The sequence below is a fragment of the Kitasatospora sp. NPDC093806 genome, from assembly GCF_040683335.1.
Lineage (GTDB): Bacteria > Actinomycetota > Actinomycetes > Streptomycetales > Streptomycetaceae > Kitasatospora.
The window spans coordinates 1-56,847 of sequence record NZ_JBFBDO010000036.1; the positions used below are offsets into that span (position 1 = coordinate 1).

The 56,847-nt window shown below is 73.8% G+C and carries 46 protein-coding genes and 1 pseudogene (1 of these 47 only partly in view); 22 read left to right on the forward strand and 25 right to left on the reverse strand.

Annotated elements, in window-relative coordinates:
* Positions 1 to 525, reverse strand: a pseudogene (locus AB0N76_RS18965) (hypothetical protein); the annotation flags it as partial.
* A 161-nt stretch (positions 526 to 686) separates the two neighbouring features.
* On the opposite strand from AB0N76_RS18965, the gene AB0N76_RS18970 reads away from it, so the two are divergent.
* Positions 687 to 1,913 carry an RNA-guided endonuclease TnpB family protein gene (locus AB0N76_RS18970; RefSeq protein WP_363558549.1) on the forward strand — a complete coding sequence of 409 codons (1,227 nt, stop codon included), beginning with the start codon at positions 687 to 689 and terminating at the stop codon, positions 1,911 to 1,913.
* Positions 1,914 to 1,952: 39 nt separating this feature from the next.
* On the opposite strand, the gene AB0N76_RS18975 is transcribed toward AB0N76_RS18970, so the two are convergent.
* The 5 genes from AB0N76_RS18975 to AB0N76_RS18995 all read right to left on the reverse strand — a co-directional run bounded on the left by AB0N76_RS18975 (position 1,953) and on the right by AB0N76_RS18995 (position 7,268).
* Positions 1,953 to 2,972, reverse strand: a complete 1,020-nt coding sequence (locus AB0N76_RS18975) for a permease (protein ID WP_363558551.1) — start codon at positions 2,970 to 2,972, stop codon at positions 1,953 to 1,955.
* A 267-nt stretch (positions 2,973 to 3,239) separates the two neighbouring features.
* On the reverse strand, positions 3,240 to 4,268 hold the full coding sequence (locus tag AB0N76_RS18980) for a DUF1648 domain-containing protein (RefSeq protein WP_363558553.1): 1,029 nt from the start codon (positions 4,266 to 4,268) through the stop codon (positions 3,240 to 3,242).
* A complete protein-coding gene (locus AB0N76_RS18985; RefSeq protein WP_363558555.1) occupies positions 4,265 to 4,612 on the reverse strand; it encodes a GntR family transcriptional regulator in 348 nt (115 codons plus the stop codon). The genes AB0N76_RS18980 and AB0N76_RS18985 overlap by 4 nt, the downstream gene beginning before the upstream one ends.
* Before the next feature lie 101 nt (positions 4,613 to 4,713).
* The gene (locus AB0N76_RS18990; RefSeq protein WP_363558557.1) at positions 4,714 to 6,360 is read right to left on the reverse strand and encodes a hypothetical protein; all 1,647 of its coding nucleotides are present in this window, start codon (positions 6,358 to 6,360) and stop codon (positions 4,714 to 4,716) included.
* Positions 6,357 to 7,268 (reverse strand): ATP-binding cassette domain-containing protein, encoded by a 912-nt coding sequence (locus tag AB0N76_RS18995; RefSeq protein ID WP_363558657.1) that lies wholly within the window; start codon positions 7,266 to 7,268, stop codon positions 6,357 to 6,359. Before AB0N76_RS18995 ends, AB0N76_RS18990 begins: the two co-directional genes overlap by 4 nt.
* Positions 7,269 to 7,616: 348 nt before the next feature.
* On the opposite strand from AB0N76_RS18995, the gene paaK reads away from it, so the two are divergent.
* Together paaK and AB0N76_RS19005 are read left to right on the forward strand one after the other, a co-directional pair.
* Positions 7,617 to 8,945: a phenylacetate--CoA ligase PaaK gene (gene paaK / locus AB0N76_RS19000; RefSeq protein ID WP_363558559.1), complete on the forward strand. Its 1,329-nt coding sequence runs from the start codon at positions 7,617 to 7,619 to the stop codon at positions 8,943 to 8,945.
* Positions 8,946 to 9,473: 528 nt separating this feature from the next.
* Positions 9,474 to 10,403 (forward strand): SDR family NAD(P)-dependent oxidoreductase, encoded by a 930-nt coding sequence (locus AB0N76_RS19005; RefSeq protein WP_363558560.1) that lies wholly within the window; start codon positions 9,474 to 9,476, stop codon positions 10,401 to 10,403.
* A gap of 139 nt (positions 10,404 to 10,542) precedes the next feature.
* Here the strand turns inward: AB0N76_RS19005 and AB0N76_RS19010 are convergent, their stop codons facing one another.
* Positions 10,543 to 11,415: a nuclease gene (locus tag AB0N76_RS19010; RefSeq protein ID WP_363558659.1), complete on the reverse strand. Its 873-nt coding sequence runs from the start codon at positions 11,413 to 11,415 to the stop codon at positions 10,543 to 10,545.
* A 240-nt stretch (positions 11,416 to 11,655) separates the two neighbouring features.
* Between AB0N76_RS19010 and AB0N76_RS19015 the strand changes: the two genes are divergently transcribed.
* The 6 genes from AB0N76_RS19015 (at position 11,656) to AB0N76_RS19040 (ending at position 18,392) form a co-directional block, all read left to right on the forward strand.
* Positions 11,656 to 12,012 (forward strand): metalloregulator ArsR/SmtB family transcription factor, encoded by a 357-nt coding sequence (locus tag AB0N76_RS19015; protein ID WP_363558562.1) that lies wholly within the window; start codon positions 11,656 to 11,658, stop codon positions 12,010 to 12,012.
* Between the two features lie 137 nt (positions 12,013 to 12,149).
* Positions 12,150 to 13,679, forward strand: coding sequence for an MFS transporter (locus AB0N76_RS19020; RefSeq protein WP_363558564.1), 1,530 nt, complete (start codon positions 12,150 to 12,152; stop codon positions 13,677 to 13,679).
* Positions 13,680 to 13,872: 193 nt separating this feature from the next.
* Positions 13,873 to 15,288, forward strand: coding sequence for a galactose-1-phosphate uridylyltransferase (galT, locus tag AB0N76_RS19025; protein WP_363558566.1), 1,416 nt, complete (start codon positions 13,873 to 13,875; stop codon positions 15,286 to 15,288).
* The gene (galK, locus tag AB0N76_RS19030) at positions 15,285 to 16,436 is read left to right on the forward strand and encodes a galactokinase (protein ID WP_363558568.1); all 1,152 of its coding nucleotides are present in this window, start codon (positions 15,285 to 15,287) and stop codon (positions 16,434 to 16,436) included. The genes galT and galK overlap by 4 nt, the downstream gene beginning before the upstream one ends.
* A 133-nt stretch (positions 16,437 to 16,569) precedes the next feature.
* Positions 16,570 to 17,409 carry a glucose 1-dehydrogenase gene (locus AB0N76_RS19035; RefSeq protein WP_363558570.1) on the forward strand — a complete coding sequence of 280 codons (840 nt, stop codon included), beginning with the start codon at positions 16,570 to 16,572 and terminating at the stop codon, positions 17,407 to 17,409.
* Positions 17,410 to 17,492: 83 nt separating this feature from the next.
* Positions 17,493 to 18,392 (forward strand): helix-turn-helix transcriptional regulator, encoded by a 900-nt coding sequence (locus AB0N76_RS19040; RefSeq protein ID WP_363558572.1) that lies wholly within the window; start codon positions 17,493 to 17,495, stop codon positions 18,390 to 18,392.
* A 69-nt stretch (positions 18,393 to 18,461) separates the two neighbouring features.
* Here AB0N76_RS19040 and AB0N76_RS19045 read toward each other — a convergent pair whose 3' ends face one another.
* Entirely contained in the window at positions 18,462 to 19,166 is a 705-nt protein-coding gene (locus AB0N76_RS19045) for a response regulator transcription factor (RefSeq protein WP_363558574.1), read from the reverse strand.
* Positions 19,163 to 20,407: a histidine kinase gene (locus AB0N76_RS19050; RefSeq protein ID WP_363558576.1), complete on the reverse strand. Its 1,245-nt coding sequence runs from the start codon at positions 20,405 to 20,407 to the stop codon at positions 19,163 to 19,165. Before AB0N76_RS19050 ends, AB0N76_RS19045 begins: the two co-directional genes overlap by 4 nt.
* A gap of 132 nt (positions 20,408 to 20,539) precedes the next feature.
* Between AB0N76_RS19050 and AB0N76_RS19055 the strand changes: the two genes are divergently transcribed.
* The gene (locus AB0N76_RS19055; protein ID WP_363558578.1) at positions 20,540 to 21,448 is read left to right on the forward strand and encodes an ABC transporter ATP-binding protein; all 909 of its coding nucleotides are present in this window, start codon (positions 20,540 to 20,542) and stop codon (positions 21,446 to 21,448) included.
* Positions 21,445 to 22,281, forward strand: coding sequence for an ABC transporter permease (locus AB0N76_RS19060; protein WP_363558580.1), 837 nt, complete (start codon positions 21,445 to 21,447; stop codon positions 22,279 to 22,281). Before AB0N76_RS19055 ends, AB0N76_RS19060 begins: the two co-directional genes overlap by 4 nt.
* Positions 22,282 to 22,443: 162 nt before the next feature.
* On the opposite strand, the gene AB0N76_RS19065 is transcribed toward AB0N76_RS19060, so the two are convergent.
* Entirely contained in the window at positions 22,444 to 24,375 is a 1,932-nt protein-coding gene (locus AB0N76_RS19065; RefSeq protein ID WP_363558582.1) for a DUF1906 domain-containing protein, read from the reverse strand.
* Between the two features lie 122 nt (positions 24,376 to 24,497).
* On the reverse strand, positions 24,498 to 24,905 hold the full coding sequence (locus AB0N76_RS19070) for a hypothetical protein (RefSeq protein WP_363558584.1): 408 nt from the start codon (positions 24,903 to 24,905) through the stop codon (positions 24,498 to 24,500).
* Positions 24,906 to 25,077: 172 nt separating this feature from the next.
* Here AB0N76_RS19070 and AB0N76_RS19075 point away from each other — a divergent pair, with 172 nt between their 5' ends.
* Together AB0N76_RS19075 and AB0N76_RS19080 are read left to right on the forward strand one after the other, a co-directional pair.
* A complete protein-coding gene (locus AB0N76_RS19075) occupies positions 25,078 to 26,139 on the forward strand; it encodes a Scr1 family TA system antitoxin-like transcriptional regulator (RefSeq protein WP_363558586.1) in 1,062 nt (353 codons plus the stop codon).
* A gap of 32 nt (positions 26,140 to 26,171) precedes the next feature.
* A complete protein-coding gene (locus tag AB0N76_RS19080) occupies positions 26,172 to 26,456 on the forward strand; it encodes a DUF397 domain-containing protein (protein WP_363558588.1) in 285 nt (94 codons plus the stop codon).
* 55 nt (positions 26,457 to 26,511) lie between these two features.
* On the opposite strand, the gene AB0N76_RS19085 is transcribed toward AB0N76_RS19080, so the two are convergent.
* The 3 genes from AB0N76_RS19085 to AB0N76_RS19095 form a co-directional block, all read right to left on the reverse strand.
* On the reverse strand, positions 26,512 to 27,084 hold the full coding sequence (locus AB0N76_RS19085) for a hypothetical protein (protein ID WP_363558590.1): 573 nt from the start codon (positions 27,082 to 27,084) through the stop codon (positions 26,512 to 26,514).
* A 270-nt stretch (positions 27,085 to 27,354) separates the two neighbouring features.
* Positions 27,355 to 27,687, reverse strand: a complete 333-nt coding sequence (locus AB0N76_RS19090) for a hypothetical protein (protein ID WP_363558592.1) — start codon at positions 27,685 to 27,687, stop codon at positions 27,355 to 27,357.
* Positions 27,688 to 27,797: 110 nt separating this feature from the next.
* On the reverse strand, positions 27,798 to 28,370 hold the full coding sequence (locus AB0N76_RS19095; RefSeq protein ID WP_363558594.1) for a hypothetical protein: 573 nt from the start codon (positions 28,368 to 28,370) through the stop codon (positions 27,798 to 27,800).
* 146 nt (positions 28,371 to 28,516) lie between these two features.
* Between AB0N76_RS19095 and AB0N76_RS19100 the strand changes: the two genes are divergently transcribed.
* From AB0N76_RS19100 to AB0N76_RS19110, 3 genes are read left to right on the forward strand one after another with little or no spacing between them, the layout of a single operon-like run.
* Complete coding sequence (locus tag AB0N76_RS19100; protein ID WP_363558596.1) at positions 28,517 to 29,494, forward strand: hypothetical protein; 978 nt, start codon at positions 28,517 to 28,519, stop codon at positions 29,492 to 29,494.
* Between the two features lie 54 nt (positions 29,495 to 29,548).
* The gene (locus tag AB0N76_RS19105) at positions 29,549 to 30,307 is read left to right on the forward strand and encodes a hypothetical protein (RefSeq protein ID WP_363558598.1); all 759 of its coding nucleotides are present in this window, start codon (positions 29,549 to 29,551) and stop codon (positions 30,305 to 30,307) included.
* 31 nt (positions 30,308 to 30,338) lie between these two features.
* Positions 30,339 to 31,124, forward strand: a complete 786-nt coding sequence (locus AB0N76_RS19110) for an inositol monophosphatase (protein ID WP_363558600.1) — start codon at positions 30,339 to 30,341, stop codon at positions 31,122 to 31,124.
* A 29-nt stretch (positions 31,125 to 31,153) separates the two neighbouring features.
* Here the strand turns inward: AB0N76_RS19110 and AB0N76_RS19115 are convergent, their stop codons facing one another.
* Both AB0N76_RS19115 and AB0N76_RS19120 read right to left on the reverse strand, forming a co-directional pair.
* Complete coding sequence (locus tag AB0N76_RS19115) at positions 31,154 to 32,014, reverse strand: hypothetical protein (RefSeq protein ID WP_363558601.1); 861 nt, start codon at positions 32,012 to 32,014, stop codon at positions 31,154 to 31,156.
* A gap of 123 nt (positions 32,015 to 32,137) precedes the next feature.
* The gene (locus AB0N76_RS19120; protein WP_363558603.1) at positions 32,138 to 33,340 is read right to left on the reverse strand and encodes an SLC13 family permease; all 1,203 of its coding nucleotides are present in this window, start codon (positions 33,338 to 33,340) and stop codon (positions 32,138 to 32,140) included.
* A gap of 168 nt (positions 33,341 to 33,508) precedes the next feature.
* Here AB0N76_RS19120 and AB0N76_RS19125 point away from each other — a divergent pair, with 168 nt between their 5' ends.
* On the forward strand, positions 33,509 to 39,430 hold the full coding sequence (locus tag AB0N76_RS19125) for a TIR domain-containing protein (protein WP_363558605.1): 5,922 nt from the start codon (positions 33,509 to 33,511) through the stop codon (positions 39,428 to 39,430).
* 99 nt (positions 39,431 to 39,529) lie between these two features.
* On the opposite strand, the gene AB0N76_RS19130 is transcribed toward AB0N76_RS19125, so the two are convergent.
* Together AB0N76_RS19130 and tsaD are read right to left on the reverse strand one after the other, a co-directional pair.
* Positions 39,530 to 41,851 carry a collagenase gene (locus AB0N76_RS19130; protein WP_363558607.1) on the reverse strand — a complete coding sequence of 774 codons (2,322 nt, stop codon included), beginning with the start codon at positions 41,849 to 41,851 and terminating at the stop codon, positions 39,530 to 39,532.
* A gap of 210 nt (positions 41,852 to 42,061) precedes the next feature.
* Positions 42,062 to 43,129, reverse strand: a complete 1,068-nt coding sequence (tsaD, locus tag AB0N76_RS19135; RefSeq protein WP_363558609.1) for a tRNA (adenosine(37)-N6)-threonylcarbamoyltransferase complex transferase subunit TsaD — start codon at positions 43,127 to 43,129, stop codon at positions 42,062 to 42,064.
* A 163-nt stretch (positions 43,130 to 43,292) separates the two neighbouring features.
* Here tsaD and AB0N76_RS19140 point away from each other — a divergent pair, with 163 nt between their 5' ends.
* Complete coding sequence (locus AB0N76_RS19140) at positions 43,293 to 43,895, forward strand: superoxide dismutase (RefSeq protein WP_363558611.1); 603 nt, start codon at positions 43,293 to 43,295, stop codon at positions 43,893 to 43,895.
* Positions 43,896 to 44,075: 180 nt separating this feature from the next.
* On the opposite strand, the gene meaB is transcribed toward AB0N76_RS19140, so the two are convergent.
* The 3 genes from meaB to AB0N76_RS19155 are packed head-to-tail and all read right to left on the reverse strand — an operon-like array spanning position 44,076 to position 49,279.
* Positions 44,076 to 45,065, reverse strand: coding sequence for a methylmalonyl Co-A mutase-associated GTPase MeaB (gene meaB, locus AB0N76_RS19145; RefSeq protein ID WP_363558613.1), 990 nt, complete (start codon positions 45,063 to 45,065; stop codon positions 44,076 to 44,078).
* 12 nt (positions 45,066 to 45,077) lie between these two features.
* Positions 45,078 to 47,300, reverse strand: a complete 2,223-nt coding sequence (scpA, locus tag AB0N76_RS19150) for a methylmalonyl-CoA mutase (protein WP_363558615.1) — start codon at positions 47,298 to 47,300, stop codon at positions 45,078 to 45,080.
* The gene (locus AB0N76_RS19155) at positions 47,297 to 49,279 is read right to left on the reverse strand and encodes a methylmalonyl-CoA mutase family protein (protein ID WP_363558617.1); all 1,983 of its coding nucleotides are present in this window, start codon (positions 49,277 to 49,279) and stop codon (positions 47,297 to 47,299) included. The genes scpA and AB0N76_RS19155 overlap by 4 nt, the downstream gene beginning before the upstream one ends.
* Positions 49,280 to 49,499: 220 nt before the next feature.
* Between AB0N76_RS19155 and AB0N76_RS19160 the strand changes: the two genes are divergently transcribed.
* The 3 genes from AB0N76_RS19160 to AB0N76_RS19170 are packed head-to-tail and all read left to right on the forward strand — an operon-like array spanning position 49,500 to position 51,318.
* Positions 49,500 to 50,534: an NlpC/P60 family protein gene (locus AB0N76_RS19160; RefSeq protein WP_363558619.1), complete on the forward strand. Its 1,035-nt coding sequence runs from the start codon at positions 49,500 to 49,502 to the stop codon at positions 50,532 to 50,534.
* Between the two features lie 41 nt (positions 50,535 to 50,575).
* On the forward strand, positions 50,576 to 50,824 hold the full coding sequence (locus AB0N76_RS19165) for a hypothetical protein (protein ID WP_363558621.1): 249 nt from the start codon (positions 50,576 to 50,578) through the stop codon (positions 50,822 to 50,824).
* A gap of 8 nt (positions 50,825 to 50,832) precedes the next feature.
* Positions 50,833 to 51,318, forward strand: a complete 486-nt coding sequence (locus AB0N76_RS19170) for a hypothetical protein (protein ID WP_363558623.1) — start codon at positions 50,833 to 50,835, stop codon at positions 51,316 to 51,318.
* Here the strand turns inward: AB0N76_RS19170 and AB0N76_RS19175 are convergent.
* The 4 genes from AB0N76_RS19175 to AB0N76_RS19190 all read right to left on the reverse strand — a co-directional run bounded on the left by AB0N76_RS19175 (position 51,281) and on the right by AB0N76_RS19190 (position 56,261).
* On the reverse strand, positions 51,281 to 53,923 hold the full coding sequence (locus tag AB0N76_RS19175) for a helicase-associated domain-containing protein (RefSeq protein WP_363558625.1): 2,643 nt from the start codon (positions 53,921 to 53,923) through the stop codon (positions 51,281 to 51,283). The genes AB0N76_RS19170 and AB0N76_RS19175 overlap by 38 nt on opposite strands.
* A gap of 14 nt (positions 53,924 to 53,937) precedes the next feature.
* On the reverse strand, positions 53,938 to 54,816 hold the full coding sequence (locus AB0N76_RS19180; RefSeq protein ID WP_363558627.1) for a M56 family metallopeptidase: 879 nt from the start codon (positions 54,814 to 54,816) through the stop codon (positions 53,938 to 53,940).
* Positions 54,813 to 55,187, reverse strand: a complete 375-nt coding sequence (locus AB0N76_RS19185; RefSeq protein ID WP_363558629.1) for a BlaI/MecI/CopY family transcriptional regulator — start codon at positions 55,185 to 55,187, stop codon at positions 54,813 to 54,815. The genes AB0N76_RS19180 and AB0N76_RS19185 overlap by 4 nt, the downstream gene beginning before the upstream one ends.
* A 120-nt stretch (positions 55,188 to 55,307) precedes the next feature.
* Positions 55,308 to 56,261, reverse strand: coding sequence for a TIGR01777 family oxidoreductase (locus AB0N76_RS19190; RefSeq protein WP_363558631.1), 954 nt, complete (start codon positions 56,259 to 56,261; stop codon positions 55,308 to 55,310).
* A gap of 260 nt (positions 56,262 to 56,521) precedes the next feature.
* On the opposite strand from AB0N76_RS19190, the gene asnB reads away from it, so the two are divergent.
* On the forward strand, positions 56,522 to 56,847 hold the 5' portion of the coding sequence (gene asnB / locus AB0N76_RS19195; RefSeq protein ID WP_363558633.1) for an asparagine synthase (glutamine-hydrolyzing). The gene runs 1,507 nt beyond the window's last position; the window shows 326 of its 1,833 coding nt (coding positions 1–326); it begins with the start codon at positions 56,522 to 56,524; its stop codon lies beyond the right edge, outside the window.

Sequence of the window (56,847 nt, forward strand, 5' to 3'; positions counted from 1 at the left end):
CGCCGGGGCGGGCGGGGGCGCGGCGAGCGCCGCGGTGTAGGCGGCGGTGTCGACGGTGGCGTCGGCACCGTCGCGCGAGGCGGTGAACGAACCGAGCGCGGGCGGGGCGAAGCAGAGCAGCAGCACGGCCGGCACGGCGAGCAGCCACGCCACCCGGGGACCGTGCCCGTGCCCGTGGCCGTCGTGCCCGTGCTCGTCGTGGGCCTCATGCCCGTGCTCGTCGTGCGCGTGACCGGCGCCGCCGTGTGGTACGTGCCACACCGCGTTCCCCTCCGCGTCCCGGCGGAACTCCAGGACGGGCTCACGCCGCCGCTCGGTGAGCCGGACCACCGTCCCGGCGACGCCGAGCCCGGCCAGGATCACCCCCGAGGCGATCAGTGGCAGCCGCAGCCCCTCCTTGACGTACTGCAGGAACACATCACTGCCCACGGTGATCCGCAGCAACGCGGCCCCCACCAGGACCAGCAACAACGACGGCGCGAGCCCCCGGAACCGGGCGCGCAGGGTACGGACGGTGGCGGTCACCTGATCCTCCAGAGAGAGTCCCGGCCTCCGGGCCGGGAGGAATGTGGACCCCGTCGGGAGCGATCCGTCGCGATCGAGACCGACCAGGAACGAAGGTCACCGGCGTAGGGCCGGCGGTACCGCGAATACTCGCGTCGTGGACAAGTAGTTAAGGTGAGCCCGTGAGGACGGCGTACAAGTGCCGGGCCTACCCGGACTCCGAGCAGGCGGCCGTCTTCGGTCGCACGTTCGGCTGTGTACGCCTGGTGTGGAACAAGACGCTCGCCGAACGGCACCGCGCCTACCACGAGGACGGGACCCGGACCTCGTACAAGGAGACCGACGCGGCGCTGACCGCCTGGAAGCGCACCGAGGAGCTGGCGTTCCTGTCCGAGGTGTCGTCGGTCCCGTTGCAGCAGACGCTCCGCCACCAGCACACCGCGTTCGCCCACTTCTTCGCCGGACGGGCGAAGTACCCCCGGTTCAAGAACCGCGGCTCGCGGCAGTCGGCGCACTACACCCGCTCGGCGTTCCGCATGAACAACGGCGAGCTGCGGTTGGCGAAGACCACCGCGCCCTTGTCCTTCGTGTGGTCCTTCGACGGTGTGGAACTCGCCTCGCTGGACCCGACGATGGTCGTGATCTCGCGTGACCCGGACGGCCGCTGGTACGTGACGTTCGCCGTGGACACCGAAGCCCCGGCCGCGGCGGAACCCGTCGGGCACGGGATCGGCATCGACCTCGGGCTCCGGGACTTCGCGGTCACCAGTGACGGGGACCGGATCGCCAACCCCCGCCACCTGGAACGCAAGGCCGCCAACCTCGCCCGCTACCAGCGGCGCATGGCACGGTGCGAACGCGGCTCGATGAACCGGCGCAAGGCCAAGGCGAAGGTCGCCCGAGCCCACCGCAAGGTCCGCAACGCCCGCGCCGACTTCCTCCACCGCACCAGCACGAACATCGTCCGCAACGCCGACCTGATCGCCATCGAGGACCTCGCAGTCGCAAGCATGGTCAGGAACCGCAGGCTGTCGCGGTCGATCGGCGACGCCGGGTGGGGCGAGTTCCGGCGGCAGCTGGAGTACAAGGCCGAACGCCACGGGCGCTGGCTCGTCGTGATCGACCGCTGGTACCCGTCCTCGAAGACCTGCTCCCACTGCGGACACCTCCTCGCCGAGCTCGCCCTGAGTACCCGGCGCTGGACGTGCCCGACCTGCCGCACCCGGCACGACCGGGACCTCAACGCGGCGAAGAACATCCTTGCGGCTGGTCGAGCCGTAGCCCGGGAACGTCCGGGCGATGCCTGTGGAGCTGATGTCAGCCATTCCGAGTCCTCTCGGGTGCGGTCGGCGACGAAGCAGGAACACCCGCGCCGCGAGGCGCGCCGCACAAGCGGCAACCGGTCCTAGGGCTGGTGGGGATCCCCGGTCGTCAGGACGGGGAGGAAGTCAAAGCAGGATCCCTCCGGTCAGGATGCTGGCGAGGACGGCGACGACGAAGGTGGCGCTGGAGAAGCGGGCGGCGAAGGCCCGGCCGAAGGAGCCGGACTGGAGGGCGATCAGTTTGAGGTCGACCATCGGGCCGACCACCAGGAACGCCAGCCGGGCGGTGGGGGAGAAGCCGGTGAGGGAGGCGGCGACGAAGGCGTCCGCCTCCGAGCAGACGGCCAGGACGACGGCGAGCACCGCGAGGGCGAGGACGCCCAGCCAGGGTGAGTCGGAGAAGGTGCGCAGCACGGACGGCGGGACCAGCACGTTGAACGTCGCGGCGGCCGCCGCGCCGACCACCAGGAAGCCGCCGGCGTGCAGGAAGTCGTGCTGGAGGCCGCGCCGGAACTCGTCCAGCGGGTTGCGTCCGGCGCCGTGCTCGGCCGGGCCCTTGGGCAGGCGCAGCCACTCCGGGCGGCCGAAGGCGACCCAGAGCCAGCCCATGACGAGTGCCGTGGCGAGCGAGGCGCCCAGCCGGGCGAAGACCATCTCGGGTGCGTCCGGGAAGGCGATCGCGGTGGAGACCAGGACGACCGGGTTGACGGCGGGCGCGGCGAGCAGGAACGCGAGCGCGGCGGCCGGGGCGACCCCGCGCCGCATCAGGCTCCCGGCGACCGGGACGGACGCGCACTCGCAGCCCGGCAGGACGGCGCCCGCGACCCCGGCCACCGGGACGGCAAGGGCGGGGTTGCGGGGCAGCAGCCGGGCGAAGACCCGTGCCGGGACGAACGCCCCGATGGCGGCCGAGACGATCGTGCCGAGTACCAGGAACGGCAGGCCCTGCACCACGATGGCTACCAGCAGGGTCCGCCAGGCGCGGACGCCGCCGGTGTCCCAGGCCCAGGCCAGTACCGGCGCGGCGATGGCCGCGACCACCAGCGCCCCGGTCAGCAGACGGCCCGTGCCCCGGCGCCGCTGCGGCGGGGTGGCCGCCGGTGACGCCTGGATCCGCGGGACGCTGCCGAGACTCGTCTCCACCACGGTGACCGCTCCTCAGCTCGCCCGCCGCCCGCCCACCACGGGTCGCGGGCGGGGGGCGGCAAGTCCTGTCTGCTCACCGTCAGATGGTGAGCTCGGAGGCAGAGTAGCGTTGATAATCACTTTCATCTAGGCCTTCACCCGCGAGTCGCGCTCCGGTAGTGTCACGTTCGCGGAGGGGCTCCTCCGGGACGCCGGTGGGGCGTCAACCTGCTGCACCCGGTTGCCGGTTGGGCCGCCGGGCGACGGGCTCTCCGGCGGGTGCGCCGGTCAGCCGGCCCGGCGGGCGGCCACGGTGTTCAGCAGGGCGGCGCCCCGCTCGGCGTCGTCCACGCTCACCGCGAAGTCCACGCCCTCGCGCGGCTCGACCACCAGGCACTCGCCGCGCCGCAGCATGACCGTCGTGCCCAGTCCGCTCAGTCGGTAGCCCCAGCCGCCCACCTGGGCGGGGGTGCGCTGCTCGGCCCGGGCCGAGGCGACGTCCGCCGGTGACCAGTGCCGGGACGGCCAGCCGAGCGGGCCGAACGCCACGTCGAGACCGCGCTCGGTCACCCGCGCCTGGACGGAGGAGCAGCCGGCGCCCGTCACCGCGACCACCGTGAGCGGCACGGCCAGCGCCCACCCCGGGCCGCCGAGTCCGGTGACCGCGATCAGCGCGGACCCCGCCGCGCCGAGCCCGGTCACGGCGGCGAGCACGCCGAGCCACGGGTTCACCGTCCGGGACAGCCAGACGGCGCGCTGCCCGTCCGGCAGGTCGAGCCGGGGGCCGTCGGCGGCTGTCACCGGCCGCGGACCCGGGGCGTCGCGGGCCACCAGCCACCAGCCGAGACCGCCCGCCGCGAGCGCCGCCACCACGGCCGCCAGCACCTCGAAGCCGATCGGACGGGCCTCCTGCCAGGACGGACGGTCCAGGTTCGCGGCGACGATCGAGGCCTGCGCGCCGACCAGCAGCACGCCGCCGAAGCCCAGCCCGGCCCCGGCCAACTGCCGGGCCTGAGTCCCACCCCGTCGGCGGGCGACGGCCGCGGCGGCGACCGCGACCAGCCAGAACGCGGCGGGGAAGGCGATCGCGCCGGTCAGCGACATCGAGTCGTCCGGCCGCTCCCCGTCCCAGTGCGTGGCCATCGGCTCCGGCAGCCGCCCGTGCGCCGCCAGCGGCAGTGCGAGCAGCAGCGCCAGCACTCCGACGGCCCACACCGGGGCGCCCCAGCCGACTGCCCGATCGGCTGCCTGGTCGACTTGGGCGTTCTCGGTCGGTCCGGTTTCCGTGTGTCCGTCCTTCCGCGAAGCGTCGCTCATTCCAGCCCCCTGATCATCTCGATGAGTTCCTCCCTGTTGAAGCCCGCGTGGGCCGCGTCCGCGACCAGGCGGCGCGCCGCGTCCAGCAGCTCGGCGCGCCGGTCGGCGCCCCGCGCGACGGTGATGCCGCGACCCCGGCGGAACTCCAGCACCCCCTCGTCGCGCAGCACCCGCAGGGCGCGCAGCACGGTGTTGGAGTTGACCCCGAGCGCCCGCGCCAACTCCCGGGCGGGCGGCAGCCGTTCGCCGGGTGCGCACTCGCCCTCGGCGACGGCCCGGCGGATCGCCCCCGCGACCTGCTCATGCAGCGGGCGGGGGTCCGCAGCGTCCAGCTTCAGCAACATGGTGCTAGTGACAGTAGCACCATATGAGGATCATCAGATGGTGGTGGGTGGTGGCCGTGGTGACGGGGTGTGGGCCGACGGGACGGCCGGAGGCAGGTCCGTCACGGCCGGTCCCGGAAGGTGCGGCGGGTGCTGGTGGTGAGGAGGGTGAGGGTCAGCAGAGCGAGGGTGACGGCGGTGACCAGGACGGGGGAGGGGCCGGCAGGGTGGCCGGCTCGGCGGACGGTGCCCATGAAGTCGAGGGTGGCGACCTGGTTCACCGCCAGGTACCAGAGGGGGAGGTAGAGGGCCTGGAAGAGACGGTGGGTGCGGGAGAGGGTGCCGAGGGCGAGGGCGAGCGAGGGGATGAAGAGGGCGCCCGCCGACCAGGCGGCCACCCCGGCGGTGTCGCCGGCCGTCACCAGGCGGACCAGGACCCCGGAGCCGAGCAGGGCGGTCAGGACGACGCCGGCCGTCCACTCGGCGAGGAGTCGCGCTCGGGCGGCCGGGTAGGCGCCGAGCAGGGACTCCAGACCGTACTCGGCCGAGCGGCTGCCGAGACGGGACCAGAGGAGCACCGGCCAGACCCAGGCGGCCGGCAGGACCGCGCCGACGCCGGTGTCCGACGGGACGGCGAGCCCGGCGACGACCAGCCCGGCGGCGGCCGACCACCACCAGCGCGAGGCGTCGCCGCACAGGATCCGCACCTCCCCGGCGAGCAGCCGGCCGAAGCCGCGAACGGCCGAGGCCCGGGCGGGCGGGGTGTGGGGGAGGGCGAGCGGGGCGGAGACGGGGACGACGACGGGGGTTTCCGGGGCGAGGCGCGGGCCCGGTCGCCCGCCCCTGCCGCGAGCCGGGTCGAAGCGGCCGAACCAGAGGGCCGGCAGCGCGGCGAGCGCCACCGCGAACAGGACCAGCAGCAGCCGCTGGGCCAGGAACCCGCCGTCGAACCCCGCGCCGTCCCAGGGGAACGGCTCCAGCGGAGCGTCCACCCTGGTCAGGCCCAGGCTGAAGTCGTCGCCGCCGAGGTCGACCCCGCGCGCGGCCAGCCCCTCGCGCAGCGAGGCGGCGGCCGGGCCGAGGCCCAGCCCGCCGAACGGCGCGCCGGGCGCCTCCCCGGCGATCATCAGGGTGGGAGCGAAGGCGAACCAGGCCACGTTGCCCAGCCCGCCGCGCAGCAGCGGCACCGTCTCGAACAGGACCGCCACCGCCGCCGTCACCGCGAGCAGCGGCAGCGTCAGCACCAGGAACGGCGTCAAGAGCGCGACCGGGTCGAGCGCGCGGTCCTCGCCGCGGACCAGTTGCAGGGCGGGCGCGGTGAGCGCCAGCACGCCGAGCATCGATCCGAGCACCAAGAGGTTCCCGAGGAACTTGGCCAGCAGCAGGTCGGCCGTCCGCAGCGGGGAGGCGGCCAGGATCTGGCCGACCCTGGTCTCCTCGTCGCGGCCGAGGCCCTTGCGGACCACGTAGAACCCGCCGAGGGTGAGCCAGAGCGCGCCGGCCAGGGCGGTCGCGGTGCCGACGTACGCGCTGTTGTAGGTGCCCCGGTACGGGCCGAGCGCGAGGATCGCCCAGTGCCCGTCGGCGGGCGGGACGGCCAGCAGGCCGAGGCCGACGGCGGCCAGCAGCGTCACCGCGTACGCGGGCCGGCGGACCCGGTCCCGGAAGTCGCCGACCGCCAGCCGGCCGAGACGCGCGAGGTGGTTGGGGAGGGCGGCATGGGGAGGGCGGGGGAGGGTGCCCGCCCCGGTGGCGAGGCGTCCGGTCATCGCCGCACCTCCGCCCGGGCCGGGGCGGCGGCCGACCCGGCGAATGCCGGTCGGACCAGCCCGAGGTAGGCGTCCTCCAGGTCCGGCGGGACCGCAGTGGCCTCGGCGGACGGCGCGGTGTCCGCGAGCAGCCGCAGCCGGACCCGGCCGTCGCCGGTGCGCACCATCCGGCTCACGACATACCGCTCCTGCATCGCGGCCACCGCGGCCTGGTCGACCGGCACCTCCCACACCCGGCCGTGCTGGCCGTGTCGCAACTCCTCGGGGCTGCCCCGGCGCAGCAGCCGCCCGCCCGCGACGACCGCGATGTCCCCCGCCACCGACTCGACGTCCGAGACGATGTGGGTGGAGAGCAGCACCACACGGTCGGCGGCGAGCGCGCTCAGCAGGTTGCGGAAGCGCACCCGCTCCTCCGGATCGAGCCCGGCGGTGGGCTCGTCGACGACGATGACGCGCGGGTCGTCGAGCAGGGCCTGGGCGATGCCGACCCGGCGCAGCATGCCACCGGAGTACGCGCCGAGCGGCCGCCGCAGGGCCTCGGTGAGGTTGACCAGGGCAAGCAGTTCGTCGATCCGGGCCCGGGCGGAGCGGGCGGACAGACCCTTGGCGGCGGCCAGGTAGGCGAGGAACTCGCGTGCGGTGAGGTTCGGGTGAACGCCGAAGTCCTGCGGGAGGAAGCCGAGCTCACGGCGGAGCAGATCGGGCCGGGCGAGCGCGTCGGCGCCCTGGTAGGCGAGCCGGCCGGAGGTGGGCCGGGTGACGGTGGCGATGATCCGCATCAGCGAGGACTTGCCCGCGCCGTTCGGGCCGAGCAGGCCGAGCAGTCCGGGGCCGAGCCGCAGTGAGAGACCGTCGACGGCGCGCTTGCCGCCCCGGTAGACCTTGCTGACGTCGGTGAGTTCGAGCAGGGGTGCCGGGCGGTGGTGGTCGGGGTGGAGTCTGACGTCGGGTCGGCTCATGGGCTCCGCTCTCCCGGTCGGTGTGAGGGGTGGTCGGTCGGTGACGTGGGAGAGCTTTCCCGACCACCGGGCCCTTGCCATCTGTCTTTCGGCAGAGATGGGGGCTTGTCTTTCGTCAGGGGTCAGACCTGCCTTTCGACAGTGGTGGGCGGGCCGTTCGGCGGGGAGGATTCCCGGCAAGAACGGCCCCGACCAGCGCGGCAGACCTTGACACGTGGTTCGGGCACTGAGTTACTTGGCCCCAATCGGGGCCGACCGATCATTCGGTTTGTGTGCCAGTGATGCATGGGAGGCGCGATGAGCAACGGAGCACCGGTAGGCCTCGGCGAGGCGCCGCCGGACGACCTGCTGGACGCCGGTGAGCGGATGACCGGCGAGGAGCTGCGGGCGCACCAGCTCAAGCACTTGCGGGCCACGCTGCGCCACGCCTACGACCACGTCGAGCTCTACCGCCGGAAGTTCGACGCGGCCGGAGTCGTGCCCGAGGACTGCCGCACCCTCGCCGACCTCGCCCGCTTCCCCTTCACCGCCAAGGCCGACCTGCGCGAGACCTATCCGTTCGGCATGTTCGCCGTCCCGAGGGAGCGGGTCCGGCGGATCCACGCCTCCAGCGGGACCACTGGCCGGCCCACCGTGGTCGGCTACACCGAGCACGACCTCGACGTCTGGGCCGAGGTCGTCGCCCGGTCCATCCGGGCGGCCGGCGGGCGGCCCGGCCAGACGGTGCACATCGCCTACGGCTACGGACTGTTCACCGGCGGCCTGGGCGCGCACGCCGGCGCCGAACGGGCCGGCTGCACGGTGATCCCCGCGTCCGGCGGGATGACGGCCCGGCAGGTCCAGCTGATCCAGGACCTCGAACCCGAGGTCATCATGGTCACCCCGTCCTACCTGCTCACCCTGCTCGACGAGTTCGAGAAGCAGGGCGTCGACCCGCGCGGCACCTCGTTGCGGGTCGGGATCTTCGGCGCCGAACCGTGGACGGAGGAGATGCGCGCGGAGATCGAGCGGCGGATGGGCATCCACGCCGTCGACATCTACGGGCTCTCCGAGGTGATGGGGCCCGGCGTCGCCCAGGAGTGCGTGGAGACCAAGGACGGCCTGCACATCTGGGAGGACCACTTCTACCCGGAGGTGGTCGACCCGCTGACCGACGAGGTGCTGCCGGACGGCGAGAGCGGCGAGCTCGTCTTCACCTCGCTCACCAAGGAGGCGCTGCCGGTGATCCGCTACCGCACCCGCGACCTCACCCGCCTGTTGCCGGGCACCGCGCGGCCCGCGTTCCGCAGGATGGCCAAGGTGACGGGGCGCAGCGACGACATGATCATCCTGCGCGGGGTCAACGTCTTCCCGACCCAGATCGAGGAGATCCTGCTGCGCGTCCCGGGCGTGGCGCCGCACTTCCAGCTGAGGCTGACCCGCCGGGGCCGGCTGGACCACATGACGGTGCGGGTGGAGGCGCGCCCGGACGCCGGCTCCGAGCAGCGGGAGGCGGCGGTCGCGGCGATCGTGCGGAGCGTGAAGGATGGAGTGGGGGTGAGTGTGGACGTCGAGGTGCTGGACCCGTACAGCCTGGAGCGGTCGGTCGGGAAGATCCGCCGGATCGCCGACCTCCGGGAGAGCTGAGGGAGGCTGAGAAAGCCTGAGGGAGGAGAAGCGGACGAAAGGAGGAGAAGAGGGAGGAGAGGGAGGAGAGGCGGTGCCCCGCCGACGCGCCCGTCGGCGATCCGCGTCAAAGGGGCGTCAGGGCGGCGTCAGGGGGCCGTCAGGACGCGGCGGCGGGCTTGTCCGGCGGGTGTCGGCGGGGTTTGGATGGGTGACGTGAACCGCTCGACACGCCACCACGACCGCCCGCCGCATACGCGGCCCGGGGCCGTCGCCGTGACGCCCGTCGCCGTCGCGGTCACCGCCGCCGTCCGGTAGGCCGAGCCTCCCCGCTTCGCCGCCGTACGGGTGCCCGGGCCGTCGCCGTTCCCGGCCGCGCCCGCGCCACGCCGTCCGCCCCCTCGCCCGCCGGCCGGGTGGGGGAGTGGACGCGTCCCTCCCCCGGGAGAGCCCCTCCCGCCTTTCCCGCACCCGCGGCCCGTGGGCGCGCCGGGCCGGACCGCCCGCGCCTCCTCGCACCCCGCCGGTGCCCGCACCCTTGGATGGGTCATGTCCGACGCCGTTCTGTCCGCCAACTCCACCGAGACCGCCGAGACCGCCGACTTCACCGAATCCATCGACCTCACCGACCTCACCGACCCCGCCAACACCAAGTCCACCGACTCCCTGCCGCTCTCCGCCCGTACCGCCCTGGTGACCGGAGCTTCCTCCGGCATCGGCTGGGAGACCGCCCGGCTGCTGGCCGGGCTGGGCGCCACCGTCCTGGTGCACGCGCGTTCCACGGCCGAGGCCGAGGACGCCGTCGAGCGGCTGGTGGCGGCCGGGGTGCGGCGGGATCAACTGGTCGAGCTGGCCGCCGACTTCACCCGCCTTTCGGAGGTCGCGGTGCTGGCCGGGACGGTCGTGAAGCACTACCCGGCGCTGGACCTGCTGGTCAACAACGCCGCCGTGATGGCGCCCGAGCGCTGCACCCTCACCGACGACGGAAACGGGGTCTCACTCCAGGTCAACTTCCTTGCCGCGCACCTGCTGTCCAAGCTGCTGCGGGCGCCGCTCGCGGCGGCCGGGGACGCTCGGGTCGTCAACGTCTCCTCCTCGCTGCACCGCACCGCGTCGATGAACTGGTCGGACCCGCACCGGGTGAAGAAGTACTCGCGGGTCGCCGCCTACGCGCAGTCGCAGCTGGCGCTCACCATGGCCACCGCCGAGATGGCCCCGGCCGGCTCCGGTGTCACGGCGGTCAGCCTCAACCCGGGCCTGTGCGACACCGCCCTGCTCCCGCTGTACGGCCGGGTCGGCGCGCCGGCGGCGGAGGGCGCGGCGGCGGTCGTCCGGCTCTGCCTGCCGACCACGACGGTGGTCAACGGTCACTACTACGAAGGAGGTTCGGTCGCGGCCACCGCACCGGTGGTCCAGGAGGAGCGGTCGCAGCGGCGGCTGGTCAAGCTCGCGGATCAGTTGGTCGGCAGCCGGGCCTGACCGTCAGGGCTCACGGCGGGACCCAAGCCCGGCTCCGCGCCGCGCCATGCAGTCCGCCCCGCCCGCCCACCCGCCCGTGCTCGGCGGGCGGACGGGTGGCCGGTGCGGGCTGGGCGGGGCGGGCCGGCACGGCCGCGGGTCACTTCTCGACGAGGACGATCTCCTCGATCGGGCGGGTCATCCGGACGGTGTTGCCGGTGATCTCGATCAGGTGCTGGAGCCCGCGGATCGCCGTCGCCTGTTCGGGGACGTGGAACTCCTCGCCCTCGCCGGCCAGGTAGGCCGGGAAGGAGTCCAGCGCGGGGCCGAACAGCCGGATGTAGTCGGCGAGTCGGCGGAACAGCTTGGGCAGCAGCACCAGCTGGTCGGTGATCGAGGCGAGGTCGTCCACCTTGGCGCCGTCGGTGGTGAGGTCGTGCTGCCAGACGCTGTCGGGGGCCTTCGCGGCGCGGGCCTGGCGGGCGACGGCGGCGAGGTCGACCCGCAGCACCTCGGGCAGGCTGCTGTAGAAGGTCGGGTAGACCAGGCCCCGGGCGAGGAGGTGGTGGTTGGCGGTCTGCCGGAGCAGATCGACGGTGACGGTGACGCGGTCGCCGCTGTGCGTGCCGTGCGGCAGGTCGCCGCGGCCGACCAGGCCGATGCAGCGGCCGTAGGCGTCCGCGCCGCTGCTCAGCACGAACCCGGGCACGGTCTCCGGCGTCGCGGCGGTGACCTTCTCGTCGGCGTTGCGGACGACGCCGGTGAAGCCGAGCCAGGAGACGAGCTCGTCGCGCGCCGCGTGTGCGCCGAGGTCGAGCGGCTGGTGGACGGTGCCGGGGCCGACGCCCTGGTAGTGGGTCTCCAGCGCGTCGATCGCGTCCATCCGGATGCTGCCGCCGCCGTGGCTGTTGCGCTTGATCCGGTTCCGGCCGGGGACGTCGTGCCAGAAGCCCGGGTCCTGCGGGGTGAAGTGGACGGTGTCGCCGTCGGGTTGGCTGTCGAGGATCCGGTACGTCCCCTTGATGGCAAGCATGGACACGGTCGCCTCCGTTGGTGCGTGCGTGCGGACGAGTGCGGGCGCGGGTGCGAGTGCGTTGGTGGGCGCGGACGGGTGCAGGTGCGGGTACCGGTGGGCGGCCCTCATTCTGGCGGCGTGGGCCGGTGACGTGGGGGGACGCGCGGGTGAACAGCGGGGGCGCGTTGGTTGCGTACGGCGTGAACCGGGCACTGCGGGGCGGGTGAGCGGAGGCCGCGCGCCCTCTACCATGAGGCCATGAGCGGGAGCCTCCAGGTATCAGGTGCACATGTGTCGCAGGAGTCCGGCGTGGACGAACGGTTGGACGTCGCCGCCGGCATCCTCGCCCTGCTCGCCGACCGCACCCGGCTCGCCCTGATGCAGCGGCTGAGCGAGGGGGAGGCCGATGTGACGACGCTGACCGAGGCCTGCGGCGCGGCGCGCCCGTCGGTCAGCCAGCACCTCGGCAAGCTGCGGCTGGCCGGCCTGGTCTCGACCCGCAAGGATGGTCGCCGGGTGGTCTACGCACTGCGGCACGGGCACCTGCGGCGGCTGGTCCACGAGGCGCTGAACGTCGCCGACCACCAGATCAGCGGGCTGCCGCCGCACGACTGAGCCCGCCGTCCCCGGGGCCCGCGGGCCTTTTTATCGCCAACAGGTGCACACGTATGCACATGTTGTCCTATCCTGGAGGAGACGTCCCTGGTTCGCGCCGGATCGACCCGCGCGCCGAGTCCGAACGGAGTCTCCCGATGCTCTCCGTCCTCCGAGACCGCACCTACCGGCACCTGTTCACCGCCCAGGTGGTCGCCCTCGCCGGGACCGGCCTGGCCACGGTGGCGCTGGGCCTGCTCGCCTACGACCTGGCCGGCGCCTCCGCCGGCTCGGTGCTCGGCACGGCCCTGGCGATCAAGATGGTCGCGTACGTCGGCATCGCCCCCGTCGTCGCCGCGCTCGCGCACCGGATCCCGCGCCGCCGGCTGCTGGTCGCCGCCGACCTGGCCCGGGCGGGAGTGGCGCTCGGGCTGCCGTTCGTCGGGTCCGTCTGGCAGGTCTACCTGCTGATATTCGTCCTGCAGGCGGCCTCGGCGACCTTCACGCCGGCCTTCCAGTCCGTGATCCCCGAGGTACTGCCCGAGGAGCGCGACTACACCCGCGCCCTGTCGCTCTCCCGGCTCGCCTACGACACGGAGAGCCTGGTCAGCCCGGCGCTGGCCGCCGGGCTGCTGGCCCTGGTCGGCTACCGCTGGCTGTTCTGGGGGACGGTGGTCGGGTTCCTCGCCTCGGCGGTCCTGGTGGTCTCGGTCGCCCTGCCGGGCGTGGCGGCGGTCCGGTCCGGCAAGGCCCGGGAGGCCAAGGCTCGGGGGGACAAGGCGCTGCAGGCCAAGGCTCAGGAGGGCGGCGCTCAGGAGGGCGCGGCCCGCGACGGCGCGGACACCGCCCGGCCGCTCGCCGCCCGCTCCCTCGCCGGGATCCGGCTCTTCCTCTCGGTGCCGCGCCTGCGCGCGCTGCTCGCCCTGGACCTCGCCGTCGCCGCCGGTGGCGCGATGGTGATCGTCAACACCGTCGTCTACGTCCGCGACCAGCTCGGCCGTCCGGCGGGTGACGTGCCGCTCGCCCTCGGCGCATACGGCGGCGGTTCGATGATCGTCGCGCTGCTGCTGCCCAAGGTGCTGGATCGGGTGGCCGACCGGACCGTGATGCTGCCCGCCGCCTTCGCCATCGCGGGCCTGCTCGCCGCCCTGGCCGTGGTCACCACGGTGGGCGCCGGGGCGGGCGGCGGCGGATGGCGCTGGCCCGCGCTACTCGCCCTCTGGGCGGGGCTCGGCGCGGCGGGTTCGCTGATCCTCACCCCCGGCGGCCGACTGCTGCGGGCGGCGGTGCCCGCCTCGGACCTGCCGGCCGCCTTCGCTGCTCAGTTCTCGCTGTCGCACGGTTGCTGGCTGGTCGCCTACCCGCTGGCGGGCTGGCTCGGCGCCACCGCCGGTCTCCCCGCCGCCACCGTCGCGCTCGGCGTGCTCGCGTTGCTGGCCGCCGTCCTGGCGACCCGGGCGTGGCGGGGCGCCCCGGCCGCCGTCCAGGCCACGGCGACCCCGTCCGCCGGTACCCCGTCCGCCCTCCCGTCCGCCGCCTCGCCGGTGCGGCTCGCGCCCGCCGCGCTCCGGGTCCACCACTACGCGCGCCGTCCGCCCCGCCGTCGCCCCCTGTTCGGCTCGTCCGGCGGCCCGCTGGTCCACCACCGGCACCACCACCGTCCGGCCCCCGGCGTCACCCCGCACTGACGCCCACCACCGGGCCCCGTCCGGCCGGGACCCGCCCACCCGGCCCAGCGCCCCCGAGCCGCCCCCGGACCGCCCCTCGGGGTCCGGGGGCGCGGCCTGTTTTCCGGGCGCCCGACCTGGCGCGGATGTTGGTTCATGTTCGATATTGTTTGTTCATGTTCTTGAAGGGAAGCCCCACGACAGGGAGCACGCCATGGCCGGAGCGGTGACCAAGGCGACCGACACGGCCGACGCGAGCGACGCGACCGGCACAGTCGAATCAGCCGACACAGCCGGCACGGCTGGCACAGCCGACACAGCCGACACAGCCGACACAGCCGACGCGACCGGCCCGACCGGCTCGACGACCAGGACCGTCACCAAGCTGGCCGACGGCCGTGAGCTGATCTACTACGACCGCGGCGCGCCGCCCGCCGGACGGGAGGCCGTCGATCGGCGGCCGCTGGAGCCCGGCGTGCCCTCCTCCGAGGTGCGGCGGGACCCGTTGACCGGAGCCTGGGTGACCGTCGCCGCCCACCGCCAGGCCCGCATCTACCGTCCACCCGCCGACGAGTGCCCGCTCTGCCCGAGCCGCGACGGCCGGCTCAGCGAGATCCCGGCGGCGGACTACCAGGTCGCCGTTTTCGAGAACCGCTTCCCCTCCCTCGCGGGCGGCCCCGGCGACCACCCGGTGCCACCGGACCTCGACGACCCGCTGTACGCCCGCGGCCCGGGCGTCGGGCGGTGCGAGGTGGTCTGCTTCACCGCCGACCACGACGCCTCCTTCGCCGAGCTCTCCGAGGACCGGGCCCGCCTGGTGCTGGACGCCTGGACCGACCGCACCGCCGAACTCGCCACCCTGCCCGGCGTCCGCCAGGTCTACTGCTTCGAGAACCGCGGCGCCGAGATCGGCGTCACCCTCGCCCACCCGCACGGCCAGATCTACGCCCTGCCGTTCGTCACCCCGCGCACCACCCGGATGATCGAGCAGGCGGCCCGCCGCCGCGCCCGCACCGGCCGCAACCTCTTCGAGGACCTGATCACCGCAGAACGCACCGGTTCCGAACGGCTGGTCCTCGCCGGCGAGCACTGGACGGCCTTCGTCCCGTTCGCCGCCCGCTGGCCCTACGAGGTGCACCTCTACCCGAACCGCCGGGTCCGCGACCTCACCGACCTCACCGAGCCCGAACGCGCCGAGTTCCCCCGGCTCTACCTCGACCTGCTGCGCCGCCTCGACCGCCTCTTCGTGGACGGCGGCGCCGACGGCGCGGCCGCCGGGCGGCGCGTCCCGGCCCCGTACATCGCCGCCTGGCACCAGGCCCCGGCCGAGGGCGGTGACGAACTCGCCCTCCACCTGGAGCTGTTCACCATCCGGCGGACCGCCGACAAGCTCAAGTACCTGGCCGGTACCGAGTCCGGGATGGAGGCCTTCATGAACGACGTCGCCCCGGAGGACGCCGCCCGGCGCCTGCGCGAGGTGGCCACCACAACCCCGTCCACGCCCGAGAACGCGCCCACGTCCGAGAACGCGCCCACGTCCGAGAACGCGCCCACGCCCGAGAACGCGCCCACGTCCGAGAACGCGCCCACCAACACGCCCACGCCCGCAACCGACGGAGAGCAACAGTGACGACCACCACCGATACCACCGGCACCTTCGAGCGCCTCTACGGCCACGCCCCCGAGGGCGTCTGGGCGGCCCCCGGCCGGGTGAACCTGATCGGCGAACACACCGACTACAACGACGGGTTCGTGCTGCCGATCGCCCTGCCGCAGTCCGTCCGCGCGCAGGTCCGCCGCCGGGCCGACGGCGTGCTGCGGCTGAGCTCGACCCGGGTGCCGGGCGAGGTCGTCGAGCTGGACGTCGCCGCGCTGGCCCCGGGCGGGGTGAGCGGCTGGGCGGCGTACCCGGCGGCCGTCGTCTGGACGCTGCGCCAGGCGGGCCACCCGGTCGGCGGGGCGGACGTGCTGCTCGACAGCGACGTGCCCGGCGGCGCCGGTCTCTCCTCCTCGGCCGCCCTGGAGTGCGCCGTCGCCATCGCCTACAACGACCTTCACGGGCTCGGGCTCGACGCGCCGGGGCTCGCGCTGCTCGCGCAGCGGGCGGAGAACGAGTTCGTCGGTGTGCCCTGCGGGATCATGGACCAGATGGCCTCGATGACCTGCCGGGCCGGGGCCGCCCTGCACCTGGACGCCCGCGACCTGTCCGCCCGTCATGTCCCGCTCGACCTGGCGGGCGCGGACCTGGCGCTGCTGGTGATCGACACCCGGGTGCAGCACGACCTCGCCGACGGCGCCTACGCCGCGCTGCGGGCGGGGTGCGAGCGAGCGGCGGAACTGCTCGGGCTGCCCGCCCTGCGGGACCTCGCGGCCGCCGACCTGCCCGCCGCCCTCGACCGGCTCCCGGCCGAACTGGTCCCGCTGGTGCGGCACGTGGTGACCGAGAACGGGCGGGTCGAGCAGGCCGTCGCCGAACTGGAGCGGCGCGGGCCGGCGGCGCTCGGCCCGATCCTGACGGCCGGCCACGCCTCGCTGCGCGACGACTACCGGACCTCCTGCCCGGAGACCGACCTCGCCGTCGCCACCGCCGTCGCCGCCGGGGCGCTCGGGGCACGGATGACCGGCGGCGGGTTCGGCGGTTCGGTGATCGCGCTGGTGGAGACGGCGGTGGCGGACACCGTGGTCAAGGCGGTCACCGGAGCCTCCGCGTTCGCGGGTCACGCCGAACCGCGGGTGTACCGGGCCGTGCCGTCCGAGGGGGCCCGCCGACTGTCCTGAGGCACCCACCCCTCCCGGGCGCCCGGCGCACCCGGGAGGGGGAAGCCGTCCGGCGACAGCCCAGGGTGGTCCTGCCGGACCCAGGCAACGGCGGGCCTGGTTGGTCCCGCCGGGTGGCGGCGAAGGTGGACCCATGACCGAGATCAACGCAACCCAGACCCCCACCGTCACCCCGACCACCCCCGCCCCCACCGCCCCCACCGCCCACGACGGCGAGTTCGCCGGCAAGGTCGTCCTCATCACCGGCGGCACCAGCGGCATGGGCCTCGCCACCGCCCGCCGCCTCCTCGACGCCGGCGCCGACGTCGTCATCACCGGCCGCACCGACGCCCGCCTGCGCCGCGCCGAGGCCGAACTCGACGCCGGTGACCGGGTGTTCGCGGTCCGCGCCGACTCCGCCAAGCCCGCCGACCTGGCCCGGCTCGCCGAGCTGGTGGGGGAGCGGTACGGCCGGCTCGACGGGGTGTTCGCCAACGCCGGGGTGGGCGTCTTCGAGCTCCCGGCCGAGGTGACCGAGGAGAGCTTCGACCGCACCGTGGGCGTCAACTTCAAGGGCGTCTTCTTCACCGTCCAGCACGCCCTCCCACTGCTGGAGAAGGCGTCCGGCGGCGCCTCGATCGTTCTCAACGCCTCCTGGACGCTGCACCGCGGCCTGCCCAACGCCCCGGTGTACGCGGCCAGCAAGGCGGCCGTCCACAACCTCGCCCGCACCCTCGGCCACGAGTTCGCCGGGCGCGGCATCCGGATCAACTCGGTCAGCCCGGGCTACATCGTCACCGAGATGTTCCACGAGGTCCTCACCGAGCAGTCGGACCAGGACGGCGCGCTCGCCCAGGTGCCGCTCGGCCGGCTCGGCGAGGCCGCCGACGTCGCCGAGACCGTGGCCTTCCTGCTCTCGCCCCGCGCCTCCTACATCACCGGCCAGGACATCGTGGTCGACGGCGGTGTGGTCGCCGTCGCCAACACCTGGTGAAACCGTCACCGGCCCGCCGTCGCGTCAGCCTGGTCCTCCCAGGGCCAGGCTGACGGGCACCCCCTCCAGCGAGAATGGGCCCCATGAGCAGCACCAGTGCAGCGATCAGCCTCAACGAGTTCCTGCGGACCCGCCGCTCCCGGCTCCGGCCCGAGGACGTCGACCTGCCGGACTTCGGCGGCCGCCGCCGGGTCTCCGGCCTGCGCCGCGAGGAGCTCGCCCAGCTCGCCGGGGTCAGCGTCGACTACTACACCCGGCTCGAACAGGGCCGGGTCGGCAACCCCTCGGACGCCGTGCTCGACGCCATCGCCCGGGCGCTGCGCCTGGACGCCGAGGAGTCCGGTCACCTGCACCGCCTCGCCCGCACCCGGCCCGACCGCACCCGCTGGGCCCGCGCCGCGTCCGCCCCGCAGCAGGTCCGGCCGATGATGGCCCGGCTGCTCGCCGGGCTGACCGACGTGCCCGCCCTGGTGATGGGCCACCGGATGGACGTCCTGGCCTGGAACCGGGCCGGCGCCCTGGTGCTCGGCGACTACGGCGCGCTGCCCCCGGCCGAGCGCAACATCGCCCGGATCACCTTCCTCGACCCCGGCTCCCGCGACCTCTACGCGGACTGGGCCACCTGCGCCCGGGAGACCGTCGCCTTCCTCCACCTGGAGGCCGGCCGCCGCCCCGACGACCCGAAGCTCGCCGAACTGATCGGCGAACTGTCCATGCGCAGCGAGGAGTTCCGTCGCTGGTGGGCCGAGCACCCGGTGCGCGACAAGACCTCCGGCCGCAAGGTGTTCCACCACCCGCTGGTCGGCACCCTGGAACTGGACTACGACACCCTGCGCCCCGCCTCCGAGCCCGGCCAGGCGCTGATCAGCTACGCCGCCGAACCGGGCAGCCCGTCCCACGACGCCCTACGGATGCTGCTCGCCTGGGACGCCGGCCGCACCGCCCCGGTGCAGCAGGCGGAGGACCGTGCGGCGTCCCGTTGACATCGACGGCCCGGGCGGGGGCCGAGTCGGCGGTCAGGGTGAAAAGCAGGAAGGCGGTCAGGAAGGCGGTCAGGGCGACGACGGCTCGACCAGGCCGAACTCGTAGGCCAGGATCACCAGCCGGACCCGATCCCGGGCGTCCAGGCGGGTGAACAGCCGCGCCACGTGCGCCTTGGCGGTGGCCGGGCTGATCACCAACTGCTCGGCGATCTCCGCGTTCGACAGGCCGCGCCCGACCAGCGTCAGCACCTCGCGCTCCCGCTCGGTGACGCCGGCCGCCGCGAGCCGAGCCGCCGCCCCGCTCTCCTCCACCGCCCGGGCACCGCGGTCGGCCCGGCCGGCGGGCTCCGGCCGGGCCGCGAACTCGGCGACCAGCCGGCGCGTCACCCCCGGCGCGAGCAGGGCGTCCCCGGCCGCGACCACGCGGATGCCGTCCAGGATGCTCTCCAGTGCCATGTCCTTGACCAGGAACCCGCTCGCCCCGGCGCGCAGCGCCCCGTAGACGTACTCGTCGTCGTCGAAGGTGGTCAGGACCAGGACGCGGGTTGCCGCCGCGCGGTTCGCGACGATCCGGCGGGTCGCCTCGATGCCGTCCATCCCGGGCATCCGGATGTCCATCACCGCGACGTCCGGCCGCAGCGCGCGGGCCAGTTCCACCGCCTCCGCGCCGTCGGCGGCCTCGCCGACGACCTCCAGGTCGGGCGTGTCGGCGATGAGCACCCGCAGGCCGGTGCGGATCAGCGGCTGGTCGTCGACCAGGAGGACGCGGATCACCGGCCCACCTCCTCGGGCAGGGGCAGGAGGGCCGCCACCCGGAACCCGCCGCCGGGGCGCGGCCCGGCGCTGAACTCGCCGCCGAGCAGGGTGACCCGCTCGCGCATCCCGGTCAGCCCGTAGCCGTAGCCGTAGCCGTAGCCGTCGCCGTTGCCGCCGCCGCCCCCGTTCGCCTCCCCGGCCGGTGCACGGCCGCACCCCAGGTCGACGACGGTGACGGTCACCGCAGCCGCGGTCCGTTCGACCGTCACGGTGCAGTCCCGGGTGCCGGCGTGCCGCACCACGTTGGTCACCGACTCCTGGACGATCCGGAACGCGGCCAGGTCGACGTCCGGCGGCAGCGCGCCCAGTCCGGCGGCCGACCCCCCGGGGCCCTCGCCGCGCCGGACCAGTTCGACCCGGACCCCGGCCGCGGCCGTCCGCGCCACCAGCTCGTCCAGCCGGTCCAGACCGGGCGTCGGGCCGAGCGGAGCCGCCTCCTCCTCGCCCCGGCGCAGCGCGCCGAGCATCCGCCGCAGGCCGGCCAGGGTGTCCCGGCTGGTGGCCTCGATGGCGGTCAGCGCGTTGCGGGTCTCGGCGGGCTGGGTGTCCATCACCCGGCTGCCCACCCCGGCCTGGATGGCGATGATGCCGATGTTGTGCGCGACCACGTCGTGCAGCTCACGGGCGATCCGCAGCCGCTCGTCGGTGAGCGCCTGCCGGGACGCCCTGGCGCGGACCTCCGCCGTGTGCGCCCGGTCCTGGCGGACGGCGTGACCGACCAGCCAGGCCACCGCCACCGTGCACAGCAGCGCGGCCGGTACCGAGGGGTTGACGGGGTAGCCGGAGGCCAGCCGCCACCCCGTGTCGGCGGCCACCGCCCCGGCCGGCAGCGCGGCGGCCAGGGCGGACGTCCGGCGGGGGCGGGTCGCGGCCGTGTACCCGACCAGGGCGTCCGTCAGCAGGAAGAGCACGTGCGAGGTCGCCTTCACTTCCATCCCGAGCGAGTACACCGTGCCGGCGAGCGCCACCGCGACGGCGGCCACCGGCACGCGCACCAGCAGCGCCGTGACCAGCGTCGTCACCACGGCCGTGACCAGCAGCGGCGCGTCCTCGACGTTGCCGTGGTAGCGGAACAGCCGGCTCAGCTCGTCCGGCCGTTGGAGGGAACGGACCAGAACGACCGTCAGCCAGCCGCCGCCCACCCAGACGGCCGGCGGCACCCGCCGGAGCAGCGGAGAAGAAGGACGCGTGATGATCATCCGGCTGATCGTAGCCAGTCGCCTCGGCCCGGACATCGGCCCACGGGCTTAAGCCCCGGGGCCAGGCCAGGGGCCGGCGGTGTGGCCCCCGGGTCGCTGTGGCGGGTACCCCGCGCCGGGCATCGTCGTCCCGTGATCGAAACGAACCGACTGACCAAGCGCTACGGTGACGCCCTCGCCGTCGACGACCTCACCTTCACCGTCCCGGCCGGCCGGGTCACCGGCTTCCTCGGCCCGAACGGCGCGGGCAAGTCCACCACTCTGCGGATGATCCTCGGTCTGTCCGCGCCCACCGGCGGCACCGCCACCGTCGACGGGGTGCCGTTCGCCGGCCGGCCGCGCGGGCTGCGGCACGTCGGTGCGCTGCTCGACGCGGGGGACGTCCACGGCGGGCGCAGCGGGCGGGCGCACCTGCGGGCGCTGGCCCGGGCCAACGGGCTGCCGCCGGGCCGGGTGGAGGAGGTGCTGGCGGAGGTCGGGCTGGCGAAGGCGGCCGGGCGGCGGATCGGCGGGTACTCGCTCGGGATGAAGCAGCGGCTCGGCATCGCGGGCGCGCTGCTCGGGGACCCGCCGGTGCTGATCTTCGACGAGCCGCTCAACGGGCTGGACCCGGAGGGCGTGCGCTGGGTGCGCGGACTGTTCCGGCGGCTGGCGGAGGAGGGGCGGACGGTGTTCGTCTCCAGTCACATGATGGCCGAGATGGCGCACACCGCCGACCGGCTGGTGGTGATCGGCCGGGGGCGGCTGGTCGCCGACGAGAGCCTCGCCGATTTCGCCTTCCGGCACGCCGCACCCGCCGTGACGGTCCGGGCGGCGGACGCGGGCGCGCTCGCCACCGTCCTGACCGGGGCCGGCGGGACCGTGGTACCGGCACTCCGCGACCTGAGCGTCACCGGCCTGCCCGCCGCCCGGATCGGCGAGCTGGCCCACCGCCACGGCCACGTCCTGCACCAACTCGCGGACCACACCCCGTCTCTGGAGGCCGCGTTCATGGCCCTGACCGCCGACCACGCCGACCACCACGCCGGAGTCGCCCGATGAGCGCAGCCGCTTCGCCCGCCTACCGCCCTCGGTTCACCGACCTGCTCGCCGCCGAGTGGATCAAAACGCGCTCGCTCCGGTCGACGTACTGGGTGCTCACGCTGAGCGCCCTCGTCGCGCTGGCGATCAACGTCAACGCCGTCCACAGCGACCTCCCCTACATCGACAATCCGCCGCCGGCGCTACCCGGCATGCCGGAGTACCGCTACGACCCGCTCTGGCACGGGCTGAGCAGCATCGCGGCCGACGTCATGGCGCTGGCCGCCGCGAGCTTCGGGGCGATCACGGTATTCGGCGAGTACGCGACCGGGCAGATCCGGACCACCTTCGTCGCCACGCCGGACCGGCGCGGGGTGATCGGCGCCAAGCTCGTCATGGTCACGACGGTCACCCTGGTGCTCGGCACGGCCGTCTCGCTGGTCTCCTTCCTCACCACCAACGCGATGCTCGCCTCCCGCCGTCTCGGGCTCTCCCTCGCCGACCCCGGTTGCGCGCGGGCCGTGGCCGGCTACGCGCTCCTCGCGCCGGTCTGCGCGCTGATCGGCATGGCGTTCGGGGCGGTGCTGCGGCACGCCACCGCGTCCATCGTGGGGGTGGTCGGGCTGCTGTTCATCCTGCCGATGCTCTTCGGCGGGGAGCGCTACCGGCTGCTGAAGGAGATCGGCAACCACCTGCCGCTCGCCGCGGAAGGCCGGCTGGCCCTCAACCCCGACAGCACGGCGACACTGGGCGCGTACCCGCCGACCGTGCTCGGCTCCTGGCTGACACTGGCCGGCTGGGCGCTGGCCTCGGCGGCCGTCGCGGCCACGGTGGTCCGGCGCCGGGACGTCTGACCGGCGGGCCGGTGGTCGGACGAACTCCCGCACCTCGAAGTACCTTCTTCTGTACGGGAGTTCGTCCGCCGAATCGTCCACCGGGAGCTGTGACGACGAAGGGCGGGCGGCCCCGGGGATCGACGCCCGGGACCACCCGCCCCTGTTGTCCTGTACTGCGGACTACCAGCGACCGACCACCGGGGCATCGCCCGCGCTGCCGAACTTCACGCTGTAGACCAGCGCGCCGGAGTCCTTCGCCGCGCCGTAGAAGCCCGAATCGGAGGGGCGGTAGACGCCTACCTGGTCGGTGCCGTCGCCGTCCCAGTCACCGACGATCGGGGTGTCCCACCAGTCGCCGAAGGTGACCAGGTGGTCCACCTGGCCGGCGGTGCTGGAGTCGCTCATGACGAATGTCTGGGTACTCGGACGGTAGATGCCGACGGTGGTCTTGCCGTCGCCGTTCCAGTCGCCGACGATCGGCAGGTCGCCGCCCATGCCCATCTCCACCCGGTACGCGACGGTGGAGTTGTTGTTGGACAGGTAGAACGCCGAATCGGAGGGCCGGAACACGCCGATGGTGTCGGTGCCGTTGCCGTCCCAGTCGCCCACCACGGGAATGTCGCCACGCATGCCGAAGGTCCGGGCGATGGCCACCGAGGACTGGTCGTTCGTCAGATAGAAGGTGGAGTTGCTGGATCGGTACACGCCGAGGGTGTCCTTGGTGTCGCCGTTCCAGTCGCCGGTCAGCGGGGTGTCACCCGGGCTGCCGAACACCGCGGAGCCGAGGAGGTTGCCGTTCGCGTCGGCGAGGGCGAACTGCTGCGTGGTGGGGCGGTACACGCCGACCAGCGAGCGGCCCGGGACCCGGGCCTGGAGCTGGACGTCCAGGTAGTCCTGGTCGATGTTGATCTTCCGGCCGCCCCAGGTCTCCTCCACGTTGCCCTTGTACTGGTGGGCCCGCTGGTGGTTGTTCCAGAGGTTCGCGGGGATCTTCGGGTCGTTGGTGTCGGCCTTGCCGTTCCAGTTGGCGGTGAACAGCGCGTCCGGCATCGCGTAGCCGCTGGACTGGTTGGCCACCAGGTCGGCGATCCCGGTGGCGCTGCTGCTGTAGACGGCGGAGTTGTAGCCGCGCTCGTGCAGACGGGCGGTCCAGGCCGACAGGAACGGCTGGACCTTCGCCGAGTAGGCGGCGACGTCGTACGACTCCATGTCGTAGTACAGCACCGCGCCGGGGCCTATACCGAGCGAGACGGCCTGGTTGGCGGCGTCCTCGGCGGCGGCCCAGCCGTCGCCCTCGGCCCAGTTGATCCCGGCCGCCTGGACGCCGACGTAGATCGGCAGGAACCTCCAGCCGTTGTTGGCCTGGCGCTGGACCCAGGCGGCGTTCAGGTTGTCCTGCCGGCAGGCGCGCTTGCTGCCGCCGATGTAGATGCCGACCGCGCGGTACGGCGAGGACAGCCAGGCGTCCATGGCGGCGTTGTCCGGCGCGGCGCAGGCGTCGAAGCCCTGGCCGATGTGGTTGGTCAGGTCGGACGCGGCGGTGTTCCCGGCCGCGAGGGCCGCGGGGGCCTGCGCGAACGTTTCGCCGGCCGACGGCGCGCCCTGGGCCTTGGCGGACGGGGCCTGGGCCTTCTTGCCGTCGGCCTTCGGCGCGGCGGTCGGCAGCTTGGCACCGGCGAGGATGCGGCGGACCAGCGCCTGGTCGGTGTCGTAGGTGCCGGTCGCCCGGATCCCCGACGCGGTGGCAACGACCTCGTGGTCCATGACGCTCACCGACGTACCGGCCGCCGTGGCGGCGGCCTCGAAGGGCTCGACCAGCAGCGTCTCGGTGCGGCCGATCAGGCCGGCCGGACAGTTCTGCTCGCTGCCGGGCGTGCCGAGGTAGACGGCGTGGCGGTCGAGCCGCACGCACGCGGTCGGATCGGCCGTCAGGTCGACGACCGGCCAGCTCTCCGGGACGGAGAAGGTGTGGCCGAGGTAGGAGACGTTCTTCACCGGGTCACCGGCGGGCGCCGCCTGGGCCGCCCCGGCCGCTCCCCCTACCAGGGCCGCCGCAGCCAGCACAGCGGCGGCACCGCGCCAGCGCTGCGGCGCGGAAGTACTACCGAACATCACGGATGGATCCCCCTCGATTGCGGCTGCCCGTCCCCTGACGGGCCGGTGAACATAGGATCACCGCCGATGACAGTACCTGTGACCGCAGACACTAAGTGCTCCGAGTACCCACAATCCAGCTACCACGGGGCGAGCTGAGCCCAGACCAGCAGCGTGCTGAGTTCCCCTTCACTGATCTCCCGCCCCCAGGTTGAGGCGAGCTGGTGCACGACACCCAGTCCGGCCGCACGATCCTCTCCCGCTCGTCTGCCCCGGAGCCCCACGTCCTGAACGGTGATCCGCAGCCCCGTGGGCGCCGAGTACTCGAAGAGGACGTCCAGCAGGAGGTGCTCGGGCTTCCGCTCCCGCAGCACCGCATGCGTGACCAGCTCGGTGACGATCAATTCGCCGTCATCGACGTATCGTTCACCACCCTTGACGTCCCCCAGGAAGCCCCGGAGCAGTACCCGCGCGGCCGTGGCGGAGGAGGGATGCCGGGGGAGGGAAGCGAGCTGATCGACAGGGGTGATGTCAAGCGGTTCGGGCATGGCTGTGCCGCCTCGTGGGGTGAAAGGGGCTGTCGTGCGCCGGGCATGGCGCTTCGTGCACTCACTGGCGCGAGTGTCTATCCGGATTCACGATTAAGCATCGGCGGTTCCGAATCCGGTGACCAGGGGCCTGCCGGTTCCAGGGAACGTCCTGACACAGGGGGAGCACGCCATGACCCGTTCGAGGCCAATCAATCGGAACTTGCGATCGAGCCCAGCCGCCGTGTTCGGCGGCGTGCTGCAGCACTACCGCGAGGCGAGGGGCATTTCGCAGGGCGAGTTGGCCATGGCGATCCCGTGCAGCCGCCCGCACATCTCCCGCATCGAGTCCGGCGACCGCAACCCCCAGGAGAACTTCGTCATCAGAGCGGAGGCCCTGCTGGGAACGGGCACCGCACTGATGGACCTGTGGAAGGAGATCGACTGGTACGCGAGGGTCGAGCACCCGGATTGGTTCCGTCGCTACGCTATCTACGAGGAGAAAGCCTGCCGGATCTGCGAGTTCCAACCGATCCGCGTCTCGGGTCTCCTGCAGACCGAGGCGTACGCACGCGCCCTGTTCGGATCCGGCACCGCAGCCGGCGACCCTGAGCTGATCGAGGAACGGGTGGAGTCCCGGCTCGCTCGGCAGCGCAGGCTGTACGAGGACGACGGGCCGTTGCTCGTCGTGGTGCACTCCGAGGCGGCCATCCGCTCGATGGTCGGCGGCCCCGAAGTCATGTACGAGCAGCTCGGGCACCTGCTTCTGATGGGGCGACACCCCAACGTCATCCACCAGGTCGCACCGTTCAGCCTCGGCGAGCGGCTCCCCTTCGGCACGCTCGTCACATTCGTCACGGCACCTGACGGCAAGAGCAGGCTCTACTCCGAGAGTCTGGACCAGGGGCATTTCATCGAGGAACCGAGGGAGGTTCAGCGGAGGCTGCTGGCCTATGATCGGCTGCTAGCGGACGCGCTCTCTCCCAGCGAAAGCGCCGCGTTGGTCAGCAGCGTGAGGGAAGGACTGCTCAACATGACCCGCACCGGGCCCAGTACCTCCAAAGCCATGTGGCGCAAGTCCAGTTACAGCGACAACAACGGGGGAAACTGCATCGAGGTGGCCGGAGGCCGTCCAACCCGGCTGGTCCGTGACTCCAAGGACCCCGAGGGCCCCGTCCTCTCCTTCCGCGCCCCCGCCTGGCAGTCCTTCGTCGACGCCGTCCGCGCCGACGAATTCCGCGCCCCTGGTTGCTGACTGACGCGGCCGGTAGTGAGAGGTTCGCACCGATGAACGATTCCAACCTCACGTGGCAGAAGTCCAGTTACAGCGACAATGACGGAGGTCACTGCATCGAGGTGGCCGAGTCCGTCCACGGTGCGCCCGCCTGCGCATGGCACAAGTCCAGCTACAGCGGCGGGAACGGTGGCCAGTGCGTCGAGACCGCTGAGTCTGCCGTCGGCCGGCTCGTCCGGGACTCCAAGGACCCCGAGGGGCCTGTCCTCTCCTTCCGCGCCCCCGCCTGGCGGTCCTTCCTCCTCGCCATCCGCGCGGACGAGTTTCCCAACCACTGATCATCACGGCGGCGCCTCCCGTTTCGAACGGGAGGCGCCAGTCACTCCGTCCAGGTCACTTGGTGCAGAGCGCGTACGCGGAGGCGCGGCCCAAGTGCATCTTGACGACCCAGGTGTTGGGCTCGTCCGCCGAAGGGGCGGCCTTGTCCACGGCGTCCTGGACCTGGTTGTAGCCGTTGGTGACCGGGATGGAGTCGTAGCCGCCGCCGCTGAGTGCGGTGCCCTCGGGACAGGTCGCCTTCGACACCTCGGTCTTGCCGGACCAGTCGGCCGAGGCAACCACGATCGGGGGCTCGGAGCCGGCCGGCGAGCACAGCGCGTAGGCGGAGGCCTTCCCCAGGTGCATCTTGATCACCCAGGTGTTCGGCTCGACTTGGGACGGGGCGTTGGTGTCGACGGCGTCCTGGACCTGGTTGTAGCCGTTGGTGACCGGGATGGAGTCGTACCCGCCGCCGATCAGTGTCGTTCCTCCAGGGCAGGTCGCCTTCGACGCCTCGGTCTTGCCGGACCAGTCGTCCGAGTGCACCACGATCGGTACCGGCGTGCCGGCCCGTACCGCCGCTCCGGCCGTCGTCCCGGCACCGGCGGCGAACCATCCGAATCCCGCGAGCAGGACACCGATTCCCACACCGGCGAGCATTCCACGACGTGACACGGTCGTCACTCCCATCATGATCGACAAAGCTGTCGGTGATCACTGTGGGGGCCGCCGCACCGGCGAGCCGGGCGGCACGACTCGGCTCACCCGAACGAGGAGGACGGCTCGAACGGACAGCTCATCGATCCCCCCGGCCACCCGCCGCCGCGCCGCTGATTGAGGACCATGGGCGGCAAGGTCTCCGCTCGCCTGCTCTTCGGCCTGAGCCGAGGACGGCGCAAACGGGCGTTCGGGGTGGGGTCAGGACTCCAACTGCTCGGCTCGCGCCAGCATCGCGCGCGCGTGTGTGTCCCAATCGGGGCCGAAGCGGAGGAGGTCGTACGCGGCGTCGCGTAGCAGGGTCGGGTCGTCGGGCCGCTGCAGGCAGGCCAGCCGGTAGGCCAGATTGCGGGCCCAGACCGGGATGGCCAGGGGGTCCTCCCGCAGCACGTCCTGCAACACCGACAGGATTTCCTCCGGGGCGGCGAAGGTGAGCTTCTCGACGAAGTCCCTGACGGGCTCGGAGACGGTCGGAGTCACTCCCGCATCGGCCCAGGTGATGAATTCCCTGGTTACTTGATCAAGCTCAGGCATGGCTGATGGTTCTCACTTTTCGAGCTGAACGGCTGCGACCTGTGCGCGTCCGACGACCCGGGCCCGCGGCGTGCTGTGCGCCGCGGGCCCGGGAGCTTTGCGCCGGCGGGCTATGCGTTCGCGAGGACGGCGAGGAGGCCGACGGCTGAGATGAGGAGGCCGACGAGGATGCCGGCGACCGTTGGGGTGATGCGGTCGCGGAACTGCTTCGGGGGGCGGATGCGGGTGGTCGGGTCGGTGCTCAGTTCCCACCAGTTGACGACCCGTTGGACGTCCACCTCGAAGTCGGGGGACGGGTAGGTGTCGCTGTGCTGGAGGGCGGGGAGGCCGCGGCGGCGGCCGCCGGCGAGGAACATCCGGGCCGTGAGGATGTTGCTGCCGCCCTGGGCCTTGGTCTCGCGGACGTCGATCCAGCGGATCTCCTGCCAGGGGTAGGTGCGGCCGCGCCCGAAGCCCCAGCAGATGGTGATGCCGGCGGGGCCGACGGTGGTCCAGCAGCGGAGGGTGACCCAGAAGCCGAGGGCGGCGAGGACGGCGGTGCCGCCGAGCAGCCAGGCGGTGCCGACCGGGCCCAGCTTGGTGGCGGCGAGGAATCCTTGGAGGGCGAACACCGCGATCAGGACCGCGAGGTGCGGCCAGGACGGGCGGTACCGATCTTTCCCCCGGAAGCTCAGTTCGTTCACGACGGGCACCCTACGCCCCCACCCTCCCGGCGCGCGCCGGGGGGTGCGGGGGTGCGACCGGGTGTGCGCCTGGTGGGGGCGTCAATCGTATGGCCGTCAACTCAAGGGTGCCCCTAGCATGTTGGTGGTCGAAGGGGGTGTCGGGCGTGGGGCACGGGGGTGCGGGGGAGTCCGGGCGGCGGCTGGAGCGCGGGATCGCGTGGGCGTTGCGGAACTCGGACGGCGTGGTGGCCCTGGTGGGTGCGCTGGTCGTCGGGTTGCTGGACCTGCTCGGGGGCGGGCTGGACGACAACGTGGTGTCCGGGGCCACGCTGCTGGTGCTGGCGGCCGTGGTGTACGGGTCGCTGGGCGAGCGTCGGCGGCGGGTGGCGGACATCCAGGACGCGACGGCCGGGGCGCAGCAGGCGCTGGCGAACCTGGCGTCGGTGCGCGAGATCGCGGGCGCGGACCTGGAGCGGGCGCTGGAGGAGGCCCGGCAGGACACCGACCGGTGGGTGTTCAAGGGCGGGACCGGCACCTACCTGCGGGCCGTCACGCTGCCGAAGTGCGTGCAGGAGGCGCGGCGGCGGCGTCGTGCGCTCACCGTGAAGATCGACATCGTGCACCCGGGCGACGAGGCGGCCTGCGCCGCGTACGCGCGCTTCCGGGGCACCTTCGGCAGCAGCGGGGGCCGGTCGGCGGACGGCGCGCCGGACGCGACCTGGAGCGTGGAGCGCACGCGCCGGGAGGCGTACGCGACGGTGCTGGCGGCGGCCTGGTACCGGCAGCGGCTGGACACCCTGGAGATCGACGTCCACCTCTCGACGGTGGTGCCCTCGCTCCGGTTCGACGTGTCGGCGTCCTGCCTGATCATCACCCAGGACGACCCCGGGCGGGTCAGCCTGTACGTCGAGCGCGGCCGTCCGCTCTACGACTACTACGTCACGGAGCTGCACCACTTCCGCGAGCAGGCGGTCAAGCTCGACCTCCGGGACACCGAACAGCTCGGCGACGACCCGACGGTGGACGAGGCCCGGCGGCTGTTCGAGCAGCTGCGCATCCCGCTGCCGGCGGCGTTCTCCGACCGGGACGTCAGCGACATCATCGACCGGGCGCTGCACGCGGAGAACCCGTACCGGCGGTAGCCGGGGGGAGAGCGCCCGCAGGGGAACACGGGGGAGCAAGGGGGATACGGACGGATGAACGAACTCTTCACGACGCTGGACCGGGCCACCGGCCGCACCGCCGCCGAGCCCGGACTTGACGGCCTGGTGCACGGGCTGCTGGCCGAGGTGGTGGCGGGCACGCGGGCGCTGCGCGCGGTCGCGCACCCGCTGGGCTTCGTCTGCCTGCCGGTGGTGCGGGACGGCGCGTACGGCGTGTGCGTGCACGTCTTCGACCCGGCGGAGACCGCGCGGATGCGGGAGATCCACTGCCACAGCTGGGAGCTGAAGAGCAGCGTGCTGTACGGCCGGGTCGGCAATCTGCGGGTCGGGGTGTACGACGAACCGGCCCGCCCGACCCACCGGGCCTTCGAGGTGTACAGCGACGGGGCCACCGGCGTGGACGAGGTGCGGCCGACGCCGCGGCTGGTGCGCTGGGAGCCGCTGGCCGAGCAGACCAGCGCGCGCGGCGACACCTACACCCTGGGCGCGGGCGAGTTCCACGCCACCGTGCTGCCGGACGACGCGCCCGCCGCCACCGTGGTGCTCGGCCGGACGGTGCCGGGGCCGGTGGACGTGGTGCTGGGACCGCTGGACGGCCCCGCCCGCCGCGTGGTACGGCGGCTCTGCGACGCGGACCGGACGGCCCGGATCGCCGAAGAGGCAGCCAGGAGGATCGGCAGTGGGTACGGATACGGATACGGGTACGGGCGCGGAACCAGGTACGGGCACGGAAACGGGCGGGGGGACGGACACGGACACGGCAGCGGACACGGGCGGTGGAGAACCGGGTGACGGGACGTTCGCGGCGGAGTGCCGGGTCGCGGTGCGCGCCGCCGAGGAGGCGGGCGCGCTGCTGCGGTCCCGCTTCCCGGACGCCTTCCGGGTGGACGTCAAGGGCGACGACGGCGACGTGGTCACCGAACTCGACCTGCTCGCCGAGGAGCTGGTGACCCGCCGGATCGCCGAGCACTTCCCGGCGGACCGGATCCGCGCCGAGGAGGGCGGCGACCGGGGCGGGCCGGTCACCCGCCGCACCTGGCTGGTCGACCCGCTCGACGGCAGCAACAACGTGGTGATCGGCCTGCCCGCCTACGTGGTCGGCATCGCGCTCTGCGTGGACGACGAGCCGGTGCTCGGCGTGGTGCACGACCCGGTGGTGGGCCGGACCTGGCGGGCGGTGCGCGGCGCGGGCGCGTACGGGCCGGGCGGGCGGCTGCGGGTGCCGCCCCGTCCGGTCGGCGCGCCCCGCCCGGTGCTCGGCTGGACCCAGGGGCACGGCCTGTCGGCCGGCGACCCGGTGGCGTGGGCGCTCAAGGACGGGCTGGAGGCCGGGGCGCGCCGCGTCCTCCAGCTGTGGGCGCCGCTGCTCACCTGGTCGCTGCTGGCCTCCGGGCTGATCGACGGGTTCGTCGGCTACCGGGCGGAGGAGATCGACCTGCCGGCCGGCGTCCTGCTCGCCACCGAGGCGGGCCTGGCGGTGTGCGGGCTGGACGGCGGCCCGTTCAGCCCGCGGATCGGACAGCCGGACACGGCCCGCAGCTATGTCGCGGGCCGCCCGGAGGACCTGCCGTACCTCCTCGACCTGGTGGCGCGGGCGACCACACCCTGACCGGCCCCGTGCGGCGCGACCCGCGGCGCTCAGAACCGCTGGGCGACCAGCAGGGCCAGCCAGGCGAGGGCGGGCAGCGCGAAGACGACCCCGAAGGAACCGACCGGCACGAACGCGGCCAGCGCGATCAGCAGCCGGGTCCACAGCGGCGCCGCGTCGGCGCGCGAGGGGTCCTGCGGGTCGTAGCGGATCTCGTCGCGGGAGCTTCGGAGCAGCCCCTCGAAGGCGACGTCACGGCCTTCGAGGGTGCGGAAGCGGGCGATGAAGGCGTTGGCGTGCTCGCTGAAGGGATCGCTCTCGAACCGCGCCCGCACGGTGACACCCCGGCGCCGCAGCACCCACAGGGTGTCGAGCTCCGCCATCAGGACCCAGGCCCGCAGCAGAGCCGGGCTCAGCGGCAGCAGCGCCCAGGCCACGACCCCCAGAGTACGGGGCTCCACCGGCAACCAGACGGCGGCCGGCAGCCCCACCAGCACGTGGACGACCGCGGCCCGCCACCACCGACTGCCGTGGCGCACCCGGTGGGAGAGCCCGGCCGCCAGCCGTACCGGCCAGGGACGCCTGACGTGCCGCTCGACGGCCGCCGGGCTCCCGCCGGAGCCCGAGCCACCACCAAGGTCGCCGACGATCGCCCGGACCTCGGCGCCGAGGGCGGCCGTCACCGCGCGGTCGCGATGGCGGGCCGTCACCGTCGCACCGGTCCCCGACTCGTCGAGGTAGTCAACCAGCAGCGAGGACCCCGTGCACTCCACCCGCCGGATCCGGGCGCCGGGCACCGCCAGGCTGCTGCGGCCCCGCTGCCAGTGCAGCACACCGTCCCGCACCCAGAGCCGGGTACGACCGTCGACCAGCACCACTCCGGCGGCCGTACCGGCGTTCGATTCCTTCACGGCGGCTGATCATAGGGCCTGCCCTGCTGCGGGCCCCACGAGGTCGGCTTGCGGGCCCCACGAGGTCGGCTTGTGGGCCCCACGAGGTCGGCTTGTGGGCCCTACGAGGCCAGCTTGTGGGCCCTACGAGGTCAGCGCCAGCGCCGTGGTCGCCAGCGTCACGCCGCCGACCGCCAGGACGGTGCCGGCGCCGGCGACGCTGCGCAGCGGCACCTTCAGCCCGGCCGCCCGGCAGCGCTCGTACCAGATCAGGGTGGCGAGCGACCCCCACGGGGCGACCAGCGGGCCGACGTTGGTGCCGATCAGCAGCGCCAGCAGCTGGGTGTGGTTGCCGGCCGGGACCGCCGCCTCGCCGGCCAGGTAGACCGGGAGGTTGTTGAGCAGGTTGGACAGGCCCGCGCCGACGGCGGAGGCCCGGAACAGGCCGAGCGTGCCGCCGTCGGTGCCGATCGCGTCGGCGAGCAGCCGGTGCAGGCCGTGCGCGTCGACGGTCTGCACCACCAGGAACATGCCGGGCACCATCACCAGCAGCCGCCACGGTATCAACGAGGCCCGCAGGCCCTCCGGCCGGCGGACCGCGAAGGCGACCACCACGACGGTGGCGGCCGCGCCGGAGGCCACCCAGAGCGGGACCACCGCCGCCAGGCTGGCCACCAGGAACCCGGCGCAGGCCAGCGCGCAGATCCGGAACAGTCCCCGGTCCTTGGGGCGGTGGGCCTCCGGCGGGAGGTAGTCCGCCGCGCCGCGCCGGCCGCGCCGCCAGTAGAAGGCCCACAGACAGGCCATGGTGGCGAGCAGGGCGGCCAGCTGCGGCGCCCACATGGCGCGGGCGAGGCCGGCGGGGGAGAGCGCGACCCGGTCGGCGGCCAGCAGGTTGGTGAGGTTGGAGACCGGCAGCAGCAGGCTCGCCGTGTTGGCCAGCCAGACCGTGGTCATGGCGAGCGGGAGCGGCGCGATCCCGACCCGCCCGGCCAGCGCGAGCATCACGGGTGTGAGCAGGACGGCGGTGGTGTCCAGGTTGAGGACGGTGGTGGTGAGCGCGGCGAAGCCGACGCAGAGCAGGAACAGGGCCGGGTAGCTGCCCCGGCCGGCCCGGGCCACCCAGGCCGCCACCACGTCGAACACCTCGGCGGCGCTGGTCAGCTCGGCCAGCACGATCACCGAGCCGAGGAAGGCGAGCAGCGGCGCGATCCGTTCGACGGCCGCTCCGGCGGAGTCCGTCGGGAGCAGTCCGGTGGCGAGGAAGAGCAGGCCGCAGGCGAGCAGACCGGCGGCCAGCAGGTCCAGGGGATGAAGCCGCCGTACGACGGGCCAGTAGGCAAACACACGCCAGGGTCGCATACGAGGCGACGCCGGTCGAGACTGCCACTCGTACGCCGGAACGTCATACGATCCCACGTTCGACCAGAAACGGCGATCCGCGGCCGGAAACCATCCGAAAGCGTTGCGGCAAAACAGGGTTGAGCCTCTCCGGATCGGTCATAAGCTCTCCCCATGGGGGCTCTTGACGCGACCCCGGGTGGCCCCGGGCCGATCGACTTCTTCATCAGCTACTCGCCGGCGGACGAACGCTGGGCGGCCTGGATCGCCTGGACGCTGGAGGAGGCGGGCTACCGCGCCTTCCTCCAGGCCTGGGACTTCGTGCCCGGCACCAACTTCGTCGACTTCATGGACCGCGGCGTCACCGAATCGGCCGCCGTCATCGCCCTGCTCTCGCGCAACTACGAGCGCTCCCGCTACGGCCGGATGGAGTGGCAGGCCGCGTTCCGGGCCGACCCGGACGCCCCGGACCGCCGGCTGCTCACCGTCCGGATCGAGGACATCCCGGTGGACGGCCTGCTCGCCACCCTCACCTACATCGACCTGGTCGGCGTCGCCGAACCGGCCCGGGCCCGGCAGCTGCTGCTCACCCGGGTCGCCCAGGCGATGGACGGCCGGGCCCGGCCCGAGCTGTTCCCCGGCTACCCGGGCGGCGAGGGCCCCGGCGGCCCCGCCCAGGCGCAGAACCGGATCCCCGCCCCGCGCGCGGTCGGCGGCCCCGGCTGGGCCGGCCGCCGCCGTCCCTCCGTGCAGCCCGAGTACCCGCAGGCGGCCGGCCGGGCCGGCGGCCGCGAGGCGGTCACCGTCCTGCACCTGGCCGGGCCCGCCTTCGGCCGCGGCCACGACCCGGTCGACCTCCAGGCCGCGATCTGGGGCGACCTCGTCGAACTCGCCGACGCCGGCGCCCCCACGCCCGAACTCGTCGTCGTCACCGGCGACCTCACCGCCTCCGGCAGCCCCCGCGAGTGCGAACAGGCGCTCACCTTCCTCACCGGCATCCGCGCCCTGCTCGGCCTGGAACCGCACCGGGTGGCCGTCCTCCCCGGCGGCCAGGACGTCAGCCAGGCCGCCTCCCGCGCCTACTTCGCCACCTGCGAGGCCGACGAACTGCGGCCCGCCCCGCCGTACTGGCCCAAGTGGCGGCACTACGCCCGGTTGTTCCAGGAGTTCTACCAGGGCCTGGACGTGGTCTTCGACAGCGCCCAGCCGTGGACGCTCTTCCCGGTGCCCGAGCTCGGCACCGTGATCGCCGGCCTCAACTCCTCGATGGCCTGGACCCACCGGCCGGAGGACCGCTACGGCTTCCTCGGCCCCGAGCAGGCCGCCTGGTTCGCCCAGGCGCTGCGCCCCTACGAGACCGACGGCTGGCTGCGGATCGGCGCCGTCCGCCACCCGGTCACCGCCCCCGGCCCGGCCGGCCCCGGCACCGCCACAGCCGGGGCCCGCACCACGGCCGGCCGCCCGCCCGCCCGCGGCGGCCAGGACACCGAACCGCTGCGCGACGTCGACCGCTTCACCCGGCTCACCGCGCCCCGCCTGCACCTGCTGCTGCACGGCCCCGCCGACGCCCGCACCGCGCTGCGCGGCCTCACCACCGCCGCCGGCGAACTCCCGGTGGTCGGCGCCGCCGCCCCCGGCGCCCACCAGCTGCTCCAGCTCACCCGCGACGGCCTCACCCGCTGGCCCGCCCCCGGCGCCGAACTCCAGCGCCTCACCGCCCCCTGGTCCCGGGCCCACCGCGCCTTCCCGGACCCGGAACCGGCCCCGCAGATCGGCCCGCCGCCGCTGGAGCAGGTCCGCGAGCCCGCCGCCGACACCGACCACGAGACCCGCGCCCTCGCCTCCCCGCTGGAGGCCCTGCTGGCCCGGGTCGCCGAGATCTGCCGCACCCGCCACCCCGGCGCCCAGATCCGCCCGGTGGCCCCGGCGGCCGGCGCCCCGCCGCAGCTCTTCGTCACCTGGGCCGAGTCCGGCGGACTGGTCCGCCAGCAGCGGGTCGCCGTCTCCGTCCGCACCCCCACCGAGGAGGACGTCGAGCGCTTCGTCGACGAGGTGCACGCCGACGGCGCCGGCCTCGGCGCCGGCTTCGACGCCGAACTCGTCTACGACGGCCCGCCGCCCCCGCGCGACCTGCGCGACCGGGCCCGCCGCCGGGGCGTGCGGCTGCGCAGCTTCCTGGAGTTCCAGGGCCTGCTCGACCTGCGCGGCTACGTCGCCGCCCAGACCGAACGGCTCGCCACCGACAGCCAGTACCTGCCCGGCCTCTACCTGCCCCAGCGCTACCGCGACGCCGAACGCCCCGGCGCCGACGAACGCGAGGGCCTGGTCGACGAGCTGCTCCGGCTGCTCGACTCCGACCACGGCCGCTTCGTCCTGCTGCTCGGCGACTTCGGCCGCGGCAAGACCTTCGCGCTGCGCGAGCTCGCCCGCCGGCTGCCCGCCGAACTCCCGCACCTGTCCCCGCTGTTCATCGAGCTCAGCGCGCTCGACAAGGCGCACTCGCTGGACGGCCTGGTCGCCGCCCACCTCACCGAGCACGGCACCGACACCCTGGACCTGCGGGCCTTCCGCTACATGCTCCGGCAGGGCCGGGTGGTGCTGCTCTTCGACGGCTTCGACGAACTCGTCAACCGGGTCAGCTACGAGCGCGCCGCCGACCACCTCCAGGTGCTGCTCGACGCCGCCGTCGACAACGCCAAGATCGTGGTCACCAGCCGCACCCAGCACTTCAGCTCGCACGAACAGGTGCTCACCGCGCTCGGCGAGCGCGTCGGCCTGCTCCCGCAGCGCCGGCTGATCGCCGTCCAGGACTTCACCCCGCGCCAGATCCGCGGCTACCTGGTCAACCGGTACGGCGACGAGGAGGCCGCCGCCCGCCGGATGCGCCTGCTGGAGGCCATCCCCGACCTGCTCGCGCTCTGCCGCAACCCCCGTCTGCTCAGCTTCGTCGCCGACCTCGACCACGACCGGCTGCGTGCCGTCGCCGGCGCCGGCCGGGCGCTCAGCGCGGCCGGCCTCTACCAGGAGGTCTTCACCGCCTGGCTGCGGTTCGAGGAGCAGCGCGGCCAGGGCGGCGCCGGCGCCGCCCCCGGGCTGGGCCTGGACCAGCTCTGGCAGGCCGTCACCCTGCTCGCGCTGCGGCTCTGGGAGAGCGGCCGCGGCTCCATCCCGCTGGACGAGATCGTCGACATCGCCGGGGTGCTCACCGGCCTCGCCGAGAACCGGATGCCCACCCCGCAGGTCGCCCACGCGGTCGGCTCCGGCAGCCTGCTGGTCCGCTCCGACGAGGGCATGTTCCAGTTCATCCACGGCTCGGTGGTGGAGTGGCTGGTCGCCCGCGCCGCCGCCGAGGCGCTCGGGCGCGGCGACGCCGAACTGCTCGGCCGCGGCCCGCTCAGCCGGCTCGCCGTCGAGTTCCTCTGCGACCTCGCCGACCACCAGGTCTGCCAGCGCTGGGCCCGCGCCGTCCTGGACGACGGCGAGCACGCCTCCGAGGCGGCCCGGCGCAACGCCGTCAAGGTCCTCGACCGGCTCCGCGTCCCCGCCCACACCGACCTGCGCGGCGCCACCCTGGCCGGCGAGGACCTCTCCCACCGCGACCTGTCCGGCGTCGACCTGTTCGGCGCCGACCTCGCCGACGCCCGGCTGCTCGGCGCCAACCTGGCCGGCGCGGACCTGCGCGGCGCCCGGCTGTCCGGCGCCCGCCTGGACGCCGCCGACCTGCGCGGCGCCGACCTGCGCTCGGCCGACCTGCGCGGCGCCCGGCTGATCCGCACCGACCTGCGCGGCGCCAAACTGCGCGGCAGCCGCTGGCAGCGGGCCGCGCTGATCTCCGCGGTCACCGACGAGGAGGTGCGCGCCGCCCCCGAGCTGCGGGCCGCCGCGATCGCCCCCGGACTGCCCGTCGAGGCCGGCTTCAGCCCCTCCGAGGTCGGCGTCCCGTACGGCTTCGACGTGCGCTCCACCCGACTGCCCGAGCCGGTCGCCTTCAGCCCGGACGGCCGGCTGCTCGCGGTCGGCAGCGAGGACGGCAGCGTGCTGGTCTGCGACGCCGTCACCGGCGTGGCGCTGCGCACCCTCAAGGACCACATCGGCCGGGTCTACGCGGTCAAGTTCTCCGGCGAGGTCCTCGCCACCGGCAGCGCCGACGGCACCGTCCGGCTCTGGGACCCGGTCTCCGGCGAGTGCCGGCACCGCCTGGACGTCCACCCGGGCGGCGTCTGGCCGGTCTCGCTCGCCCCCGGCGGCCGGATGCTCGCCACCGGCGACCTGAACGGCGTCGTCACCCTCTGGGACACCGCCACCGGCCGCCCGCTGCACCGCCTGCCCGGGCACGCCGCGCCCGTCTACACCTCGGTGTTCAGCCCCGACGGCAGCCTGCTGGTCACCGGCGACCAGGGCGGCGGCGCCCGGCTGTGGTCCACCGTCAGCGGGCGTCGGCTCGCCGTCCTGCCCGGCCACCGGGGCACCGTCTACCGGTCCGCGTTCAGCCCCGACGGCACCCTCGTGGCCACCGCCGACGGCGGACCGGACGACGGCACCGGCGGCACCGTCCGGATCTGGGAGGTGGCCGGCCGCCGGCTGCGGCACAGCCTGCCCGGCCACACCGGCCGGATCTACACGCTCGCCTTCCACCCGGACGGCGACCTGCTGGCCAGCGGCGACACCGAGGGCGAGATCCGGCTCTGGAACCCGCTCGACGGCACGCCGGCCGGCCGGCCCGAGGACTCCACCGGCAAGATCTACCAGGTCACCTTCGACGAGGCCGGCACCCGCTTCGCCGCCAGCGACAGCGACGGCGGGGTCCGGGTCTGGCGGGTCGGCCCGGCCGAGGGCCCCGGCGGCGCGCCCGGCAGCGGCCACGAGGTGGTGCCGCTGCGCCGGCAGCCGCCCGAGCACCGCGGCTCGGTCTGGGCCTGCCGGTTCCGCCCCGGCGCGGGCCGCGGCGGCTCGGAGGCCGACCCGCTGCTGGTCACCGGCGGCAACGACGGCCTGGTCCGGCTCTGGGACCCGAGCTCCGGCCGCAGCCGGCAGCTGCTGCGCGGCCACGGGCGGCGGATCGGCTCGCTCACCTTCAGCGGCGACGGCACCCTGCTCGCGGCCGGCGGCAACGACGGCGTGGTCCGGCTCTGGGAGCCCGCCACCGGCCGCCGGGTGCGCGAACTCTCCGGCCGCAGCAGCCGGCTGGTCTCGGCGGTGTTCAGCCCGGAGGAGACGGTGCTGGCCACCGCCACCAACGACGGCGACCTCTGCCTGTGGAACGCCCGCACCGGCGAGTACCTGCGCGAGATGGACGTCGAGACCGAGCACGTCTGGGCGGAGGCGTTCAGCGCCGACGGCGTCCTGGTGGCCACCGCCAACGACGACGACACCGTCCGGATCTGGTACCGCCGCACCGGCGCCCACCTCACCACCCTGCGCGAGCACCGCGGCCGGGTCCGCTCGATCGCGTTCAGCCCGGACGGGCGGCAGCTGCTCACCGGCTGCGACGACAGCCTGGTCCGGATCTCCGACGTCGAGAGCGGCCGGGTGGTGGCCGAACTCGACGGCCACACCGACCGGGTGTACGGGGTCGCACCGGCCGCCGACAGCTCCTGGCTGGCCAGCGCCTCCTGGGACGGCACCGCGCTGATCTGGGTGGACCGCACCGTCCGGCACCGGCTGACCGGCCACGTCGGCCGGCTCTGGACCGCCGCCGCGCACCCGTACCGGCCGCTGCTCGCCACCGCCGGCGACGACCGGGTGGTCCGGCTCTGGAACCCGCTGACCGGTACCGAACTGGCCGGCCTGCGCGGCCACACCGGCCGGATCCTCGCCGTCACCTTCAGCCCGGACGGCTCGCTGCTGGCCAGCGGCGGCGAGGACGGCACCGTCCGGCTCTGGCGGATCCACCCCGACGGCGACCCCACCGCCCTGGCCACCCTGCTCGGGGCGCCCGACGGCTGGGCGGCGCTGCTGCCCTCCGGCGCCTACAAGTGCGAGGGGGACGTGGCCGGCGAGTTCTGGCACGCCGTCGGCATGTGCCGGTTCGAGCCGGGCGAGCTCGACACCCACCTCCCGGGCGTCCACCGACTGCCCCCGGAGGCGGAGCTGTAGCCCCGGGTACGACGGAGGGCCGGTGGCCCCGGGCACGACGGAGGGCCCCGCCGGTGCGTGACCGGCGGGGCCCCTGGTGTCAGCGGGGCGCGGAGGCTCCTACTGGTACTGCGTGGTGACGCTGACGCCGCTGAAGCCCTGCTGGGCGGCGAGGCTGAAGTAGACCCAGCCGGACGGCGGGTTGCTGATGGTCAGCGTCTCGTTGTTGCCGGCGGTGGTGGACTTCGCCAGGTAGTTGCTCGTGGTGGCCCAGCTGCTGCCGCCGTAGTACAGGTCGGCGTTGCCGGTGCCGCCGCCGCTGGTGATGGTCAGCTGCTTGACGCCGGCCGGCAGGTACAGGAAGTGGTAGCTGTAGTTGCCGGTGGTGGCGGCCAGGTTGTCCCGGCGGCAGTTCTTGTCGAACTGGCGGGCGTCCGCGATGGTGCAGAGCGGGGCCTGGGTGGTCGGCAGGGTGCCGCAGTTGTCGGCCGCGCAGGCGGTCAGCCAGGTCGCGAAGTCGGCGTCGTACGAGGTGCCGATGGTCTGCTTGAGCAGGGTGCGGGCGCCGTTCCAGTCACCGGTGCGGTACTTGGCGAGCACCGCGTCGACGTCCTGCGGGTGCGACTGGAGCATGTAGCGCACGGCCAGGTAGCCCCAGCGGTAGACCCGGGTGGAGTTGACGTCGGCGTCCGGGGTCTGGTCGTAGACGGTGTCGAAGAGCTCGCTGAGCTTGTAGGTCTTCTTGGCCGCCTCGGTGATGGCACCGGCGTTGCGCTCGCCGCGGTAGTGGTACGAGATGTACTCGGCGATGCCCTCGACCCACCAGATGGTCGGGGTGACCATGCCGGCGTCGAAGTCGCCGTACATGTTGGCGCGGCCGTCGAGGTAGTGGGTGTACTCGTGGTTGAGGTTCCAGATCTGGAACGTCGGGCGCAGCCAGTCGGCCTCGTGGGCGATGAAGCGGGCCTGGTTGCCGGCCTTGGAGGGGTCGCCCTCCTCGTACATGCCGCCGTTGTCGACCGCGATCTTGTACATGAACCAGGCGTACAGCTTGTAGTTGTAGTAGTCGTCGAAGGCGACGACCTCCAGGCTGGTGTTGACGTCATTCGCGACCGGGCCGTTGTCCTTGATCACCTTGTGGAAGAAGGCGTCCTGGTTGATCAGGCTGGTGCAGGTGTCGGCCAGCTCGGTGGCGCTCATCTGCTGGCCGCGGACGGTCAGGTTGCTGTTGCAGACCTTGGTGTTGACGAGCACCTGGGAGACGAGCTGGGTGGGCAGGTCACAGATGCCGTAGTAGGAACAGTTGCCCTTGTCCTTGTTCTCCGTGAACCAGACGAGGTTCATGGTGAGCGGGCCGGTGGCGCCGACCTTCGGGAAGCGGTTGATCAGGTCCTTGACCAGCGGGCGGCCCTGGGCACGGAGCGAGTCGACCTCGACCAGGTTGCCGAGCAGCATGCCGATCCGGGTGACCACGTCGCCGCCGTCCAGCTGGGCGGCGTTGCGGGTGACGAAGCCGGCCCAGGTGGTGGCGACGGAGGGGTCGGCCTGGAGGGCGGCGATCAGGCCGCGGCCGTCGTTCTTGGCGTCGAAGCCGTTGCTGAGGACCCACTCGACGTGCGCGACGGCCAGCGCCATCGAGGACGGCCAGCTGGTGGTGTAGGCGCCGAGCAGCCGCTTGACGACGTACGCGTAGCGGCCGGCCTCGTGGGCGCTGTCGATCAGGGTGACGGCCTCGTTGAGGGTCGCGCCGTTGGCCTCGGTGACGTCCTGGCTGCGCGGGGCGGCGAAGAAGGCGTCCAGCGCGCCGCGGATCGAGGTCTGCAGGGCGGTGCCGTAGCTGCCGACGGCGGCCGCGTTGTTCTCCTGCACGTAGTAGCCGGCGCGCAGGAACATCACCAGCTGGCCGATGCCGGTGCTGTTGTCGCCGCGGTAGGCGGGCGAGGCGTCGCGCAGGGCGTCGGCGACGGTGACCATCTGGGCCTCGCGGAAGACCTTCCCCGCGTCGGTGCCGGTGAGGTTGAACAGCGGGTAGGTGCACTCCACGTTCGGGAGCGCCTTGAGCTGCTGCACCAGCGCGCTGCCCGTGGCGCCGGTGACGCCGGAGAGGTCGCAGGCGTCGGCGGCGGCGGCGCCGGCGGAGAACTGCTTGGCGGACTTGGCGGCGGGGGCGGCCTGGGTGGGGGCGCCCTTCGGGGTGAGGTCCTTGGCGGTCTCGTCCGAGGCCAGCGGGCGGTCACCGGTCGACGCGTCGGGGGACTTGGGGACCGGGATCGACTTCGGGGCGGCGGCCGAGGGGGCGGCGGCGGCCGGCTTGGGGGTGGCGGCGGGGCCGGCGGGGGCGGCCTGGCTCTGCGGGGCGAACAGCCCGAGCGCCAGGAAGAAGGCGGCGCCGAGCGCAGGGACCCTGCGCGCGGTGGCCTTGGATATCCGGAAGGGACGCATCTGTGGGGGCCTCCGGGGCCGTCGTGGGCCGCGCGTTTGGGGACGCGGCCGCTCGATGTGTGACATGTAAAATGGCACATGCCACTGGACGGCGGGAAGGCCTGGGACCGAATAATCGGTCGTCGCAACCGAAACGTTGTCAGGCAGGCGTCAGAACGGGCGCACCCGGCGGGCCGTCAGGCGACCCGGACGGCCGGACTCCCCCGACCCTCAGGCGACCCGGGCCGTGGCCAGCGGCGTGAGCGCCGCGAACTCCAGCGGCGCCGAGGGGTCGATCGACAGCTCGGCCGGGGCCGGCTCGGCGCCCGCGCGCACCAGCAGGTCGCCGATCGCGGCGACCATCGCCCCGTTGTCGGTGCACAGCCGCAGCGGCGGCACCCGCAGGGTGATCCCGGCGGCGGCGCAGCGCTGCTCGGTGAGGGCGCGGATGCGGGAGTTGGCGGCCACCCCGCCGACCACGACGAGGGTGTCGATGCCGTGGTCGGTGCAGGCCCTGACGGCCTTGCGGGTGAGGGTGTCGGCGATCGCCTCCTGGAGCGCGGCGGCCGCGTCGGGGACGTGCGGCTCGGTGCCGGCGGCCCGCTGGGCCTCGACCCAGCGGGCGGCGGCGGTCTTGAGTCCGGAGAAGGAGAAGGCGTAGGGCGGGTCGTTCGGTCCGCTCAGCGGACGGGGCAGGCGGATGGCCTTCGGGTCGCCGTCGCGGGCGGCGCGGTCGATCGCGGGCCCGCCGGGGTAAGGCAGGTGCAGGATCCGGGCGACCTTGTCGAAGCACTCGCCGGCCGCGTCGTCCAGGGTGTCGCCGAGGTGGACGATCGGGTCGCGGGCGAGGTCCCGGACCAGCAGCAGCGAGGTGTGCCCGCCGGAGACGATGAGCACCACGCAGGGGTTCGGCAGCGGCCCGCCGTCGAGCGTCGCGGCGGCGACGTGCCCGGCCAGGTGGTGGACGCCGTAGAGCGGGACGCCGAGCGAGAAGGCGTAGCCCTTGGCCGCCGCCACCCCGACCTGGAGCGCGCCGGACAGGCCCGGACCGGTCGTCACCGCGACGGCGCCGACGTCGGCGAGGGTGAGTCCGGCCCGGTCGAGGGCCTCCCGGACCACCGGCGCCATCGCGTGCACGTGCGCGCGGGCGGCGATCTCCGGGACGACGCCGCCGTAGCGGGCGTGCTCGTCCATGCTGGAGGCCACCGCCTGGCCGAGCAGCCGCCCGTCCCGGACGAGTCCGGCCCCGGTCTCGTCGCAGGACGACTCGATGCCCAGCACCACCGGCGATCCGGTCATGGTCACTCACCCTTGTCACTCATTACATGATTCTGCGACCATTGTGCCCGATGGCATGTGAGGAATAAGCAGGAGCCCATGCTTCGTTTCTGCAAGTGATACGCAATAGTGTGTTCCCGGCACGATCGTCACCGTTGAACTCGCCGAAAGAGGCCATGTCCTGATGGGCACCTACTCGCTTCCCGACCTGCCGTACGACTACTCCGCCCTCGAGCGCGCGATGTCCGCCGAGATCCTGGAGCTGCACCACTCGAAGCACCACGCGGCGTACGTCAAGGGCGCCAACGACACCCTGGAGCAGCTCGCCGAGGCCCGGGACAAGGAGCAGTTCGGCGGTCTGGTCGGCCTGCAGAAGACCTTCGCCTTCCACCTGTCCGGCCACGTGCTGCACTCGCTGTTCTGGGAGAACCTCTCCCCGGAGGGCGGCGACCGTCCCGAGGGCGAGCTGGCCGACGCCATCACCGAGCACTTCGGCAACTTCGAGGCCTTCAAGAAGCAGCTGACCGCCGCCACCACCGGCGTCCAGGGCTCGGGCTGGGGCATCCTCTCCTGGGAGCCGCTGGGCGGCCGCCTGATCGTCGAGCAGGTCTACGACCACCACGGCAACGTCGGTCAGAACACCACCCCGCTGCTGGCCTTCGACGCCTGGGAGCACGCCTACTACCTGCAGTACCGCAACGTCCGCCCGGACTACGTCACCCGGCTGTGGGACGTCGTCAACTGGCAGGACGTCTCCACCCGCTTCGCGGCCGCCAAGAGCGCCTGAAGCCGGAGCGCCCGAACCCTCGGGCGCCGCATGACACCTGACCCAGGGCAGGGCAGGTAACGGAGGGCCCCGGCCGGTGCGCACCGGCCGGGGCCCTTCCGTCTGTTGTCGTGCCGGCTCCTACACCGGCTCCTGCACCGGGTCCTACGGCGGGTCCTGCGGCGGGTCCTGCGGCGGGTCCTACGGCGCGCCGAAGGCGTCCAGGATGCGGTCCGCCGCCAGCGTCGCGGTCAGTTCGCCCGCGCGCACCCGCCGCTCCAGCTCCGGCACCAGCCGGCCCACCTCCGGGTGGGCGTGCAGCCGGGCGAGCAACTGGTCGTGCACCATCGCCCAGGTCCACTCCACCTGCTGGTCGCGCCGCTTGGCGGCCAGCGCGCCGGTCGCGTCCAGCACCTTGCGGTGCTGCTGGAGCCGCTCCCAGACGGTGTCCAGGCCGCCGCCGTCCCGGCCCGAGCAGGTCAGCACCGGCGGCGTCCACGGCGCGTCCGGCGCCTGCAGCAGCCGCAGCGCGCCCGCGAGTTCCCGGGCGGCGGCCTTGGCGTCGGTCTCGTGCGGGCCGTCCGCCTTGTTGACCGCGATGACGTCGGCGAGCTCCAGCACGCCCTTCTTGATGCCCTGCAGCTGGTCGCCGGTGCGGGCCAGCGACAGCAGCAGGAAGGAGTCCACCATGCCGGCCACCGTGGTCTCCGACTGGCCGACGCCCACCGTCTCGATCAGCACCACGTCGTAGCCAGCCGCCTCCATCACCAGCATCGACTCCCGGGTGGCCTTGGCCACGCCGCCGAGCGTGCCGGAGGTGGGGGAGGGGCGGACGAACGCCTGCGGGTCGACGGCGAGGCGCTCCATCCGGGTCTTGTCGCCCAGGATGGAGCCGCCGGTCCGGCTGGAGGTCGGGTCGACGGCCAGCACCGCGACCTTGTGCCCCAGCCCGGTGAGCATGGTGCCGAAGGCGTCGATGAAGGTCGACTTGCCGACCCCGGGCACCCCCGTGATGCCCACCCGGACCGCCCCGCCCGCGTGCGGCAGCAGCATCGTCAGCAGCCGCTGCGCCAGCGCGCGGTGATCCGGCCGGGTGGACTCGACGAGGGTGATGGCCCGTGCGATGTACGCGCGCGAGCCCTCCCGCACGCCCGTCGCGTAACTGTCGAGGTCGATCGTCCTGGGCGGCATCCGGTCAGCGCCTCAGAGCTCGTGGCCGAGGTCGGCGGCGAGCGACTTCAGCAGGTCGTAGGCGGCCTCCGGGATCACCGTGCCGGGCGGGAAGACCGCCGCGGCGCCCGCCTCGTACAGCGCGTCGAAGTCCTGCGGGGGGATCACCCCGCCGACCACGATGGTGATGTCCTCCCGGCCGGCCTCGGCCAGTTCGGCCTTCAGTGCCGGCACCAGGGTCAGGTGCCCGGCGGCGAGCGAGGAGACGCCGACGATGTGCACGTCCGCCTCGACGGCCTGCCGGGCCACCTCGGCCGGGGTCTGGAACAGCGGACCGACGTCCACCGTGAAACCCAGGTCGGCGAAGGCGGTGGCGATCACCTTCTGGCCGCGGTCGTGGCCGTCCTGGCCCATCTTGGCGACCAGGATGCGCGGCCGCCGGCCCTCGGCCTGCTCGAACCGCTCGACCAGGTCCCGGGTGCGCTGGAGGGGGGCGGACTGGCCCGCTTCGTCTCGGTACACACCCGAGATGGTACGGATCTGGCCCGAGTGCCGGCCGTACACCTTCTCCAGGGCGTCCGAGATCTCGCCGACGGTGGCCTTGGCGCGGGCCGCGTTCACCGCCAGGTGCAGCAGGTTGCCGTCCAGCGAACCGCCGCGCTGCGGGCCCGCCTCGGCGGCCCGGGTCAGCGCGTGCAGCGCGTCCTGGGTGGCGGCCTCGTCGCGCTCGGCGCGCAGCCGGCGCAGCTTCTCGATCTGGCGGGCGCGCACCGAGGAGTTGTCGACCTTGAGCACCTCGATCTGCTCGTCGCTCTCCACCCGGTACTTGTTGACGCCGATCACCGGCTGGCGGCCGGAGTCGATCCGCGCCTGGGTGCGGGCGGCGGCCTCCTCCACGCGCAGCTTGGGGATGCCCGCGTCGATCGCCTTGGCCATGCCGCCGGCCGCCTCGACCTCCTGGATGTGCTGCCAGGCGCGGTTCGCCAGGTCGTGGGTCAGCTTCTCGACGTAGGCCGAGCCGCCCCACGGGTCGATGACCCGGCAGGTGCCGGACTCCTGCTGGAGCAGCAGCTGGGTGTTGCGGGCGATCCGGGCCGAGAAGTCGGTCGGCAGCGCGAGCGCCTCGTCCAGCGCGTTGGTGTGCAGCGACTGGGTGTGGCCCTGGGTGGCCGCCATCGCCTCCACACAGGTGCGGGTGACGTTGTTGAAGACGTCCTGGGCGGTGAGCGACCAGCCGGAGGTCTGCGAGTGGGTGCGCAGCGACAGCGACTTGGCGTTCTTCGGGTCGAACTGCTTGACCAGCTTGGCCCAGAGCAGCCGGGCCGCGCGCAGCTTGGCGACCTCCATGAAGAAGTTCATGCCGATCGCCCAGAAGAACGACAGCCGCGGCGCGAACGCGTCCACGTCCAGCCCGACGTCCAGCCCGGCGCGCAGGTACTCGACGCCGTCGGCCAGGGTGTAGGCCAGCTCCAGGTCGGCGGTGGCCCCGGCCTCCTGGATGTGGTAGCCGGAGATGGAGATCGAGTTGTACCGGGGCATCTTCTGCGAGGTGTACGCGAAGATGTCCGAGATGATCCGCATCGACGGCTGCGGCGGGTAGATGTAGGTGTTGCGGACCATGAACTCCTTGAGGATGTCGTTCTGGATGGTCCCCGCCAGCTTCTCGGCCGGCACCCCCTGCTCCTCGGCCGCCACGATGTACAGCGCCAGGACCGGCAGCACGGCGCCGTTCATGGTCATCGAGACGCTCATCTTGTCCAGCGGGATGCCGTCGAACAGCTGGCGCATGTCGTAGATGGAGTCGATCGCCACGCCCGCCATGCCGACGTCGCCGGTGACCCGCGGGTGGTCGCTGTCGTAGCCGCGGTGGGTCGGCAGGTCGAAGGCGACCGAGAGGCCCTTCTGACCGGCCGCCAGGTTGCGGCGGTAGAAGGCGTTGGACTCCTCGGCGGTGGAGAAGCCCGCGTACTGACGGACCGTCCACGGCTGGTTGACGTACATCGTCGGGTACGGGCCGCGCAGGTACGGGGCGATGCCCGGGTAGGTGCCCAGGAAGTCCAGGCCTTCGAGGTCCGCCGCGGTGTACAGCGGCTTGACGCCGATGCCCTCGGGGGTGTCCCAGAGCTGCTCGTCGACGTCCTTGCCGGTGGCCTGCCGCCAGGCGGCGCGCCACTGGCCGTCGGTGGCGGCGCCGGCCCCGGTGGCGTCCGCGTCGGTGGCCCCGTCGAGTCCGACGGTGGTGAAGTCGGGGATCATCGGGCCGCTCCGGTCTGGTCGAGGATCTGGTCGAGCAGGGAGGTCAGGACGGCGACGGCGTCGCCGCCGGCGAAGACGAAGCCGTCCACGTCCGCGGGCGGGTTCTCGCCCGGCCGGCCGGCCAGCAGCACCCGCCGCGCGCCGGCCGCCTTGAGCGCCCCGGCCACGGCCTCGGCGTGCTCGCCGTACAGCGCGTCGCTGGAGCACAGGCAGGCCACCGTCGCGCCGGAGGCGGAGAAGGCCTCGGCGAACGCCGCCGGGTCACCCCCGTCGGTCATCGGGGCTTCGTGCGCGGTGGTCGCGATCCCGCCGGCCTGGAACAGGTTGGCGGCGAAGGTGGTGCGGGCGGTGTGCGCGGCGGCGGAGCCGATCGAGGCCAGGAACAGCGCGGGCCGCGCGCCGGTGGCCGCCAGGTGGGCGTCCGAGCGGTCGCGCAGCGCCTCGTAGGCCTCCGCGCGGCGCACCTTCGGCAGGCCGCCGTTCAGCCCGCCGTTCAGCCCGCCGTGCGGACCGCCGTGCGGCCCGCCGTGCGGCCCGCCGTGCGGGCCGCCGTGCCGCGTGCCGGCCGGTCCGGCCGGGGCCGGCTCGCGGACCAGCGCCTGCTCGCCGAGGTTCGGGAACTCGCTGACGCCGGTGATCGGTTCGCGCCGCTTGGCGAGCTTCACCGACCGCTCCGCCCAGGTGGCCGCGATCCGCTCGCCGACCAGCCCGGAGGCCAGCGCGGCGGACAGCCCGCCGGCCCGCTCGATCTCCTGGAACCAGGCCCAGGCGGCGTGCGCCAGCTCGTCGGTCAGCCGCTCCGCGTACCAGGAGCCGCCGGCCGGGTCGACGACCCGGGCCAGGTGGGACTCCTCCAGCAGCACCGACTGGGTGTTGCGGGCGATCCGGCGGGCGAAGGCGTCCGGCAGGCCGAGCGCGCTGTCGAACGGCAGCACGGTCACCGCGTCCGCCCCGCCGACCCCGGCCGCCAGGCAGGCGACGGTGGTGCGGAGCATGTTCACCCACGGGTCGCGGGCGGTCATCATCACGGTCGAGGTGACGGCGTGCTGACGCTGCGCCGAGGCGGCCGGGGCGCCGCCGGAGACCTCGGCCACCCGGGCCCAGAGCCGGCGCGCCGCGCGGAACTTGGCGATCGTCAGGAACTGGTCGGCGTCGGCCGCGTAGCGGAACTCCAGCTGGCCGAGCGCGGCGTCCACCGACAGTCCGGCGGCGGTCAGCGCGCGCAGGTAGGCGACCCCGGTCGCCAGCGAGGCGCCCAGCTCCTGGGCGGGGGAGGCGCCGGCCTCGTGGTACGGCAGCGCGTCGACGGCGAGCGCGCGCAGGCCGGGGAAGCCCTCGGCGCAGCGGGCGGCCAGCGCGGCGGCCTCGGTGAGCAGTGCCCCGGTGCGTCCGGCGTCGCCGGTGCGGGCCTGCAGGCCCAGCGGGTCGGCGCCCAGGTTGCCGGCGGCGGCACCCGGGGAGACCTCGCGCTCCCGGTACAGCTCGAACAGCCGCTCGGCGGCCTCGGGGAACTCGGCGCCCGCGTCGAGCACCACCCCGGCCAGGTCGAGGTAGACGCCGGTGAGCGCCTCGCCCAGCGCGGCGACCGGCAGGCCGTCCCCGCCCAGCTCCAGCCAGAGCGAGCCGCCGCCGTGCTCCAGGTCGGCCAGCACCGCCTCGTTGGTCCGGCGCGGGTCCGGGTCGGCGTGCCGCTGGCGGACGTCCCAGCCCGCGACCGAGGCGCCCTGCGGCCGGGCGCCGCGGACGAACGGCGGGAAGCCGGGGAATCCGGGGTCGGCCGGGGCGTCCTCGGCGGTGTACAGCGGGCGGGCGCGCAGCCCGTCCTGGAGTGCGGTGGTGAGCGCGCGCTCGGCCGCAGCGCCGTCCTCGGGCTGCGCGCCGGACTTGCGGAGCACACCCTCGACGAGGGTCTGCCACTGCTCGCGGGGTGCGGCCGGGAACTCGGCGGCCAGGGGGAGCCCTTCGGGCGGGACCGTCATGACCGCAGGTTAGCGCCCGTTCGCAGGGGTGCAGCAGAGGTGAAAGGTGTGACCTTGCCCTCGCTGTGCACTCCGTTGCACTCCGGGTGCCAGATGGGGTTCCCGGTGGGCGGCTTGCGGAAACACACCCCTGATCTATTAACTAGCTTAGAAGAAGTCGCGCGGAGCCCTCCCCCTCCCCGTCCTCCCCCCGTCCCCTCTTCTCCAGGAGCCCACCGCCATGGGAAAGCGTCGCAAGCCCAGCCCGCCCAGCCGGGCCCGCCTGGCGGTCCTCACCACCGCGATGGCCGGCGGCGTCGTCCTCACCGCCGGCCCCGCCCAGGCCGAGCCGACGCCGAGCCTGGCCTCCGTCAAGGAGCAGGTCGACCAGCTCAACGAGGAGGCCGAGCAGTCCATCGAGCGCTACAACGGCTTCCAGGAGAAGCAGCAGAAGCTCCAGGGCGAGGCCAACCGGATCCAGGAGAAGGTCGCCCGCGGCCAGGAGCAGATGAACCAGCTCCGCACCCAGCTCGGCGCGATCGCCGCCGAGCAGTACCGCACCGGCGGCATCGACCCGTCCGTCCAGCTGATGCTCGACTCCGACCCGAGCGGCTACCTGGCCAAGGCCTCCGCCCAGAACCAGGTCGTCGACTCCCAGGCGGCCCTGCTCCGCCAGGCCCTCGCCGAGCAGCGCCGGCTCGACCAGGACCGCGCCGAGGCCACCGCCACCCTCGCCCAGCTGGACACGGCCGCGAGCTCGCTCGCCGACGAGAAGAAGAAGGTCCAGGACAAGCTGGCCAAGGCCCAGGCCCTGCTCAACAAGCTGAGCGCCGCCGACCGCGCCAAGGTCAACGCCCAGGAGGCCGCCGCCACCCGCGCCTCCCGCTCCGCCGCCGACCGCACCACCCCCACCCCCGCCGTCCCCGCCACCGGCCGGGCCGCCACCATCATGCAGTTCGCCCAGGCCCAGCTCGGCAAGCCCTACGTCTGGGGCGCCACCGGCCCCTCCGGCTACGACTGCTCCGGCCTCACCGGCGCCGCCTACCGCGCGGCCGGCATCAAACTCCCGCGCGTCTCCCAGGACCAGTGGAACGCCGGCGCCCGCATCTCCCGCGCCGACCTCCAGCCCGGCGACCTCGTCTTCTTCTACTCCGACCTGCACCACGTCGGCCTCTACCTCGGCGACGGCAAGATGATCCACGCCCCCCGCACCGGCAAGAACGTCGAAGTCCTCCCCATCGACGCCATGCCCTACGTCGGCGCCGTCCGCCCGTAGCCCGAGCCTCGGCTGTCACCGCCCGGCCCTAGGGTGGCCGGATGCCGAACTTCCGATCCGGCTTCACGCTCTGCCGCATGGTCGAGGCGGCCAAGGAGCTGACCGACGACGCGGGCGTCCTGGGACGCATCGACGCCGTGCTGCGCATCATGGGAACGGACCGTACGTACGGCAAGGGCAGACCCCTGGTGGACGCCCTCGAACGGGTGGTCCCCTGGCGGGCGCCGACACCGGGTTGCTGGCCCAGTTCCTCGAACTCAAGGCCAGGCGGGCCGCCCTGGAGGCGCTGAGGGCCGCGGTGGACGACCCGACCAGCCCCGAGAGCGCCCTCCACGCCTGTCCGAAGAACCAGGAGTGGATCTTCGGTGGCGCCTACGTCGCGGAGCTGGCGCGCCGGCAGTACACCCCTGACACCGTCCTCGACCTACCGCTCCTGCGTGCTGACGGCTCCCTGTACGTCGTCGAACTCAAGCGCGCCAACATCGAGCACCTGGTCATCCGATCCGGCGGTCATCTGATGCTTGGCGCACCACCGCACCGGGCGGTCTCCCAGGCACAGAGCATGACCGACACCCTTCCCGACTGGCGGCTGTTCCGCGTCGGCGGCACCTCGATACGCGGGCGCACCCCGCACGGTCGCCTTCTCCCGCAGTCGGTCGGCGAGGTGGATCCGATCGCCTCGCACAGATACCAGGACGCCCGGAGGGGGCGCCGTCCGTCGCGCGTCCGCTCCTTGCGGTCCGGGGCTACGAGGGCATCACCCCGTGGATGCGGGAGATGGTGAACACGCGGTTGTCATCCCGCAGATGGCACCAGGCGTTGAGGTAGGGCGCATCCAGTTCGAGTCGGCTGAGTGTGCGGACGGTGGTGTTGCCCGAGGTGGCCACGTACTCGATCGTGATGGGCCGGCCTTCGTTGACGGCATGAGCCAGCTGGCGGATGTCGGTGAAGGAGAGGTTGCGCGCGCACCCGGCGATGATCTCCTCGGTGTCGCTGTCGTAGGGGCGGCCGTCGTACGGGTCGGGCTCCGGGACGTCCGGTGGGGCGTCCAGCAGACGGATGGCGAGGGCATGCAGGTCGGCGGCGGTCTGAACGGCCGCGGTGGGGGCGTCCGTCCGCTGCGGGCGGGACCTGCCGCCGGGCAGGCGCGGGGGCGGTACGGGGCTCGTCGTGCGAGGGCGTTGGGCCCGCTCGATGCGGACGGACCCGTCGGGCTTCTCGGCGACGGGGGCGTAGCCCGCGGACCGCAGTGCCGCGAGGGTCTCGTCCAGTGGGGTCCGGCTGATCAGCACCGTCGGTGCCAGCACGCGCAGGCCGAGCGGAGTGAGCTTGCGGTGCGCGGCCAGTTCGGCGAGGAGGGCGGGCTCCTCGCCGTGGATCACACAGGCCGCGGAGACGACGCGGATCCGGCCGTGGCCGCGCGCGGTGTCGTGGATCAGGTACGAGAGCGGTTGAGGAAGCGTCTCGACGGCGATGGCGGCCAGGTCGGCTGCGAGGGCGTCGGGGGTGAGGCCGGCGTCGAGGGCGCGACGGACGCTTCTCGGGCTGAACCGCCAGACGGACGCCGTACCGCTGCTCTCCCGGTCCGCGACGGAGTCCAGCAGTGCGAGGAGGCGCGCCGACGGCGTACCGGCGACAACGGCCGTGAGATCGCTGCCGAAACGGGCGGTCACGCCGGCGGCGGGCAGCAGTCGGCGGCAGGCGTCGGTCAGGGCTTCGGAGTCGTCGGCGAGCAGGGCGATCCCGATCGGGGACGCGGCCCCGAGGGCGAGTGCGCCGAGCAGTTCCGCCTCCCGGATCAGGGTGGCGAACGGCGTGGCGTCCTGGGGGAGTTCGTCGGCGAGCGGGCGGAGCCACCCAAGTAGCGCCCCCAGGTCCGCCGAGTCCGCCGCGCCTTTGTCGGCCGGGAGCTGCGACGCGGCGGTGAGCAGCCCGTGCCGGGCCTGCACACAGCCTCCGCAGGGCGGTGCCCCGGCGAGCGCCGGAAGCGCCTTCCCGTCCTCGTCGCGGCTTCCGCCGGGGGTCAGCGGGAGCGCCCACCACGCCTGGAGCAGCACGGCGAGTTGGTCGGCCGGTTCCTGCTCGGCCCAGCTGTCGTAGGCGGCGGTCGCCGCGACCCGGTCGCCGTCCCGGGCCAGCAACCCGGCCGCGTTCGCCGTCTCCAGCACGAGGCGCACCACGATCTCGTCGCACTGCGCCGCTCTGCCGATCCGGGACAGCTCGCGGGCGCCGATCCCGCCGGCCTTGAGTCGGGTCGGGGGAACGGTGGCGCACACCCCGAGGACGGACACGGCATGGGCGGCGAACGCCATCGAGGCGGCCGCGGTTTCCCGGTCGACGTCCGAGGCGGTGGCAGGCACCGACCGTACATCGGGCGGGACGGGCGTGAACGGGGCGTGCCAGTCGGAGCCGCGCAGCGCGAGTGCCACCTCCGCGGGCATCCGGGCCGAGCCGTACCGGTGACGGTCCCGGATCAGCAGCCCCCGCTCCACCGCCCATTGTTCGCCGGGCCTGGAGTCGGCCGGAGCCCCGTATCGGATGAAGTCCGGTCGCTTGGGGGCCTCGCGCGCCAGCCGCTCGAGGAGATTCCGGGTGGCTGCGGGTGCCTTGGCCACCAGCGCGGCGACCCGGGCCGGATCGCTGTGATGGTCGATCAGCGCTGCCAGTCGCATGTCTTTCCTGTTGGCGGCAGGTTTGACGGCGAGTTTCGCCAACACGCGGCCCATTTCGTCGGAGTTCGCGCCCGCGAGCAGTCGCACGAGCGGTGCGTCGAGCCCCAGGGGCGAGCCCCACGCGTTCCGCAGCGGCGCCGCCATGTGCAGCAGCTCATCGCCGGCCGGCCACACCAGGGCGCGATCGGCCAGCGCCGCCAGGACGGCATCCAATCCGTAGGCGCGGTCACCCTGCGTCGCGTCCAGGAGGCCCGCCAGATCGTCCCGTGACACGGCCGTCAGCGCGGCGAGGGCCTCTGCCACCTGAAGGCACGGCAGCGCGAGTCGGGGCAGGGCCAGGGCCACCGAGGCCGGGCGTTGGAGGCGGTCCGCCAGTTCGCCGGTCGACCGCGGTTCCGGGGTCGCCGCAGCATCCGGGCGAGCCGCCAGGACCCGTCCCAACGCGTCCTTGTCCAGACCGCGCAGCCATGCGGCCAGCGTCGATCCGCTCGCTTTACTGATGGGGCACCTCGCCATCCAGGAGGACGTCCATGCTCTGCCGGAGTCGGCCGGGAACACCAGGATGACGTATCGACGGGAGTGCGTGCGACGACCACTGGAACGGAACCGAACCGGTCGGGGCCGCATTTCAGCGATCTCAAGGACCAGGAGATCCGGTGGAATGTCGAACGCGGCTGACGAATCGAAGAGCTCTCCCGGAGGCACATCCGACGTCATTCAGGTGCGCATGCTCAGGGGTGGGGCGCGCAGGCGAGGAGGTAGGGGAGGAGGGGGGTGGCGAGGGCGGCGAGGTGGTGGGTGGGGGGTGGGGGTGCGGGGGTGTGGGCGAGGCGGCGGACGCGGGTGAGGACGCCGGTGGAGGCCGCGGCCAGGGTGGTGGGGCCGGTGGGGGTCGCGGTGGCCAGGGTGTAGAGGGCGGTGGCCAGTTCGGTGCGGGTGACCTGGGTGAGGGCGGCGTCGTCGGCGGCCATCTCCAGCAGCAGGGCGAGCTCCGCCCGGCCGAGGCGGGCCAGCGGGAGGCGGCCGAGGAGCAGGGCGAAGGTGTCGGCCGCGAGCAGGACCAGGTGGTGGCGGCCGCGCAGGTGGCCGTGTTCGTGGGCGACGGCGGCGGCGAGCCGGCGGTCGTCGAGCAGGGCCAGGGCGCCGCGGGAGACGACCACCCGGGCCCGGCGGCCGGGGAGGCAGTAGACGGCGGGGCGCGGGTCGTCGAGGACCAGGAGGTGGTGGCGCGGGTGCCGGGCGGCGACCAGGTCGAGGGCCTCCCGGTGGCGGCGCCGGGCCCGGGCGGTGCGGGTGGCGACGGCGGCGGCGACCACGCCCACCGCGCCGGCCACCGCGGCCGGGGCCCACCAGGCGGGCCCGTGCGGGAGGGCCGCGACGGCCGGTTCGACGTGCGGGAACAGCCCGGCCAGGCCGGCCGGTTCGTGGCCGAGCGGGGCGACCAGGTGGTGGGCGGTGAGCAGCAGGCCGGTGCCGAAGGAGGCCATCAGCGCCAGCCAGACGGCCGCGCCGACGGCCGGGCGGGCCTGCAGGCGGCGCGAGCCGGCCAGCCGGTGCGGGAGGACCGCGCCGACCACGAGGAGGTGCAGGGCGAGCAGGACGAACGTCACCGCTCGTCGTCCCGGGCCTTGACCTGCTCCAGGGCGGCGAGCAGCGCGCCGGCCTCGTCCCCGCTGATCCCGTCGACGAAGTGCAGCAGCGCCCCGGCCCGGTCGGAGGTGGTCTCCAGGGCCTGGTGCATCAGCTGCGCGGTGTACGACTCACGGCTGCAGGTCGGCTCGTACAGCCAGGCCCGGCCGGCCTTCTCACGGCGCAGCCAGCCCTTGGTGTGCAGGATGTCGGCGACCGTGTTGACGGTGGTGTACGCGACCGGGCGCTGCCGCTGGAGGTCGTCGACCACCTCGCGGACGGTCGCCGGGCGGCCCCAGGACCAGAGCCGGTCCATGATCTCGGCCTCCAGATCGCCGAATCCGCGTAGCACCCGTGAGCTCCTCAGCCGGTTGGTTCGGGGGACGGCGCCCATCGTACGGGTGCCCGGGCGTCGGGCCGGGCGGCAGCGGACTCGGCGGAGTCGGCGGTGAACGTGGCGGAGTCGGCGGCGTCAGCGGAGTGCCGGCTCGCGGCGCATCCGGCGGAGCAGGTCGGCGGCGGCCGCCGGCCAGTGCGGGTGCTCGAAGCCGAACCCGGCCTCGACCAGCCGGCCCGGGACGACGGCGCGGCTCTTCAGCAGCAGTTCGGTGTCCGAGCGCAGCGCGAAGGCGCCGAGCTCGGCCATCCACCGGGTGGCGGGCAGCCCGACCGGGATGCCCTTGGCCCGCCGGATGGTCTGCATGAAGACCCGCTGCGGCAGCGGGGCGGGCGCGGCGAGGTTGACCGGGCCGGTGAGGTCCTCGCGGTCGATCAGGAAGCGGACGGCGCGGACCAGGTCCTGGTCGTGGATCCAGGACATGTACTGCGCGCCGCCGTCGATCGGCCCGCCGAAGCCGGTGCGGGCGAGCCGGACCAGCCGGTCGAAGGCGCCGCCGCGGTCGGGGCTCATCACCATCGCGCAGCGCAGCGCGACCCGGCGGGTGTGCGGGGTGGCGGCGTCGGTCTGCTCGCGTTCCCAGGCGCGGGCGATCCGCACGCTGCGGTCCCAGTACCGGGGGACGTCCGGCTCGCCGCCGCCGATGACGCCGTCGGCCTCGTCGTGCGGGGTGCCGTAGGTGTGGGTGTAGATGGTGGCGGTGCTCATCTGGAGCCAGACCCGGGGCGGCCGGCGGGCGCCGGCGATGGCCCGGCCGACGGCCCGGGCGGAGTGCACCCGGGAGTCCAGCATGTCGCGCTGGTTCTCCTCGGTGTAGCGGCAGTCGACGCTGCGTCCGGCGAGGTTGACGACCGCGTCGGCGCCCTCGATGGCGTCGGTCCAGCGGCCGAGCGAGCGGCCGTCCCAGTAGATCTCCTGGTCGCGGCTTGGCCGCCGGGTGAGGACGAGCACCTCGTGGCCCTCGTCGGTCAGCGCCCGGTCCAGCATGCGTCCGATCTGCCCGGTCCCCCCGGGTATGACGATCCTCATCGAGACCCCCCTCGGTGTGTCAGTCGGTACCCACTCTAACCATCGTTATGAACGTGTTCAAAATGCCGGGACCGCCTCGACATGGCCGGAAATGTGTCCGAATCCGTGGAACCACCGCCTCCGCCCGTCCGACTGGTGGGCCGGATCCGTTCGACGGTCCGTTCCGTCTCGGCGGTCCGTTCCGCCGTCGGTCCCTGCCCCACGGTCCGCCCCACCATCGGCCCGCCCCGTTCCTCAGCTCGTCCAAGGAGTGCTCGCGCATGTGCGGAATCACCGGCTGGGTGTCCTTCCACCAGGACGTCCGCCACAGCGCCCCCGTCATCGAGGCGATGACCGCCACCATGGCCCTGCGCGGCCCCGACGCCGGCGGCGTCTGGCTCGGCAGCCACGCCGCCCTCGGCCACCGCCGCCTCGCCGTCATCGACATCGAGGGCGGCGCCCAGCCCATGACCGACCGCCCGGACCGCCCGGGCGTCGTCCTCACCTACAGCGGCGAGGTCTACAACCACCACCAGCTGCGCACCGAGCTCCAGGGCAAGGGCCACCGCTTCGAGACCCGCAGCGACACCGAGGTGGTGCTGCGCGC

What these genes read in the sequence shown, in the direction of transcription:
- AB0N76_RS18980 (WP_363558553.1), bottom strand. Translation starts at nt 4,268, where the DNA reads ATGAGCGACGCTTCGCGGAAGGACGGACACACGGAAACCGGACCGACC.
- AB0N76_RS18985 (WP_363558555.1), bottom strand. Translation starts at nt 4,612, where the DNA reads ATGTTGCTGAAGCTGGACGCTGCGGACCCCCGCCCGCTGCATGAGCAG.
- AB0N76_RS18990 (WP_363558557.1), bottom strand. Translation starts at nt 6,360, where the DNA reads ATGACCGGACGCCTCGCCACCGGGGCGGGCACCCTCCCCCGCCCTCCC.
- paaK (WP_363558559.1), top strand. Translation starts at nt 7,617, where the DNA reads ATGAGCAACGGAGCACCGGTAGGCCTCGGCGAGGCGCCGCCGGACGAC.
- AB0N76_RS19005 (WP_363558560.1), top strand. Translation starts at nt 9,474, where the DNA reads ATGTCCGACGCCGTTCTGTCCGCCAACTCCACCGAGACCGCCGAGACC.
- AB0N76_RS19010 (WP_363558659.1), bottom strand. Translation starts at nt 11,415, where the DNA reads ATGCTTGCCATCAAGGGGACGTACCGGATCCTCGACAGCCAACCCGAC.
- AB0N76_RS19015 (WP_363558562.1), top strand. Translation starts at nt 11,656, where the DNA reads ATGAGCGGGAGCCTCCAGGTATCAGGTGCACATGTGTCGCAGGAGTCC.
- AB0N76_RS19020 (WP_363558564.1), top strand. Translation starts at nt 12,150, where the DNA reads ATGCTCTCCGTCCTCCGAGACCGCACCTACCGGCACCTGTTCACCGCC.
- galT (WP_363558566.1), top strand. Translation starts at nt 13,873, where the DNA reads ATGGCCGGAGCGGTGACCAAGGCGACCGACACGGCCGACGCGAGCGAC.
- AB0N76_RS19035 (WP_363558570.1), top strand. Translation starts at nt 16,570, where the DNA reads ATGACCGAGATCAACGCAACCCAGACCCCCACCGTCACCCCGACCACC.
- AB0N76_RS19040 (WP_363558572.1), top strand. Translation starts at nt 17,493, where the DNA reads ATGAGCAGCACCAGTGCAGCGATCAGCCTCAACGAGTTCCTGCGGACC.
- AB0N76_RS19050 (WP_363558576.1), bottom strand. Translation starts at nt 20,407, where the DNA reads ATGATCATCACGCGTCCTTCTTCTCCGCTGCTCCGGCGGGTGCCGCCG.
- AB0N76_RS19060 (WP_363558580.1), top strand. Translation starts at nt 21,445, where the DNA reads ATGAGCGCAGCCGCTTCGCCCGCCTACCGCCCTCGGTTCACCGACCTG.
- AB0N76_RS19065 (WP_363558582.1), bottom strand. Translation starts at nt 24,375, where the DNA reads ATGTTCGGTAGTACTTCCGCGCCGCAGCGCTGGCGCGGTGCCGCCGCT.
- AB0N76_RS19070 (WP_363558584.1), bottom strand. Translation starts at nt 24,905, where the DNA reads ATGCCCGAACCGCTTGACATCACCCCTGTCGATCAGCTCGCTTCCCTC.
- AB0N76_RS19075 (WP_363558586.1), top strand. Translation starts at nt 25,078, where the DNA reads ATGACCCGTTCGAGGCCAATCAATCGGAACTTGCGATCGAGCCCAGCC.
- AB0N76_RS19080 (WP_363558588.1), top strand. Translation starts at nt 26,172, where the DNA reads ATGAACGATTCCAACCTCACGTGGCAGAAGTCCAGTTACAGCGACAAT.
- AB0N76_RS19090 (WP_363558592.1), bottom strand. Translation starts at nt 27,687, where the DNA reads ATGCCTGAGCTTGATCAAGTAACCAGGGAATTCATCACCTGGGCCGAT.
- AB0N76_RS19105 (WP_363558598.1), top strand. Translation starts at nt 29,549, where the DNA reads ATGAACGAACTCTTCACGACGCTGGACCGGGCCACCGGCCGCACCGCC.
- AB0N76_RS19125 (WP_363558605.1), top strand. Translation starts at nt 33,509, where the DNA reads ATGGGGGCTCTTGACGCGACCCCGGGTGGCCCCGGGCCGATCGACTTC.
- AB0N76_RS19130 (WP_363558607.1), bottom strand. Translation starts at nt 41,851, where the DNA reads ATGCGTCCCTTCCGGATATCCAAGGCCACCGCGCGCAGGGTCCCTGCG.
- tsaD (WP_363558609.1), bottom strand. Translation starts at nt 43,129, where the DNA reads ATGACCGGATCGCCGGTGGTGCTGGGCATCGAGTCGTCCTGCGACGAG.
- AB0N76_RS19140 (WP_363558611.1), top strand. Translation starts at nt 43,293, where the DNA reads ATGGGCACCTACTCGCTTCCCGACCTGCCGTACGACTACTCCGCCCTC.
- meaB (WP_363558613.1), bottom strand. Translation starts at nt 45,065, where the DNA reads ATGCCGCCCAGGACGATCGACCTCGACAGTTACGCGACGGGCGTGCGG.
- scpA (WP_363558615.1), bottom strand. Translation starts at nt 47,300, where the DNA reads ATGATCCCCGACTTCACCACCGTCGGACTCGACGGGGCCACCGACGCG.
- AB0N76_RS19155 (WP_363558617.1), bottom strand. Translation starts at nt 49,279, where the DNA reads ATGACGGTCCCGCCCGAAGGGCTCCCCCTGGCCGCCGAGTTCCCGGCC.
- AB0N76_RS19160 (WP_363558619.1), top strand. Translation starts at nt 49,500, where the DNA reads ATGGGAAAGCGTCGCAAGCCCAGCCCGCCCAGCCGGGCCCGCCTGGCG.
- AB0N76_RS19165 (WP_363558621.1), top strand. Translation starts at nt 50,576, where the DNA reads ATGCCGAACTTCCGATCCGGCTTCACGCTCTGCCGCATGGTCGAGGCG.
- AB0N76_RS19175 (WP_363558625.1), bottom strand. Translation starts at nt 53,923, where the DNA reads ATGACGTCGGATGTGCCTCCGGGAGAGCTCTTCGATTCGTCAGCCGCG.
- AB0N76_RS19190 (WP_363558631.1), bottom strand. Translation starts at nt 56,261, where the DNA reads ATGAGGATCGTCATACCCGGGGGGACCGGGCAGATCGGACGCATGCTG.